The following is a 54,587-nucleotide window of genomic DNA, read 5'->3' on the forward strand; positions in this document are numbered from 1 at the left end:
CGATGCCGCCGCCTCAAATTTTTCGAAAGCAAGTTTATTGCTATCGGAATTTTCGTGCGACTCACTTGTTTGATATACTAGCTTGTAGTGATTTCGATTTGCCAGTATATCCCCATGATCTCCGGCCTTTTTTGCAGCAATCATCCCTAGAACTTTCCAATCATCCCAATTCATATATTTTCTAAGATTGGAAGAAGTCGTTGGCTTGGGGAAAGTCCCCCCGATCATTTTTCTTAACGCATGCTGATAATGATAGTCGTATACAACTCGCGTTTTATGCAAGTATACATTATGGAACATCATATATCTAGCAATCAATAGGCCTTCAGCTGCATGCAAACCATCTTCCGTAACACCTATGGACAAAGTTCCATCATCGTCGTCCTCCAGTACGCATATAGTATTAATTAATCGGTCAATTTCATAGTGTCCGTAACGAACTCCGCAATAATAAGAGTCTCGCAAAAGATAGTCCATTCGGTCCGCGTCGATACGACCACTTATTATATCTTTGCATAATGCGCCCAAAGCATTTACTGGAGTTCCTTCTATAAGTCCGGTAACCTCCGCTGTAGTTATTTGATTTGAAGATATTTCTCCATTGTCTTTTATTAGCGGATAAATTTCTTTTTTAAATATCTCTACAGAATAATTCTCGTGGGAATACAACTTGCTCTTGCCCGGCAATCCGGATGCTTTCTCTGGCATCAAAGTCTCAGCGGCGTGAGAGAAAGGCGCGTGGCCCAAGTCGTGCACTAGGGCGGCTAAACGAATTATGATCCGCTGCCTCTCTATGACACTTTCGGTAACATGAAGTTGGGTCTTTAATAGCTCTCTGCTGCGTTTGTCTGATACGAGCGCGTCGAACATTCGCGATGCTGTATGCATCACTCCCAAGGTGTGCTGAAATCGGGTATGCATCGCGCCTGGGTATACGTAGTCTGTCCAAGATAGCTGCCTGATACGTCTCAGCCGTTGAAACGGTGGGGTGTTTATGAACGTACGCTCCAACGATGAGAACGGGATCATCCCATGGATGGGATCTCGTATTTCGAACTCATGTTCTTTCATGCTGCCTGATATCGCGTTGTAGGGTTAGAAAGTAACTCTTCTAACTTGTGCTCGATTTGGTGCCAAACATTTATCAACAGATATTTTGCAAGCTAGCATTGGGCATCACTTGGAGAAGGGCGGGGCCGCCGTGGAACGGTAGCTTTACCGTGCCTAGGCTCCCTTGAGAGGGCAAGGCGAACCGGCGAATGGGCGACATTTAGGGTAGTCGCTCGAACCTTTCTCCCCTGTTTCAGGGGAGAAAGGTGGGCGGCGGCGAGTGCTGGATGGGTGAGATACATTTTGTGGGAACGAGCTAATTTAAGGCTGCGCCGCGGTTTGCCGAGAAGGTTTTGCGGTATCGGAGCTTGCGGCTTCACCCCCACCTAGCCTCCCCCTGACAGGGGGAGGGACGGATCGGGGTGGGCGGTGTTTGAGGACGAGCACCGGGCTGCTCCTCCCCCTTCTTCAGGGGGAGGATGGGTGGGGGTGCTTACTCGGTTCGGTGGTGGGCCGAGGACAGGTTCGGTGCGATAGCTCGGTGCTCGGGAATTTACCCCCACCTGGCCTCCCCCTGATAGGGGGAGGGACGCGGGGGGGTGGGGGCGGAGGTCGGTCCCGAGGGTTCTGCTTGGGGCTGTGCAGCGCTTCGAGAGCTCTTGTGCTGAGCGCCTTGCCATAGGGCGAGGGCTGGTTACCCCACTTCGCCTTCCAGCGTATCGAGCTCCATCTCGCGCAGCCGCTTGATCTCGTCCCTCAGCTTCGCGGCCTTTTCGAACTCCAGATTGGTGGCGGCTTCGCGCATGCGGGCTTCCATGTCCTTGATGACGGCGGCGAGGTTGGCGCCCGCTTCGACGATCTCCTTGCCGTCCTTGCCCTTGCCGATCGAGACGGTGACGTGGTCGCGCTCGTAGACGCTGTCGACGATGTCGTGGATGTTGGAGCGCACCGACTGGGGGGTGATGCCGTTGGCCTCGTTGTAGGCGATCTGCTTTTCGCGCCGGCGACTGGTTTCGGCGAGCGCGCGCTCCATGGAGCCGGTGGTGCGATCGGCATAGAGGATGACGCGGCCATCGACATTGCGCGCGGCGCGGCCGATGGTCTGGATGAGGCTGGTCTCGGAGCGGAGGAACCCCTCCTTGTCGGCATCGAGAATGGCGACGAGCCCGCATTCGGGAATGTCGAGGCCCTCGCGCAGCAGGTTGATGCCGACAAGGACGTCGAAGGCGCCGAGCCGCAGATCACGGATGATCTCGATGCGCTCGATGGTGTCGATATCCGAATGCATGTAGCGCACGCGCAGGCCCTGCTCGTGCATGTATTCGGTGAGGTCCTCGGCCATCTTCTTGGTGAGCACGGTGCAGAGCGTGCGATAGCCGGCCTCGGCGGTCTTGCGGATCTCGTCGACCACGTCGTCCACCTGCGTGCCGGCGGGACGGATCTCGACGGGGGGATCGATGAGCCCGGTGGGGCGGATGACCTGCTCGGCGAAGACGCCGCCCGACTGCTCCATCTCCCAGGAGCCGGGGGTGGCCGATACATAGACCGATTGCGGGCGCATCGCGTTCCACTCCTCGAAGCGGAGGGGGCGATTGTCCATGCAGGAGGGGAGGCGGAAGCCGTATTCGGCGAGCGTCGCCTTGCGCCGCAGATCGCCGCGATACATGGCGCCGAGCTGGCCGATGGTGACGTGGGATTCATCGACGAAGACGAGCGCGTCATCGGGCAGGTATTCGAACAGGGTCGGGGGCGGCTCGCCGGGCTTGCGGCCCGAGAAATAGCGCGAGTAATTCTCGATGCCGGCGCAGGAGCCCGTCGCCTCCATCATCTCGAGGTCGAACATGGTGCGCTGCTCGAGGCGCTGGGCTTCGAGGAAGCGGCCGGCGCCGTTGAGCTCCTGCAGGCGCGCGGCGAGCTCGGCACGGATCTGCTTGGTCGCCTGATTGAGGGTGGCGCGGGGCGTGACGTGGTGGGAATTGGCGAAGATGCGCACCGAGAGGAGCTCGGCGGTCTTCTTGCCGGTCAGCGGATCGATCTCGGCGATGGCCTCGATCTCGTTGCCGAAGAGGGTGACGCGCCAGGCGGCATCCTCATAGTGGGCGGGGAAGATCTCGACGGTGTCCCCGCGCACGCGGAAGGTGCCGCGGGTGAAGCCGGCGTCGCCGCGCTTGTATTGCAGCTGCGAGAGGGCGCGCAGCAGCTCGCGCTGGTCGACCTGCTGGCCTTTCCTCAAGTCGATGGTCATGGCGGTGTAGTCTTCCACCGACCCGATGCCGTAGATGCACGAGACCGAGGCGACGATGATGACGTCATCGCGCTCGAGGATCGCCCGGGTGGCGGCATGGCGCATCCGGTCGATCTGCTCGTTGATGGTCGATTCCTTCTCGATATAGGTGTCGGTGCGCGGGACATAGGCCTCGGGCTGGTAGTAGTCGTAATAGGAGACGAAATATTCGACCGCGTTGTCGGGGAAGAAGGCCTTGAACTCGCCATAGAGCTGGGCGGCGAGGGTCTTGTTGTGGGCGAGGATCAGCGCGGGCCGGCCGGTGCGAGCGATGACCTGCGCCATGGTGTAGGTCTTGCCCGAGCCGGTGACGCCGAGCAGCACCTGGTCGGTCTCGCCATTCTCGACGCCTTCGACGAGCTCGGCAATGGCGGTGGGCTGGTCACCGGCGGGCGCGTATTCGGTGGCGAGGCGGAAGGGGATGCCGCCCTCGGTCTTGGCGGGACGGAGCGGGCGGTGGGGTTTCCACTCGGCATTGCCCTCGACCTCCTTGCGGCCGTGCAGGATGATCTGCTCGAGCGCCTTGACGGTGGCGGAGATGCCGACATTGCCGACTTCGGTGCCGATCCTGGCGGGCTGCTGCGTGGTGCGGAGCGCCGAGGAGGGGACGTGGCCGAAGCCGGCCTGCGGGGCTTCGCCCATGCCGTCGAAATCAGGGCGGTCGACCGAATTGGCGCGCGATTTCGGCGCCTTGAGCTGCATGCCGGTGGCGGCGCTGCGGCGCGACTTGGCGGGTTTCTTGGGCTCGAGCGCCGCATCGGCGGCCTCGGCGGCGGCCCGGTCCGCGCGGTCGAGCGCGCGCTTGTTGCGCAGGCGCTCCTGGGGGAGGGGTTTTGAGATCTCGGCGGCCTCGGCCTTCTCGATCTCGCCGATGAAATCGTCGATGGAGAATTCGGCCTTGCCCGGGCGAGCGGACGGCGTGGATTTCTTCTCGGGCATGCGGACACCGCGGGCGTTGGGGAGCCATGGAGATGGGCCGTCGCCGACCCGCTTTCAAGCCTTCGGAGCCTAGCACGGCCGGAACAATATGGGAACGGCGGACAAGCGAAAGGCGCCGCCCGGGGGCAGCGCCTTTGCAGTTATCAGCGCTCGGATCAGCGGGTGCGGATCGAGGAGATGATGTCGTTGCCCTGGCGGCCGAGATTGCGGACGTCACGGTCGACGATCACGCAGCGGCCGTTGAAGCCGTCATGCTCGCAGACCTGGGCCTCGATATTGCCGCGCACGGTGATCGAGGAGATGCGATCGTTCCAGTTGCCGAGCGAGGCACGGCGCTCGTCGGGCCGCATGCAGAAGCTGGCGCCGCCAAAATTGATGTCCTCGTAGAAGCAGACCTCGGCGCGTTCCGGACGGCCGGGGCGACCCGGACGATCCGGGCGGCCGGGACGATCGGGGCGCACGTTCCAGCGGCCATCGCCGATGGAGAAGGAGAAGCCGGGGATCTGGAAGCTCAGATTGACGTCGGGACGGCTCGGCTGGCTGGGTGCGGGGCCGGGACGGCTCGGGCCGCTGGCGCGGGAGAGATAGGTGGCCGAAACCCAGCCATTGCTGGCCGCGCGGCGGTCGACGAAACACCAATTGCTCTGGCACTCGCGGATATCCACGGTCTCGCCGGCACGCAGGCTGCCCACGACGCCAAAGTTGGTACCCGGACCCGAACGCACGTTGACGTTGGCAGTTGCCTGGGCGGTCTGGGCCATGGCGGTGCCGGCCATGGCAAGGGTCATTGCTGCGGCAAAGGCGGCGAGTTTGATGCGTGACATGAATTTTTCCTCGATCGTTTCTTCTGGCTTGCCCCGTGGCGGTGAAACCGCACGAGGCCGCCCATGGTTCCCGACGGCCAAGCCCAGCGCTTCCGTCTTGAGCCGATATGAGCCGATGGCGCGTGAACCGGGGCTGAACGGGCTCTTCAACTCAATCGCGGAACGCAAGATGCGGTTGCCGCGTCTCTGATCGGAGCAGGCAAAAGGAGAACGCCATGGCCGATTTCATCCATCTGACGGGGGCGGCAAGCCCCGGCGCGATCGTCGTCACCGTCACCGCGAGCCATGACGGGCCGCGGGCCTTCATCCGCAAGGTGGAGGATCCGACCGATACTGCCGAGGAGAGCATCATGCCCAGCGAGCAGGTGCCGGTCGAGGAAGCGCTGGCCTTGGCGCGCAACAAGGCGGCCGGCATGGAGGGCGGAGCCGTGGTCTTTGTCGAACTGGCCGGGGACGCCGAATGGGACCCGCGCTGGGGGGTGTTGCGGCGCTGAGGGGGTGCGCGGCGGCCCGGGTGAGGGCCGCGGCGCTCAGTAGACGCGGTAGGAGGAGACGTTGTTTTCGAGATAGCCGGTGAGGCGGGGGGTGCTGTCGTTGATGCGCTGGCAATAGTTCACGAAATTGCGGTCGCGGCAGACCATCACCGAGACATTGCCCGCGATCGAGATCGAGGCGACGCGGTTGTCGCGATTGTAGAGGAGCAGGTCCGGGACGACGGTGCCCGAGCGTGCGCAATGGGTCTCGCCCGTGAAATTGCGGCCGGAATGGAAGCAGACTTCGCCGGGGCCGCCAGCCTTGAGGTTGAGTTTCGGGCCCGAGAAGGGGCCGCCGGGGGCCTGGCCGAAGCTCAGCGCATCGAGCGCCACCCAGCCCCGCGCGTGGTCGGCGCGGATGCGGCACCAGGCATTGCTGCACCGCTCGACCCGTACGCGGACCTCGCCGGGGACTTCCCCCATGATGCGATAGCGAAGCCCCGGGCCCTCGTAGACGATCTGCGCGCTATTGGTCCATGCGGCGGTGCCGGTCGTGTGCTGGGCTGCAGCCGGCAGGGCGAGAAGGCTTGCAAGGGCAGCGAGGACAAGGGCGCGAAGCAGGGGCATGGATCGGGGCTTTCCGGGGGATGACCCGTGAAGGGTACTTCTATCGGGGGATGCTGGGAAGGGTTTTGCGGGGGTTGGGTAAAGGAGGTGAGGCCGAGGGAATCGTGCGTGGGGCTTTTACCCCCACCTGGCCTCCCCCTGATAGGGGGAGGGACGCGGGGGGAGGGGCTGGGGGATGCCACGGGCGCAGGGGTGTTCTTCCCCTTCTTCTGGGGGAAGTGGGATGGGGGTCAGGCAGGCGTGAAAAAACCCGCCGTGGGTACGGCGGGTTTCGGGATTTGGTGCGGGCTTAAAAGCGGACGCGGATCGAGGAGATGTCGTCTTCGAAGGCGCCGAGATTGCTGGCGCTGCTGGTATAGGTGCGGCAATCGCGGAAGCCGGCGCGGGTGCAGACCTGGACCTGGAGGCCATCGGGATTGTCGATCGAGCGGATCACGTCGTCCCAGTCGCGGGGCAGGCGGGCGAGGCTTTCGCCCTCCTCGACGCAGAACTCAGAACCACGGAAGCGGCGCTCATCATAAAAGCAGACTTCGCCGACATAACGCGGGGGTTCGACGACGACCGGCGGACGACCGGGGCCGGGGCGACCCGTGCCGATACCGATAGAGACGCCGCCCGGGCCGACCGAAATGCCGACACCCGCATCGGGGCCGGCGACGGGGCCGAGCAACTGGCCGGGGCTGCCCGAACGGCTCAGATAGTCGGCGGAGACCCAGCCGGACGGACCATCCTGATAGATATAGCACCAGGAGCCCTGGCAACGGTCGATGTCGACGCGTTCGCCGCGGCGAAGGCTGTCGACGATGCCGAACCCGGTGCCGGGGCCGGAGCGGACGTTGACGGGGGCCGTTGCCGTGGCGCCACCGCTCTGGGCGCTGGCGCTTGCCGGGGTGAAGACGACGGCGGCAGTCGCCGCGATGGCGACGCCCGTCGCGATATTGAGGACGAGCTTGCGGGTACGACGATTCATTTCGACGCTCCAGGGAAACTGTTCTTGCTTGGTGTAGAAACGGGCAGATCGAATAAAGAGTTCCGCGCCGCGAGAAGCTTCAAAGCCCCGTATCGCGGGCGACACGGGGACTTGATCATCTTGCGCGTGAATGGGTGATGAACGCGCTGTCGTGCATCGTTCAGCATGGTTTAGGGGCGGTGAAACCGGTGGCGCTCAGGCCTCGATGCGGCGCTTCTTGCCGTCATCGCCTAGCGCCACATAGACGAAGCGCCCATCGGTGACCTTGACGCGCTGATCGATGCGGTTGCGGCGTGCCCAGGCTTCGACAAGGACCGTGACCGACGTGTTACCGACCCGCTCGATCTCGGTATAGACGCAGAGCACGTCCCCGACCTTGACCGGCGCGATGAAGGTCATCGCCTCGACCGCTACGGTGACCACCCGGCCCTGCACGCGCTCGACCGCAGCGATGGCGCCGGCGATATCCATCTGGCTCATGACCCAGCCCCCGAAGATGTCTCCGGAGGGGTTGGTGTCGGCAGGCATGGCGAGGGTGCGGATGGTGAGGGTGCCGAGAGGCTCGGGGGAGGGCGTCGTCATGATCGGATCTCCGTGAGGGGCCAGCGGCCGACCGTCTCCTCCCAGTGGCGGCGGCACAGCGAAACATAGCGCTCATTGCCGCCAATGGCGACCTGATCGCCCTCGGTAAGCGGGATGCCGTCCGGCGCGAGGCGGACCACCATGGTGGCCTTGGCGCCGCAATGGCAGATGGTGCGGATCTCGCGCAGGCTGTCGGCGATGGCAAGGAGTTCGGCCGAGCCGGGAAAGAGCTTGCCCTGGAAATCAGTACGCAGCCCGTAGCACATGACCGGAATGCCGAGCCGGTCCGCAACATGGGCGAGCTGCCAGACCTGGCCCTGGGTGAGGAACTGGGCTTCGTCCACGAAGACGCAATGGACGTGGGCCTCGGCATGGGCGGCGGCAATGGCGCCGAAGAGATCGTCCTCGGGCGCGAAGAAATCTGCATCCGCCTCGAGCCCGATGCGCGAGGCGATGGTGCCGATGCCGGCCCGGTCATCGAGGGCGGCGATGAACATCAGCGTGCGCATGCCGCGCTCGCGATAATTGTACGAGGCCTGCAGCAGCAGTGTCGACTTGCCCGCATTCATCGCGGCGTAGGAGAAGTAGAGCTTTGCCATGGGGCGGTTGTGCCGCCGCCCGGTGGCGCTGACAAGCGGGTGCGCACCGGTGCGCACAGGATTGGCGCGGCTCCATCTTGCCGCCATGATCGTGCGTCCATTTCGCCCCTGGGGCGCTGGACCGGAGTGTGCGGCATGAAGAGAGTGGCAGTGGCGATGCTGGCGGTGCTCGCCATGGCAGGCGGGGCGATGGCGGAGACGCTCGACCCGCGCGGAACATGGGAATCGGCGAGCGGGGAATCCCGCTATGAGGTCAGCCTATGCGGGGACGGCACCGCGCTCTGCGCGCGGCTCGTCTGGCTGCGCGAGAACGAGATGACGCCCAAGAACATCCCTTATCTCGGCAGTTATCTCGTGGAGGCGGCGCGGCGCGTCGGGCCGTCGGAGTGGCGCGGGGAGGTGCAGGTGTTCGGCGAAACGCTGGGCGGCACGCTGCGGCAGATCTCGACCGACCGCATGGAGCTGCGCGGCTGCAAGTTCATCTTCTGCAAGAGCTTCATGCTGAACCGGATGTGAGGGCGGGACGCGCCCGCCCTCGACACGCGTCAGTTGGGCAGTTCGGCGTCGAGCGCGGCGATCAGCTGGGTGATCTCGGCGGGGCTCGTATAGTGCACGAAGGAGAGCCGGAGGACGCCCTTGTCAGCGGCGACCCCGACCGCCTCGAGCAGGCGCAGGCTGTAGAAATGGCCGCCGCCGGCCATCACGCCATGGCGCGCAAGACGTTCGGCAATGGCGAAGCCCGGTTCCTCGAGCGCGATGGCGACGGTGGGCGCGCGGCGCGCCGGATCGTCGGGGCCGATGAGGCGGATCGAATTGCGACCGCGCAGGAAATCGAGTAGCGGGGTGAGGAGCGCAATCTCCTGGGCGCGCATGGCGGCATGGGCGCGGCGGTAGGGATTGGCGCCCTCTACGGCATCACCGGCGATGGCGGCTACGGTCTCGAGATAATCGACGACACCGGCCGAGGCCGCGATCTGCGCATGATCGGGGCCGGCGGGATTGAGCCGGTAGCGCGGCTTGCCCTCGTTGAAGAAATGCCCCTGGTTGGGAAGTTCGGCGGCAATCGAGGGCCGGACGGCCATGACGCCCTGATGGGGGCCATAGGTCTTGTAGGTGGAAAAGAGATAGATGTCGGCGCCGATCGCCAGCACGTCCGGCAGGCCGTGCGGGGCGTAGGAGACGCCGTCCACCACGGTGATCGCGCCATAGGAGCGGGCCATGGTGGCGATTTCGGCGACCGGGTTGATCTCGGCGGCGATGTTGGAGCAATGCGGCACGGTGACGAGCCGGACCTTGGAGTCAAGGAGAGGCTCGAGGGTTGAGAGATCGAGCCGCCCGGTCTGCGGATCGACTTTCCACTCGCGGATCTCGACGCCCGATTTTTCGAGCCGCCGCCACGCGCCGGTATTGGCCTCGTGATCCTGATTGGTGACGATGATGGCGTCGCCCGGCTTCAGCCAGCCCGAGAAGGCGTGGGCGAGCACATAGGTGTTGGCCGAGGTCGAGGGGCCGAAATGGATCCAGTCCGGGCTGACGTTGAGGGCCTGCGCCATACGGCGATAGGCGAGGTCCATGCCTTCGCCGGCCTCGCGGGAGGCGGGATAGGCGCCATAGGGCTGCAGCTTGGTCTGCCGGTAGTAGCGCTCGAGCCTCTCGAGGACGGCGCGGGCCGTGAACGAGCCGCCGGCATTTTCGAAGAAGGCCTGTCCGGCAAGGCTTTCTTCGGCAAAGGCGGGGAATTCGGCGCGGATCAGCGCCGGGTCGAGCGGAAGAGGCTGGGACATCGGGGAGGGCTTCGCTTGCAGGGACGGAAAGGTGGAGCGATTGGTATCGCCTCGATCCGGATCCGGCAAGGGCGGGGGAGAGGCTTGGCCGCTCCCCCGGAGGATCAGACCGCGGGCTCGTCCCCGGGCGCGGCAGGCGCCTCGGGCGCCGGCGGGGTGCGGTCGCGGCTGGCGCGACGGGGCTCGAGACGGGCCTGCTGCTCGGGCTCGAGGCCCTGGTAGAAGGTGTCGAGGGCGGGCAGCACCGCTTCGAGCGCTGCGACGCGGGCGCTGTCGATGGCGAGGCGTCCCTCGAGGCGCGATACGGGGTCCGTTGCCTCGGCGGCGCGGGCGGTAGTGCAGGCGGCAGCGAAATCGGCCTGGGCGGAAAGCGCCGCATCGCGCAGGGCATCGAAATCGCCGCGCTGAGCATCGGTGAGGTCGAGCCGGTAGGAGAGGCGCACGAGGCCGATCTCGAGCCTTTCGGCGGCGCGATCCGAACAGACGAAATCGAGGAGGGCGCCGCCCTGGCGCATGGCGCCGCGTCCGGGCATGCCCGAGGGATGGCGCTCCTGCATGCGGGCGGCGAAGCGCTCGCGCATCTTGCGGTGCATTTCGTGGCCGCCCGAGCGATCGGGACGGGCACGCTCGGCGTGGTGGCGACGTTCGCCGGGCATGGCGCGCTGGGCATCGCCCCGCTCCATGCGCATGCGGAAACGTTCGCCGGGCTGGCGCTCGGCAGGCGCCATCCGGGCGGACGGCTCGGCGCCGGGGAGAGGGGCCGCAGGCGCGTCCTGCGCGAGTGCGGGGAAGGCGCCGACGCAGAGGCTGGCCAGCATGATGGAGAGAACGGCCTTGCTCGATTTCATGGGATCGCTCCGTGGGAGGTGGGTGCACAAGAAGGTGCGAACAGACCCACGGTAGACCGGGCGATCCTGCCCCGTCCTTGCCGGGGCATGAATTTTCGGCAAGGCTCGTAAGGGGTTAAGAGAAGGTTAAGCGGCTCGGCGGCTCAGGAGGTGATGTATTCCTTGAGCGCCTCGGCCTCCTTGGTGACCATCTCGATCTTGATCTTCACGAGGTCGCCGATCGAGACGATGCCGATAAGCCGCCGATCCTCGCAGACGGGCATATGGCGGATGCGCCGCTCGGTCATGAGTTCGAGCACGTGATCGACGGTATCGTCGCGGGTGCAGTGGACGACGTCGCGCGTCATGGTCTCGCTGACCGGGGTCTGGAGAAAGGCGGTGGGGTCGGCGCCCATGCGCCTGACGATGTCGCGCTCGGACAGGATGCCGGCGACGCTGCCATCTTCGCCCGTGACGACGACCGCACCGATGCGGTTGGCATTGAGCGCATTGACCGCATCGGCGATGCGGACGGAAACCGGGATGGTGTGTACGCCCGGCCCCTTGGTGTTCAGGATCGTTTCGATTCTCATCTGCGTGGTCCTCCCTCTCAGCCAAACATAGTGGCCGATGGCCGGACGCGCCTCAAGACTTTGGGATCATGAGGAGAGGGTCGCGGACATAAAAAAAGGCCGGCGCGAGGCCGGCCAGTCGTCATGGAGTTCTGATGGAGGTCATTGGTCCGGGCGTTGCCCGCGCCAGTGGCGGATCGATTGCACCTGCAGGGGCATGGCGCCGATCGGGCCGCGCAGGGCGATGCGGGCGACCTCGAACATGATTGCGAACACCAGGGCACAAAGCGGCACCACCAGCAGGAGCACTTCGGCATCCACGCCCTCGACCGCAGGCGCTGCATGGGCGGGCACGACACCGACAAGGGTGGCGATGCTCGCGGCGACCAGGGTCAGCGAGAAGGAAATGATGGTGGCGGTAACCGTCGGCTTGCGCCGGGACTTGAGGCTAAGGTGCATGGGGGTCTTTCGTCCGTGACCGGGAGTTCACAACGCGGTGAGTGAACCAACCCAATGCGGAGTTTGTTCGTAGCTGATGAGGTCAAGCGCGTACCATTTGACGGCATAAGTGTGGCGACCAGCCGGCGCCACCACGGCTTGGCAGGCAATGGAGGCAGACCATGAATGCTTCAGTGCACAGGGCCGGGGTAACGGTCGCCAGTCTTCTCGTGGCGTTGATGGCAACGCCGGCGCTGGCCGAGGAGGCGCGGGCGACCGCCTGGCAGGCGGCGATCACCGGCCAGATCCAGGCGTTCCGCGAAGGCGATGCCCCCGCCGCATTCAGCTATGCAGCAGCGGGTTTCCAGCAGGGCTTTTCGAGCCCGACGCTTTTTTACAGCTCCATCATCGGCTCGGGCTATGCGCCGATCCGCGAGTCGCGCTCGCACAGCTTCGGCCCCTATCAGGAGGTGAGCGAGGATCGCGTGCTGCAGGCGGTGCGGCTCGTAGGAACCAACCAGCAGCTTTACGAGGCCGTGTACCAGCTCGGCCAGGAAGAGGATGGCTGGAAGGTGATGGGGGTGCAGTTGCGCCCGCAGCCGGGCATCGGCATTTAGTCCAAACGGCCCGCACCCGGCTTGCCGGGCGGCGCGGCAGCCCCTAACACTGCCTCCGCCAAGCTGCAGCGGAGGATTTTTCATGGCTTTCTTGTCTCAAGCGCTGGGGCGGGTTGCGCCCTCGGCGACGGTTGCGATCACCCAGAAGGCGCGCGAGATGGCGCGGGCCGGCAAGGACGTCATCGCGCTTTCGGCCGGAGAGCCCGATTTCGACACCCCGCAGAACGTCAAGGACGCGGCGGTGCGGGCGATCGCCGAAGGCAAGACCAAGTACACCAATGTCGACGGCATCCCCGAGCTCAAGGCGGCGGTGGCCGAAAAATTCAAGCGCGACAACGGGCTGGTCGTGACCGCGGATGAGTGTTTCGTCGCCTCGGGCGGCAAGCAGATCATCTTCAACGCCCTGATGGCGACGCTCGATCCGGGCGACGAAGTGGTGGTGCCCGTACCCTATTGGGTGAGCTATCCCGAGATCGTGCGGCTCTGCGGAGCCGAGCCGGTCTATGCGGTGGCGGATGCCTCGACCGGCTTCAAGCTCGATCCGGAAACGCTCGAGCAGGCGATCAGCCCACGGACGAAATGGCTGATCCTCAACACCCCCTCCAATCCGAGCGGCGCGGCCTATGGGCGCGAGGAATTGCTGGGGCTCGCCGAAGTGCTGCGGCGACATGAGCATGTGCACGTCCTCACCGACGATATCTACGAGCCGCTGACCTATGACGGACGGCGGTTCAGCACCATCGCCGAAGTCGCGCCCGATCTGATGGCCCGCACGCTGACGATGAACGGGGTCTCCAAGAGCCATGCGATGACCGGCTGGCGGATCGGCTATTGCACCGGCCCCAGAATGCTGCTCGGCGCGATGACCAAGCTGCAGAGCCAGTCGACGACGAACGCATGCTCGATCGCCCAGTGGGCGGCGGTGGAGGCGCTGAACGGGCCGCAGGACTTCCTCAAGGACTGGCGGCAGGTGTTCGAGGCGCGGCGCAACAAGGTGGTGGCCGGGCTCAACGGGGCAACAGGCCTCTCATGCCTGACGCCCGAGGGCGCGTTCTATGTCTTTCCCTCCTGCGCGGAGGTTCTGGGGCGCAAGAGCGGGGGCGGGCGCCTGCTCGAAACGGATGCGGATTTCGTGATGGCGCTGCTCGAGGAGACAGGCGTTGCGCTGGTGCAGGGGAGCGCTTTCGGGCTCGCCGGGCATTTCCGCCTGAGCTATGCGGCATCAGATCGTGAGCTCGATGCGGCACTCTCGCGCATTGGCGAGTTCTGCGCAGCCATCCGGTAGCGCAAAAGAAGAAGGCCCCGCTCGAGGGGAAGAGCGGGGCCTGCCGACCGAACGCCGAAACGTTCGGCCAGAGGGATGCGGCGGGAAGGGAGACGCCGCAATGCCTGTGCGCGCCTTATGAGCGCCGACGCCGACGGGCGCAATCGACAAGAGTTCAACCCTGCCATGCATTGCCTGCATTTGCGGCAGCGCGCCCAAAAACACGGCGCCGGTCCGGCTGCATTCTGATGTCGACGGACAAGAAAAAAGGCTCCACTCGTGAGAGTGGAGCCTGAATGATCAGGGCCGAAGCCCAAATCCAAGTAATGGCAGATGACGAGGGAGGAGGAAACGTCATCTACCGGTTGGGCCACTGCCGAGGGAGGAGGAAACGGCAGCTACCCGGGTGTCGCGAGAGCTGGGCCGAGGGAGGAGGAAACGGCCGTGTCGTCAGCGACAGGTTGAATATGGATGCACCCCCCGGATTCAGCAAGGCGAGGGGTAGCATATGAGCTATGCGATGAAAGCAGGGTTCGGCCCGTATCGCCCGGCTGATGGGGCTTTGCGGGCCCGTTGCGACGTTTTGGCACGTTGGTGGTTTCATGCGCCTGCCTGCGGCTATGGCGCGAAAAAAAGGCCCCACCGAAGTGGGGCCTGTGACTGGGCCGAAGCCAAATCGAAAGTGTTGGCAGAGGCGAGGGAGGAGGATACGCCATCTGCCGGGTGGACCTGCGCCGAGGGAGGAGGAAACGGCGCTGATCCGGGTGTCGAAAAATCCGGGCCGAGGGAGGAGGAAACGGGCCAGATCGTCATCGACCAGACGAATATGCTGTTTCCCCGGCCGTTCAGCAATGTGGGGCAGGGCATGTCAGCTATGCGCTGGGCGCAGGCAAGGTCAGGAATGCTGCCAGATTTATGACATGTCGGTGACGCTTGCGTGCCCCCGGTAAGCCAGGGGGCAGCGGTGCGGCGGACGAGGGGAACGGAACAGTCCTAGAAGGACCACTCCCGGGCCTTGGTGACGATGAAGTCGCGGAAGACGCCGACGCGTTTGGAGCTCTTGAGGGCCGGGGGATAGACGAAATAGGCCTCGTAGGCGGGGATCTCGACCTCGGCGAGAACCTTGACGAGGTTCTCTTCCTCTTCGGTCACATAGTCGGGCAGCATGGCGATGCCGATGCCCGCGCGCGCGGCCTGCATCATGCCGTAGATGGCGTTGACCTTGAGCGATGGCCGGCGCGGGCTGGAATCGGGGCGACCGAGCCGCTCGAGATAGTTGATGTCGCCCAGATAGGACGGCACCGGCTCGCCAAACGTGATGATGCGGTGCTGGTCGAGATCGTCGACGCTCTGGGGCGTACCGTGCTCCTCGAGATAGTCGCGCGAAGCGTAGAAATGGTTGTGCACCATGAAGAGCTTGCGCTGGATCATCTCGGACTGGTTGGGCCGGTGCAGGCGGATCGCCACGTCGGCCTCGCGCATGGCGAGGTCGAGCTCGGAATCGTTGAGCTTTATCTCGATCTGGATATCCGGATAGAGCAGCAGGAATTCGTTGATGCGCGAGGCGAGCCAGGTCGAGCCGATGCCGACCGTGGTCGTCACGATGAGGGGCCCGGTGGGCACCTCCTGGCTCTCGGACATCTGGGTCTCGACCTGCTGGAGCTCCCAGTGCATGCGGTGGGCGGTGCGGAAGAGCTGCTCGCCGACCTCCGTGAGGACGAGCCCGCGCGCATGGCGGATGAAGAGCTTCAGCCCCAGATCATCCTCGAGCGCGGAAATCTGGCGCGACACCGCGGACTGGCTCATGCCGAGCTTTTCGGCGGCATGGGTGAAGCTGCCCGCTTCGGCGGCGGTGTGGAAGATGCGGAGCTTGTCCCAATCGAGCATGCGCCTACTCCGCCGCTTCGGCGAGCTGGTGCTCGGCCAGGAAGCGCTCGGCTTCGAGCGCGGCCATGCAGCCCATGCCGGCGGCGGTGACGGCCTGTCGGAAAACGTCGTCGGTGACATCGCCGGCGGCAAAGACGCCCGGGACGTTGGTGGCGGTGCTGCCCGGGACGGTCTTGAGATAGCCGCCGGGCTTCATGTCGAGCTTGCCCGAGAAGATTGCCGTGGAGGGAGAGTGGCCGATGGCGACGAAGACGCCGTCGACGGCGAGTTCGGAAAGCTCGCCGGTGCGGGTGTTGCGCAGCACGACGCCCTGCACCGAGGGCGGCATGGCAGCGCCCGTGATGTCGGCGAGCTCGGTGTTCCAGCGCACCTCGATCTTGGGGTTGCGGAAGAGCCGGTCCTGCAGGATGCGCTCGGCGCGGAACTCGTCGCGCCTGTGGATGACGATGACCTTGGATGCAAAATTGGTGAGAAAGAGCGCTTCCTCGACCGCGGTGTTGCCGCCTCCGACGACGAGCACCTGGCGGTCCCGGTAAAAGAAGCCATCGCAGGTGGCGCAGGCGGAGACGCCGAAGCCCTGGAACTTCTCCTCGGCGGGCAGGCCGAGCCAGCGGGCCTGGGCGCCGGTCGCGATGATGAGGCTGTCGCAGGTGTAGATCGCGCCGGTATCACCGGTGAGGGTGAAGGGGCGCTTGTCGAGATCCACCGAGACGATGAGGTCGCTCACCATGCGGGTGCCGACATGCTCGGCCTGCGCCTTCATCTGCTCCATGAGCCATGGGCCCTGGATGACGTCGGCAAAGCCGGGATAGTTCTCCACATCGGTGGTGATGGTGAGTTGTCCGCCGGGCTGCATGCCCGAAATCATGACGGGTTCCAGCATGGCGCGGGCCGCATAGATGGCCGCAGTGTAGCCGGCCGGACCCGACCCGATGATCATTACCTTGGCGTGCATGCGACGCTCCCGCACTTGTCGGCGCAAAGTTGGAGCGTTGGCGCCGATCTTTCAAGGCCGATGGTCCGGGAACGGACGCTGGCGTCCCCGCAACTCACCGAAAAGACACACTCCGAGAGGAAACGCCTAGATTTTGGGCGTGACGAACCGCACTTCGAGCACCTCATAGGCACGCGAGCCGCCCGGCGCCGCGACCTCGAACGAATCGCCGACCTCCTTGCCGATCATCGCCCGTGCGATGGGGGAGGAGACGGAGATGCGGCCATTGCCGGCATCGGCCTCGGGATCGCCCACGATGGTGTAGGTCTTTTCTTCCTCGGTATCCTCATCGAGAAGGGTGACCGTGGCGCCGAACTTGATGGTCGAGCCGGACAGCTTGCCGACATCGATGATGTCGGCGAGCGCGAGAATGGATTCGAGCTCCTGGATGCGGCCTTCGTTCAGGCTCTGCTGTTCCTTTGCGGCATGGTACTCGGCGTTCTCGGAGAGATCGCCATGGGCGCGTGCTTCGGAAATGGCCGCGATGATGGCCGGGCGATCCTCGGACGTGCGGCGCCGGTACTCCTCGGTGAGTGCGACGTGACCTGCAGTCGTCATCGGAATCTTGTCCATACCTGGCCTCCACCAGAACCGTCGAAATCAAGGCTAGCCCGCCAAGAACCGCTTGGCACTCCAAATCAGCGTCTTTCGGGGATCACACAAAGTGCCTTCCGGAAGCCCTCGGGTCAAGCCGGCCGGGCAAAATAGCGCTTGGGACCCAGCCAGCAGATGGGCATCGGACGGGCCTGTTCAAGAGGCCGGCGAGCCTGACGGCGGAGTGCTGGGGCCGGGACGGCTGAGCGGGCGTTGCCCGTACAGGTGAGGCGCGGCCGGGCGGGCCGCGCCTTGAATGCCGGAGATGACGCGTGGCGGATGCCGCAGCGCGGATCAGGAGGCGACGAGATTGTCCGCTGCGGACTTGCCCGTGCGCTTGTCCTTCACGATTTCGTAGCTGACCTTCTGGCCCTCATCGAGGCCGTTGAGGCCGGACCGCTGCACCGCGGAGATGTGCACGAAAACGTCTGCCCCGCCTTCATCGGGCTGGATGAAGCCATAGCCCTTCTGACCATTGAACCATTTGACAGTGCCGGTAGCCATAATCCCTAGTCCCTCTGCAGTCTGCTGTGGCGGCCATGTCCGAGCCTGGCATGACCTTAGCCAATCGAATTGTCCGGTAGTCACGTCAGCAGGCGCATAGATGGATCGCCAGGCACGAACGATGGGCCGCAATATTCGACGGCACTTTTCTAGCGTGAAAACGGGCGCTCTACAATATGTCTTGCTCAACGACAGACGGCCCGCAAACCGGAGGCTTGCAGGCGGGGCGGTCGAGACGGCATCTGGCAGCACATGGGCCGGAAATCCGGCCATGCGCCGGCCCGGATGAAGCGGATGATCCGCCATCGGGGCACGAGACTCGCCGTATTGGATACGGCAACGACGCCTAACTAGACCAAGCAGAGGGCAGGCGCGAGCCGACATTCGGCCGCAGCGCGGTTTTCCACCGCAACGGGGCTCTTGCGTTTTCCGGGGCGCTGGTGCACATCCGCGCGCCGGCGCCTCGCCGGTTTCTCCCGGACCCCATCCCAAGTGACCAATACGCTTCTTTCCTCAGGCGATCTGATCGCCGACCGGCGCGTGGCCTATGCGCGCATGCTCGCCGAGACCGGCGACTTCACGGCGGCGGCCGAACTCGTCGAACAGGCGCTCGAAATCGTGCCGGACTGGGCGCCGGGCTGGGACCTCCTCGGGCGGTATCTCGAGCGTGCCGGCGAGATCCAGAAGGCCATCCTCGCCTGGCGCAGGCTCGACGCGCTCGATGCGGACGGCGTGTTCGGGGCGCCGCTGAAGCTGGCGGCGCATGGGGCGGGGCTCGCAATGGCCGAAACCGCGACGGCCTATGTCGAGGCGCTGTTCGACCAGTACGCCCCGGGCTTCGAGGCGGCGCTCCTGCAGAAGCTCGACTACAAGGTGCCCGAAATGCTGGCGCGGCTCGTGCTCGAGGAGGCGCGCCGCCGGAGCGCCGGGCAGTTCGCCGAGGCGCTGGATCTTGGTTGCGGCACGGGGCTGATGGGGGAATGGCTCCGCCGGCACGTCTCGCACCTCTCGGGCGTCGATCTGTCCGCGGGCATGGTCGCAGAGGCTGGGCGGAAGGGGATCTACGACCGGCTGACGGCGGGCGAAATGGGTGCGTTTCTGGCGGGGATCGCGCCGGCGAGCGCCGATCTCGTCACCGCAGCCGACGTCTTCGTCTATTCAGGCGCGCTCGAGCCGGTCTTTGCCGGGGTGGCGCGGGTGTTGGCGCCGGGCGGCCTCTTTGCCTTTTCGATCGAGGCCCATGACGGGCCGGAGGCGCTCGTCCTGCGACCGTCGCTGCGCTATGCGCATAATGGCGAGACGGCACGCGCAGCGCTCGCAGCGGCCGGGTTCGAGGTGATCGGCTTCGAGCGCCAGGTGCTTAGGCGCGATGGCGGCGTTTCGATCGAGGGCTTCGTGGTTCTGGCGCGGCGCGTGCAAGCCGTCGCTGGTCTGCCGGTGGCGGAGCGCGAGGGCGAAGCGGTCGAATTGGTGGTGAATTAGGCCGGTGGGTGTGGCCTGACCCCCACCCGGCCTCCCCCTGAAGGAGGGGGAGGGGAAGGGGAGCCAGCCGGAAGGTTGGAGAAGGACGCTTTTTCACTAGCCCCTGTCTCACCCCAGTCCGTTCCTCCCCCTATCAGGGAGAGGTTAGGCGGGGGTAGGGGCGCCACTCACTCATGGCTCGGTCGTTTCTGACCAAGGTGTCAGATGCGACAAAGGAAGGACCCCCACCCGGCCTCCCCCTCAAGGAGGGGGAGGAGAAGGGTGGCTGCCCCTAGAGAGGGGCAGGGTTCAGGCTGCGAAATAGGCTTGCAGGGGGCGGACGGTGAGGTTGCCCTCGCGATAGGCGATGATGCCGGCGATGGCGGCGATGGCTCCGGGGATCGTCGTGTAGTACGGGATCTTGGAGAGCAGCGCCGTCCGCCGGATGTCGCGGCTGTCGGAGATCGACTTGGCCCCGTCGGTCGTGTTGATGACGAGCTGGATGCCGCCATTCTTCATCGCATCGACGATGTGCGGCCGGCCTTCGAGGACCTTGTTGATCTTGGTTGCGGCAAGGCCGTTCTCGCTCAGATAGCGCTGGGTGCCGCTGGTGGCGACGATCTTGAACCCGGCCTGCTCCAGATGCCGCATGGCATCGAGGATGAGCGGCTTGTCCTCGTCGCGTACCGAGATGAACACGGTGCCTTCACGCGGGACCTTGTTGCCGGCGCCGAGCTGGCTCTTGGCGAAGGCGAGCGCGTAATCGGTGTCGAGGCCGATGACTTCGCCGGTCGATTTCATCTCCGGCCCGAGCACTGTGTCGACACCGGGGAAGCGGTTGAAGGGGAAGACCGCTTCCTTGATCGCGACGTGGTCGAGCTTCTTTTCGACGAGGTTGAAGCTGGCGAGGGTCTCACCGGCCATGATGCGGCTGGCGATCTTGGCGATGGGCTCGCCGATCACCTTGGCCACGAACGGCACGGTGCGGCTGGCGCGCGGATTGACCTCGAGCAGGTAGATGACGCCGTCCTTAAGCGCATACTGCACGTTCATCAGCCCGCCGACCTTGAGCGCGAAGGCGAGTTCGCGGGTCTGGCGCTTGAGCTCGGCGATGATCTCCTCGGAGAGATGCTGGGGCGGCAGCGAGCAGGCGCTGTCGCCCGAATGGATGCCGGCCTCCTCGATGTGCTCCATGATGCCGCAGACGAAGACGTCCTTGCCGTCGCAGAGCGCGTCGACGTCGATCTCGATAGCGCGGCTCAGATAGCCGTCGAACAACAGCGGGTTGTCCGAGAGGACCGAGTTGATCTGGCCGGTCTTGTCGTTGGGGTATTTCTGCAGGATGTCGGGCGGCACGAGGCTGGTCAGCGTGCCCTGCACATAGGCCTCGAACTCCGATGGCGAATGCACGATCTGCATGGCGCGCCCGCCCAGGACGTAAGAGGGGCGGATGACTAGCGGATAGCCCAGGCGCTCGGCGACAATGCGTGCCTGCTCAAGGGAATAGGCGATTCCGTTCTTGGGCTGAGTCAGGTCGAGCCGGTTGAGGAGCTTGGAGAAGAGGTCGCGGTCTTCGGCGAGATCAATGGCCTCGGGCTGGGTGCCGAGGATCGGAACGCCCGCCTTCTCGACGGCTTCGGCGAGGTTGAGCGGGGTCTGCCCGCCGAACTGCACGATGACGCCGTGAAGCGTGCCATTGGTCTTCTCGCGCTCGAGGATCTCGATGACGTCTTCTTCCGTCAGAGGTTCGAAATAGAGCCGGTCGGAGGTGTCGTAGTCGGTCGAGACGGTCTCGGGATTGCAGTTGACCATGATGGTCTCGTAGCCCGCCTCGGACAGTGCGAAGGCCGCATGGCAGCAGCAATAGTCGAACTCGATGCCCTGGCCGATCCGGTTCGGGCCGCCGCCGAGAATGACGACCTTCTTCCGGTCGCTCGGATGGGCCTCGTCGGAGGGTTCGCCCGAATAGGGCGCCTCATAGGTCGAGTACATGTAGGCGGTGGGGGAGGCGAACTCGGCCGCGCTCGTATCGATGCGCTTGTAGACCGGATGCACGCCGAGGCTCTTGCGGAGCGCGCGGACGTCCTTGGCCTGCTTGCCGGAGAGCTCGGCGAGCCGGATGTCCGAAAAGCCCATCGACTTGACGCGCCGAAGCATGGGCGCGCTGTCGGGCAGGCCGAACTCGCGCACCTTGTCCTCGATGGCGACGATCCCCTGCATCTGCTCGAGGAACCATTTGTCGATACGGCACGCATCGTAGATGGCGTCGATCGACATGCCGAGGCGCATCGCCTCGGCGACGTAGAGCAGGCGCCGCGGGGTGGGCACGGAAATGGCGGCCCGGATGGCATTGGTGTTGTCGTTGGCGTCGCCGCCGATGACGTAGTCGGGAATGCCGATCTCGTTGAGGCCGGTGAGGCCGGTCTCGAGGCTGCGCAGCGCCTTCTGCAGCGATTCCTGGAAGGTGCGGCCGATGGCCATGGCCTCGCCGACCGACTTCATCGAGGTGGTCAGCCGCTCGTCGGCGCCGGGGAATTTCTCGAAGGCGAAGCGCGGGATTTTCGTCACGACGTAGTCGATCGAGGGCTCGAACGAGGCGGGCGTGGCGCCGCCGGTGATGTCGTTCTCGAGCTCGTCGAGCGTGTAGCCGACGGCGAGCCGGGCTGCAACCTTGGCGATCGGGAAGCCGGTGGCCTTCGACGCCAGCGCCGAGGAGCGCGAGACGCGCGGGTTCATCTCGATGACGATCATGCGCCCGTCGGCCGGGTTGATCGCGAACTGCACGTTCGAGCCGCCGGTCTCGACGCCGATCTCGCGGAGGACCGCGATCGAGGCGTCGCGCATGACCTGGTATTCCTTGTCGGTCAGCGTCAGGGCGGGCGCGACGGTGATGGAATCGCCGGTGTGCACGCCCATCGGGTCGATGTTCTCGATCGAGCAGATGATGATGCAGTTGTCGTTCCTGTCGCGGACGACCTCCATCTCGTATTCTTTCCAGCCGAGCACGCTTTCCTCGACGAGGACCTCGTTGGTGGGCGATGCGTCGATGCCGCTTTCGCAGATGGCGAGGTATTCCTCGCGATTATAGGCAATGCCGCCGCCGGTGCCGCCGAGGGTGAAGGAGGGGCGGATAATGGCAGGCAGGCCGATCACCTCGAGCGCCTGCAGCGCCTCGATGGTGTTGTGCGCGAGCATGGAGCGCGGGGTTTCGAGCCCGATCTTCTTCATGGCGTCGCGGAAGAGCTCGCGATCCTCGGCCTTGTCGATGGCCTCGGCGGTTGCGCCGATCATCTCGACACCGAATTTCTCGAGCACGCCCATCTTCCGGAGCGAGAGTGCGCAGTTGAGCGCGGTCTGGCCGCCCATGGTGGGCAGAAGCGCATCGGGGCGCTCCTTTTCGATGATCTTGGCGACCACTTCGGGGGTGATCGGCTCCATATAGGTGGCATGCGCCAGATCCGGATCGGTCATGATGGTCGCGGGATTGGAGTTCACCAGGATGATCCGGTAGCCCTCCTCCTTCAGCGCCTTGCAGGCCTGGGTGCCCGAATAGTCGAATTCGCAGGCCTGGCCGATGATGATCGGCCCCGCACCGATGATGAGGATGGATTTGATATCGGTACGCTTTGGCATGGGCTCGCTCTGATCTCTAATGTGACGCGCACGGGGACGCAGCGGGGCGGCATAGTGCCGCCCGTGGCCGGACGCGCAGCATCGAGGGCGGTGCAGCGCGCGGCAGGCATGGACGTGGCGGTTAAGCCGGTGCTGTAACCGATGGAGACGGCGAAGGGAAGCCTTGGAGGCAGATTCTTCCCCGTCCGGATGCCGCAGGGGGGTTACTCTTCGGGCTCGGTGGTGAACAGAAGCGGGAATCCTTCGGCGCGAGCGGTCTCGGTTGCGCGGGTCGCCTTGGATTCGGCGATCTCGCGGGTAAAGACGGCAACCACGCAGGAGCCCTTCATGTGCGCGGTGATCATGATGCGCTGGGCCTCGTCCCCGGTCGTGCGGAACTCTGCCTTGAGCAGGCGGACGACGAATTCGCGCGGGGTGAAATCGTCGTTGACGAGGATGACCTTGTGCAGCGGCGGGCGCGCGGTGCGGGTCAGGGTTTTGGTGCGGGGGGTGGTCGTGGCGTCCGGCATGGTTCGAGGCCCTTGCGAAGAGCCCGACATTAGCACGGGAGGACGGTAGCCCCAAGCGCAGGGCTTGCCGGGACAGCCTTGGCCTGCTTGCATGGGTGAACCTTTGCCGCCGGGGCGGATTGCCCTCTGGCATCACGCGTCGGTGCCGCAGCGCCCGTCCATCACGAGATTTGATCAAAGGAGCCGGAAATGGCCCAGCACAAGAACGTCACCCTCAATGACGGGGTGGTCATCCCGCAGATCGGGTTCGGGGTCTGGCAGGTGCCGGACAGCGAGGTCGAGGACGCGGTGAGCCTTGCGCTCGAGAGCGGGTATCGCTCGATCGATACCGCGCAGGGCTATCAGAACGAGGCCGGGGTGGGGCGCGCGATCGGCAAGGCCGAGCTCGGGCGCGAGGAGATCTTCGTCACCTCCAAGCTGCGCAATCGCGAGCAGGGATTCGATTCGGCGCTCCGGGCTTTCGAGGGGACGATGGAGAAGCTGGGGCTCGAGACGCTCGACCTCTTCCTCATCCACTGGCCGGTGCCGTCGCTCGGCAAATATGTCGAGAGCTGGAAGGCGCTGGTGCGGCTCAAGGAAGAGGGGCGCGTGCGCTCGATCGGTGTGTCGAACTTCCTGCCCGAGCATCTCGAGCGGATCATCGGGGAGACGGGCGTGACGCCTTCGGTCAACCAGATCGAGGTGCACCCCTATTACCAGCAGCGCGCGGTGCGCGACCTGCACAAGGATCTCGCCATCGCGATCGAGAGCTACAGCCCCCTCGGAAGCGGCGCGGTGATCGGGGACGAAACCGTCGACGCAATCGCCCGAAAGCACGACAAGACGCCGGCCCAGGTGATCATCCGCTGGCACCTGCAGGAGGGGCTGATCGTCATCCCCAAATCGGTGACGCCCTCGCGCATCAGGGAAAATATCGGCGTCTTCGACTTCTCGCTCGAGGATGACGACATGTCGGCGATCCGCACGCTGGACGATCCGGCGGAGGGCAAGACGGGATCGGACCCCGCCAAGATGGCGGTGATGTTCTAGAGACGGATCCGGGGAGGATTTCAGAATGGACTATGTGAAGCTCGGCCGCACCGGCCTTGAAGTGTCGCGGCTCTGCCTTGGGTGCATGAGCTATGGCGAGCCGGGGCGCGGGCAGCACCCCTGGACGCTGGACGAGGAGACGAGCCGCCCGTTCTTCCGGCAGGCGCTGGATGCGGGGATCAATTTCTTCGACACGGCCAACGCCTATTCGGACGGGACGAGCGAAGAATTCCTCGGCCGTGCGCTCAAGGACATTCCGCGCGACGAGGTGGTGGTGGCCACCAAGGTGCACAACCGCATGCGGCCGGGGCCGAACGGGGCCGGACTGTCGCGCAAGGTGATCCTGCACGAGATCGACCAGAGCCTCAGACGCCTCGGCATGGACCATGTGGACCTCTACCAGATCCACCGGCTCGACCGCACGACGCCCATGGAGGAGATCCTCGAGACGCTGAACGACGTCGTGAAGGCGGGCAAGGCGCGTTATGTCGGGGCATCCTCGATGTATGCCTGGCAGTTCGCCAAGGCGCTCGGCATGCAGAAGGCCAATGGCTGGGCGCGGTTCGTCTCGATGCAGGACCACCTCAACCTCATCTATCGCGAGGAGGAGCGCGAAATGCTGCCGCTCTGCGCAGAGGAGGGGATCGGGGTCATCCCCTGGAGCCCGATGGCGCGGGGCAAGCTGACGCGCGACTGGGACGAAGGCACCAATCGCACCGGCAGCGACGAGGTGATCACGCGCCTCTATACCGAAACGGCCGAATCGGACCGCATGGTCGTCGAAGCGGTGAAGCGCGTCGCCGAGCGGCGCGGGCTGAAGCGGGCCCAAGTGGCGCTCGCCTGGGTGCTGGCCAAGCCCGAGGTGACGGCCCCCATCATCGGCGCGACGAAGCCCCATCATCTCGAGGATGCGCTCGCCGCGCTGACCGTGCGGCTCAGCCCCGACGACATCGCCGAACTCGAGGCGCCCTACGTACCGCACCGGGTGGTGGGCCATAGCTGAGGGCGGTCAGGACGAACCGGACGTCGCGGCCTGCCGCGACGCCATTCTCGCCCTCCGGCCGGAGCTGGCGTCGGGGCGCTTCAGCGCGCTGACCATGGGCTGGGACAGCCTTGCAATCGACGTCGACGATCGCTTCATCTTCAAGTTTCCGCGGCATGAACAGGCAAAGAGGGCGCTGCGCATGGAGGCGGCACTGCTCGCGCTGATCGGCGATCGGGTGAGCATGAGTGTGCCGCGCCCGGGGCTCGAGCCGGGGCCGCCCCTCTTTTCGTTTCATGAGAAAATCCCCGGAGAGCACCTTTTGGCCCGCGACTATGCGCGGCTTGAAGAGGGCGCAAAGGAAAGCCTCGCGCGGGCGATGGGGCGCTTTTATGCCGAGCTTCACGACTTGCCTGTCGAATTGATGGAGGGTGCAGGAGCCGGCCCTATCGAGGCGTGGATGGAGGCCGATGCGATCCTCGACGGGGCCATGCCGCTGCTGCCCGCTTCTCAGCGTGAGAAGGTGCAGCAGGCGATGGCCCGGTGGGCGGGTCTCGGAGAGGATCCCCATGGCGACATCTATGGATTTTTCGACGGCCACGGCTGGAACATGGCGTTCGATCATCGGCGCGGTCGGTTGAACGGGCTCTATGATTTCGCCGATTCCGGCATTGGCCCGCTACAGCAGGACTTCATCTATTCCAACTGGATCTCGCGCGATCTGACCGAGCGGATCATCCTCCATTATGAAGCTCTGACAGGACGGCGTATTGATCGGGAGCGGGTTGCGCTCCAGACCGCGGCGCTTAGGCTGACCGAGCTCGCCTGCAATGGCCGGGATCCAGTGCTCGGACCGCAGATGTTGAGCCATGTCGTTCAGTGGTTCGACGATCAGAGGTAGAGCTTGAACCCTTCGTGGCTGCGGACAAAGCCGAGGCGTTCGTAGAAGCGGTGGGCGTCGGTGCGGGCCTTGTTGGAGGTGAGCTGCACCATGGTGCAGCCCCTTTCGCGGCACCGCTGGACGGCAAATCCGATCATCTGCGTGCCGATGCCACTGCCGCGAGCCTCCGGGATGACATGGACCGCTTCGATGATGCCCCGCCATGCGCCGAGGCGGGCGAGCCCGGGCAGGTAAGAGAGCTGGAACGTGCCGACCCGTTTGGCCTCCGCCTCCGCGATGAAGAGGTCCTGATGCGGGTCCGCGGTAATGGCGGCGAGCGCGTCGCGATAGGGCGCGGCGAGCGGGTCGGCGCCACGGTCGGGCGTGTCGGCAACCGCATCATCGGCGAGAAGAGTGACGATGAAGGGCAGATCGGCTTCGGTCGCGGCGCGGTAGGCGAGGGTGGTCATGGCTGGGCCGGTGGGTGTGAGGGACCCCCACCCAGCCTCCCCCTGAAGAAGGGGGAGGGGCAGAGGGCTCGGTGGCGGTTGGAGGACCCCCACCCGACCTCCCCCTGAAGGAGGGGGAGGAGCAGGGGGCTCGGTGGCGGTGGGAGGGACCCCCACCTGGCCTCCCCCTGAAGAAGGGGGAGGAGCAGAAGGGCCCGCTGGCGGGGGCGGCGCGCTTAGAGCGTGATGCGGTAGGTGCCGAAGCCGCTTTCGGCTTCGCCCACATATTCGATCGGAACGGCCGTGACGTCCGCGAGGTGCTCCTGGGCACGCGGGCCGGTTTCGAAGAGCACGGTCGTGTCACCGATCGTTGCGAGCGACCAGTTGTTGTCGGCGGCCGGGTCGATCGTGCCGTTCTCGATGATGTAGCGCACGATGATGTCGCGGTTGGTATCGGGGCCGATGAAGACGATCTTTTCGGAATTGATGCCCGGGAAGGACCCGCCACCGCCCGCGCGGTAATTGTTGGTGGCGACGACGAAGCGCTGCTCGGGATCGATCGGCGCACCGTCATAGTGCAGATCGACGATACGGTTGGCCTCGGGATTGATCTCTTCGCCATCGGGGCCGTACTTCGCCGGCTGGGTGATGTCGATGCGGTAGGTGACCCCGTCGATGACGTCGAAATTGTACGAGGGGAAATCGGGGTTGATCAGGGGCTGATCGGTGCCGCCGGCTTCGACCTGGTTGAAGATGCCGGCCGAGCGCTCGAGCCAGTTTTTGACGTCGGCGCCGGTGATCACGACGGCCTGGATGGTGTTGGGGTAGAGGTAGAGATCGGCGACATTCTTGATGGCGACCGGGCCGACGGGGACATCGGTGTAATAGTCCGGTCCGCCACGGCCGCCGGCCTTGAAGGGCGCTGCTGCCGACAGGATCGGGAGCCCGTCCCATTCGGTGCCGGCCATCATCTGGGTGAGGTACCAGGACTGCGCGATGTTGACGATTTGCACGGACGGATCGTCGGCCACGAGCGCAAAGTAGGAGTGGAGCGGCGCCGCCGTTTCGCCCACGGCGCGGCGGATATAGGCAAGGGTTTCTTCGTGCTCCTCCTCGACCGAAGCAAGCACTTCGGGCACGCTTTCGACGGTGGGGACGACCGCGCCATCGACGCGGGTGTAGATCGGGCGTGCCTCGACGGTGTGGTCCACGACGGTCCAGGCGCCGGCGCTGTCACGCTCGAGCATGAGGTCGATCAGGCCCATATGCGAGCCCCAGAACCCGGCCATGACGGCGGGCGTGCCGTTGAGCGTTCCTGCCTCGATGTCGGCGCCTTCGATTTCGGCGTAGTCCGGGCCGGGGAAGACCCGGTGGTGATGGCCCGCGAGGACCGCGTCGATCCCTTCGACCGCGGCAAGCTGGAGCGAGGCGTTTTCCATGCCGGGCGTCGCTTCACCTGCCTCGATGCCCGAATGGGAGAGGGCAACGATGATGTCTGCGCCCTCGGCCTTCATCTGCGGGACATAGGCGCGGGCGGTCTCGACGATGTCGCGGACGACGACGTTGCCGGCGAGGTGGGTGGCATCCCAGGTGAGGATCTGCGGCGGGGTGAAGCCGATGACGCCGATGCGGATGGTGTGGCTTTCCCCCGCGCCATCGACGATTTCGCGCTCGAGCACGACATAGGGGGTGATGAGCGTATCGTCGGCCAGCGGATCCTCGCCCAGCGTATCGCCCTTCACGACGTTGGCGAGTACGAACGGGAAGTCGGCGCCCTGGAGGGCCGCATCGAGGTAGTCGAGGCCATAATTGAATTCGTGGTTGCCGAGCGTCCCGCCATCATAGCCGAGCGTATTCATGGCCTTGATCATGGGATGGCGATCGCCCTCGTCGAGCCCCTTCTCATAGGCGAGATAGTCGCCCATCGGGTTGCCCTGGATGAGGTCGCCATTGTCGAGCAGGATGGCGTTGCCGGCCTCGGCGCGGATCTCTTCGACCAGCGCGGCGGTGCGGGCGAGCCCGAAGGTGTCGTTCGGCACGTCGGCGTAATAATCATAGGGGAAGACCGCGACGTGCAGGTCTGTGGTTTCGATGATGCGCAGATGGGCCTGATTGGCCTGGGCCATGGCGGCGAAGGGGTGCAGCGCAACCGCCGCGCCGAGGCCGGCACTGCCCGCGAGGAAGGCGCGCCGGGAAATTTCAGTTCTGAACGACATTGATCGATACTCCTGTCTGAATGAACGGCGGGAACGCGCGGAACGAACGCGTTCGCGAACCGGTTATGTGGCGCAGGGCCGTATGCCTGGTCTTGCCGCGCGCGCGTGACGCCAAGATGACGCGGCGGCTTCCGGGACGAGAGCTTGCAACGATTTTGACCATTCGGTCAAACTTTGAACTGTGACGGTGTGAGGCCCCTCCTGCGAGAGGCCGGTGCGGTGGAGGGACCATCCGATGAAATGGCGTGGACGGCAGCGCAGCTCCAATATCGAAGATCGGCGCGGGCGTGGTGGCGGCGGGCTCGGTGGGCTCGGGCGCATGGGCGGGCTCGGTCGCGGCGGGGGCACGCGCATTCCCATCCCCATGGGGCGGGGCAGCGGCATTGGGGGGATCGGCGCGCTGTTGCTGATCGGGGTCGTGCTCTTTGCCCTCGGCATCAACCCGCTCAGCCTCATCGACGGCGCCTCGCCCTCGCTCGATAGCGTGCAAAGCACCCAATCGCGTCCGCTGCCCGCACCCGGCGAGGATGAACTGGCCGATTTCGTCGGCGTCGTCATCAAGGAGACCGAGGACCTCTGGGAAGGGGTATTTGCCGAAGCGGGCGCGAACTATACGCCGCCGCGGGTGGTGCTCTTTACCGATGCGGTGCAGTCGGGCTGCGGCGCCGCCGATGCGCGGACCGGGCCGTTCTACTGCCCGCTCGACGAACGGGTCTATATCGATCTCAGCTTCTATGACGAATTGCGCGACCGATTCGGCGCCCCGGGCGATTTCGCACAGGCCTATGTGCTCGCCCACGAGGTCGGCCACCACATCCAGCAGGTAACCGGCGTGCTGCCCGAATTCAACGCCGCACGCAGCGGGCTGAGCCAGGAGGAGGCCAATCGCTGGTCGGTCCGGATCGAGCTGCAGGCCGATTGCTATGCCGGCATCTGGGCGGCCTATGCCGGCCAGCAGGATCTGCTCGAGGATGGTGACATCGCCGAGGCGATCAACGCGGCCGACCAGATCGGCGACGACACGATGCAGGAGCGCATGCAGGGCTACGCCGTGCCCAAGACCTTCAGCCACGGCACGTCCGCCCAGCGCCGCGAATGGTTCGAACGCGGCTACCGCACCGGCGACGTGAACCAGTGCGATACGTTTTCGGGGGCGGTGTAGGGATGGGGGAGGGTGACCTCCGGGGCACCCTGAGTTAAAGCTCGGTTCTACCCTGCACCAGCCGAGCGCTATTGATGACGATTCCGAAGACGATACATTTCACTGCCAAGTCAAAGAAGCTGTCGCGCTTTGCTCAGCGGACGTGGAATGCCTGGGCAAAGTCGCATCCCGATTGGGAAATGAAGCTCTGGGATGACGCTGATATTCGCGGATTGGTGGCCGAACACTATCCCCAGCATCTGGCCGTTTTTGACGGCTATCCGAAGGGCATTTTTCGCGCAGATGCGTTCAGGTTCTTTGTTTTACATAAATTTGGTGGCGTATACGCCGACCTCGACGTGATGCCGCTCCAAAGAATCGATGCTCTATGCGCGCAGTCGGACTGCTTTGTCGGCGCCGAACCCGAACTCCATGTTCTGGAGAACGATGCCCGATATCGGGGTATGCCGTTTCTCCTCTGCAATGCGTTCATGGGATCTCGCCCTGGCCACGCCTTCTGGGAACTGTGCATGCGCGGCATGAAGCGCTGTTCGGTTACCGAAGACGTGGTGGATGCGACCGGTCCCCGCTTTGTGAATGGAATTGCGCTGTGTGCCGGCAAAGATCAGCGTCCAGACGTACTGCTTCCAAATGTCTGGAGCCCCATTACTGGGTGGGGAAGACCGTCGACGAGTTCGGAAGGATATGCGGAGCGGATCGCAGCACATTTCAGGATTTTGGGCCGTGGAGAGGACGCCTTGGTCTCACACCTCTGGCGAAATTCCTGGTTTATGCCTGTGTACTACAAAGGTCCTCAATTTTGGAGGATTCCCAATAAAATTCATTGGTGGTGGAGGGCGAAATCGAATCCTCGGCTGGCCAATACGCATTTCCAATCGCCCGCGGCAACCTACGATGACCAGTTGCTTGGTCCAATAGGCGAAGACCCGATATATATTGGGGTCAAGATAAATTCTGCCGATGAACGGATTGTTAGTCTTATATCGGAGTTGGCCAGACAATCGCGGCGTTTCTCTGTCGGCCTATTCGGAAAAGATGCGGACGCCATCGCAAAAATTTCAAATAATTCCGTAATTCAGAACTGTGATATTGAATTAGTGCACACTAATGAAACCGGTGGACGATTGCACAATGAGATTCTTGACCGAAGCCGCGGCCGCGGTCACTGTCTTATTGCAGATGATAGGATCACCATGTGGCCTGAGGATATTGTCGGCACCATGCTCAGCGCGCGCCGACCCATTGTTGTGACCGAAGTGATGTATGCGGATGATGAAAGTCTCAACAATGAGACGATGTTGTACGGTAAGGGGATTTTCAAAGCCCTTTACCGTGCCCGTGCCCACGAGAAAGCGGATGTAATTCGATTGAACTCGACCCGGGCAGCTATGCCCCTTCACGACCTCCGCTATCTCAACATCGCCCCAGTGACGACAATCGGGGCGGATCTGGTGCTGATCAGGGAAGAAGTGGTGGCGGCAGGCGTGCGCTTTCCAGAGACGCCCTACAAACTGCATCGAGATGCTCAGGGTTTTGCGATCCTGGCGAGAGACATGGGGTTCGAGGTGGCCGCGCTACCCAATCACACCGTGGTCACGAGGCGGGCTCCTCTTCCGTGATAGCGACAAGGAGGCCGGCGCGATGACGGGCAAGACTACGGACGTCATGGCAGAGGTGTTTGCGGATGACGGGACTTTTCCCAATAGCCGGCTGCCGGTGCTGATCTACCGCGAGGCGCTGGCGGGCGAGGCGGCGGATGCCGAGGCGATGGAGGCTTTGTTTGCGGCCGGCGGATGGAGCCCGCAATGGCGAGCAGGGGTCTATGACTACCACCACTATCATTCGACCGCCCATGAGGTGCTGGGGGTCGCGTCCGGCGAGGCCGAGATCATGCTCGGGGGACCTGATGGACGGGTTTTTGCGGTGGCTGCGGGCGACGTGATCGTCATTCCGGCCGGGGTGGCTCATCGGCGGATCTCGGCGAGCTCGGACTTTCTGGTCGTCGGGGGCTATCCGCCCGGACAGGACTGGAACCTCCTCCGGGGCGCCCCGGGCGATCGCCCCAAGGCAGACGCGGAGATCGCAGCGGTGCCCCTGCCCGCTACCGATCCTGTGAGCGGCGCTAAGGGCCCGTTGCTGCAGAAATGGCACGCTGGGGGCTGATTGGTCAGGCGGCAGGCAGCTTGCCGCCGTGTGGTCATACTCGCGCCGGTTCGGGGAGGCTTGCCCGGATCGGGTCGGGAAATGGTCGTTCAAACTCCCCGAGGTGGCCCGGATGGGGTCGGGTGTGGAACACATTCGGCTCACAGGGTGGTGATCACGGACGGCGCTGATGCGGTCCGTCGCCGGCGGGTCCGCCCCGCTGGCGCCTGAAACCCCACATGGAGGGACCATCCCATGAAAAAGCTTCTCGTCACCATCGCCGCCATCGGTTTTTCGACTGCGGCCATGGCGCAGGCCGGCACCGATTTTGCAGCGGTGGATACGGACATGAGCGGAGATGTGAGCTTTGAGGAAGCGCTCGTGGCCTGGCCTGAACTGACGCCGGAGGCGTTCACGGCTGCCGATCTCGATCAGAACGGCGTGTTGAGCCCCGAGGAATATGCGACGCTCGCCGGCGCCGCGGGCCTCTAGACCAAAAGCGGAGCCGCCCCAAGGGCCCGGGGCGGCTCCCGCGTCAGTTCGGTCGGCTATTCGGCCGAAGCATCGGCCGATACGATCGGCGGGGTCTCGGGCTTCAGCGGCATGCCCTTCTGGGTGCGCACCTGGTTGAGGAAGCGCGTGAAGAGGTAGTGGCTGTCGCGCGGACCGGGCGAGGCTTCGGGATGGTACTGCACCGAGAAGATCGGCTTGCCGTCGACCGAGAGGCCGGCATTGGAGCCGTCAAAAAGCGAGACGTGGGTCTGGGTTACGCCCGAGGGAAGGCTCTGCGCATCGACCGCGAAGCCATGGTTCATCGAGGTGATCTCGACCTTTCCGGTCGTGAGATCCTTGACCGGATGGTTGGCGCCGTGATGGCCCTGATGCATCTTCGAGGTCGTGCCCCCGAGAGCAAGCCCGAGCAGCTGGTGCCCGAGGCAGATGCCGAACATGGGCTTGCCGGCATCCATCAGCGCCTTGATCGTGGGCACGGCGTATTTGCCGGTCGCTGCCGGATCGCCGGGGCCATTGGAGAGGAAGATGCCGTCCGGATTGTGCGCCAGCACGTCCTTGGCGGATGCCGTCGCAGGCACGACGGTGACCTTCGCGCCCTGATCGGCAAGGCAGCGCAGGATGTTGCGCTTGGCGCCATAGTCGATGGCGACGATATGGAACTCGGGATTGGCGACGGTGGCGTAGCCTTCGCCCCATTTCCAGCCGGCCTGATCCCAGTGATAGGTCTGGGCAGTGGTGACTTCCTGAGCGAGATCCAGACCCTCGAGACCCGGGAAGGCGTTGAGCTCGGCCTTGATCGAGGGCTCGTCGAAATAGCCGTCGGGGGAGTGGGCGATGACGCCATTGGGCATGCCGCTCTCGCGGATGCGGGCCGTCAGCGCGCGGGTGTCGATGCCGGTGATGCCGATGATGTTGCGCGCCTTGAGCCACGCATCGAGCTTCTGGGCGGCACGATAATTGGACGGGTTGGTGATGTCGGCGCGCAGCACGCAGCCCCGCACGCCCGACAGCGCGGCCATGTTGACGGTCTCGATGTCCTCGTCATTGGCCCCGACATTACCGATATGGGGGAAGGTGAAGGTGACGATCTGGCCGGCATAGGACGGATCGGTCAGGATTTCCTGATAGCCCGTCATGGCAGTATTGAAGCACACTTCACCCGCGGCATGTCCGACCGCCCCGATGCCCTGGCCTTCAAGGCGCGTGCCATCGGCAAGAAGCAGGAGTGCGGTCGCGGGGGATTGCTGCCAGCCGGTCACGGTGGGTCTCCAAAATTGTGCGCGGTATGATTGAGGCCCTCTTCTAGGGGCGGGGGCCGTGCCGCGCAAGCCGTAAGAACGCGTCAGGACGCCATATGGTCGCATGGCGGGCATGCGACAAGGGGGCAGCGGGGGTCATCCCTTCTTGAGCAGCCCCCGGCGGTCCGGGCGGTCGTGAAACTCGAGCTGGGTGTTGAGCGCCGCGCCGAGCACGAAGATGAGTGCCGAATTGTACATCCAGAGGAGGAGAACGACGGCAGCGGTCATGGCGCCGAAGCTGGCTTCGAAATTGCCGAAATTCTCGACATAGAGCGAGAAGACGACGCCGGCGAGCATCCAGAGGATGGAGGCGATGAAGGCGCCCGGCCAGATGTAGCGGAATTTTCGCGGATGCCGATCCGGGCCCCAGCGGTAGAGCGCGGCGACGACGGCGATCGAGAGGCCGAGGAGAATCGGCCAGCGGATGGCAAGGACGATGAGTTCGGTGGCGGTGGGAAAGGGCAGGAGGCGCGTGATGGCTGGGAGGCCTGCAACCGTGACGAGCGCGACGATGAGAAAGATGGCCCCAGAAATGGTGAGGCCGACCGAGACGAGGAGCGCGACGAGGAAGTTGCGCCGGTCCGGTTCGCCCCGGACACGGCTCATGGCGTAGATCAGTGCATTGACCCCACGCGAGCCGCTCCAGAGCGCGATGGTTACGGAGATGAGGAGGCCGAGCCCGAGCGCGGAGGGCGGCTGGCTGATCAGCCGGTCAAGCTGGGTCGTGACGATGTCGAGCGCCAGATCGGGCAGGACGAACTGGAAGGTGCCGGCATGGTCTGCAAGGTTCTCCCGGTCTGCCGCGAGGCCATAGATCAGCACGACCGTGGCAATGCCGGGAAAGAGCGAAAGGAAGCCGAAGAACGCGACGCCGGCGCAGCGCAGCGAGGTGTCCATATCGACGATCGACCGGCCCGTTTCGAGAAGAATCGATTTCCAGCGCTTTCGAAAGCCTCCGCGCGCGGATGCCTGCGTCGCTCCGGTTGTCTCCTCGATCGTCATGCCTGCCCGCCCCCTTGCATAAGCGGGCAACGGGCGAGGCCGGGCAAGGTTGCGCGCCAAGGGGTGTGGCGCCCCACAACGGTCGGGCTATAAGGAAGGCATGCGCTTTTCGGACAGCTTTCTCGACGACATCAGGCAGCGCCTCTCCATCTCGCAGGTGGTGGGGGAGCACGTGCTTTGGGACAAGCGCAAGAGCCAGCCGGGCAAGGGCGACTATTGGGCGTGCTGCCCGTTCCATGGCGAGAAGACGCCGAGCTTCCATGCCGACGACCGGCGCGGCATCTATCATTGCTTCGGCTGCGGGGTGAGCGGGGACCATTTCCGCTTCCTGACCGAAAAGACCGGCATGAGCTTTCCCGAGGCGGTCGAGAAGCTCGCCGGCATGGCGGGCGTGCCGATGCCCGCCCGGGATGCGCAGGCCGAGCGGAGGGCCGAAGCGCGGCGCTCGCTCTACGACGTGATGGAGCTTGCGACGCGCTATTTCGAGGCGGCGCTGGCGCACAATATCGGGGCGCGGGCGCGGGGGTATCTGCATGAACGCGGGGTGACCCCGACCGCGCAGACGCGCTTCCGGATCGGGTTCGCGCCCGACAGCCGCAACGGGCTCAAGGAACATCTGGCGGCCAATGGCGTCTCGGCCGAGGAGATGATCGCCACCGGGCTCGTGGTGACGCGGGACGACATCGCCTTGCCGTACGACCGGTTCCGCAACCGGGTGATGTTCCCGATCCTCGACCTCCGGGGGCGCGTGATCGCTTTCGGGGGACGGGCGCTGTCGCCCGACGTGCCGGCCAAATACCTCAATTCGCCAGAGACCGAACTCTTCCACAAGCGTCAGACGCTCTATAACGGGCAGACCGCGCGGCAGGCGGCCCATGACGGCAAGCCGCTGATCGTGATGGAAGGCTATCTGGACGTGATCGCGGCGGTGATGGCGGGTTTCGAGGGGAGCGTCGCGCCGCTCGGCACGGCGCTGACCGAAGACCACATCAACCTGCTCTGGCGCATGAGCCCGGTGCCGGTGCTCTGTTTTGATGGCGACAGCGCGGGGCTGCGCGCCGCGGAGCGCACGGTCGATATCGTGCTGCCGTTGCTGCAGCCGGGGCAGACGGTGAAGATCGCGACGCTGCCCGCGGGGCAGGATCCGGACGATCTGATCCGCGCGCAGGGGCGGGATGCCTTCGGTGCGGTGATCGAGCGGGCGCAGACGCTTTCGGAAATGGTCTGGGCGATGGAGACGCGCGGCGTGATGCCGGAGACGCCCGAGGCGCGGGCGGCGCTCGAGGCGCGGTTGCGCGCGCGCGCCCAATCGATCGGCGAGCAATCGGTGAGACGCCATTACATGCAGGCCTTCGACGAGAAGCTGGCGAGCTTTTTTGCGCCTGTGCGCAGCGGGCGCTTCGAGGGGCGGGGGCGCGGCGATGGGCGCGGGAGCGCAGGGAGCGGTGGGCGGCGCTCGCCGAGGCTCGTCGTTTCGGACACGCTGCGCAATTCGCCGCTGCTGAAGCCGAGCCTTGCTCCGGAGGTGACGCCCCGGGAGGCGGTGATCCTGATGAGCCTCGTCAATCATCCCGACCTGGCCGAGGACCGCCTCGAGGATATCGCCGCGCTCGATTTCGCCTCGCCCATGGCGCGCCGCCTGCTCTCGGCGGTGCTCGAACTCGTCATGCGCGACCATGACATCGGCGCGGCCGATCTTGCCGCGGGCCTCGTCGCGCGGGGGTTCGGGGATGTGCTCGAGCGCATGCGGACGCTGCTGACGCGTCAGGGCGTGTGGCAGAGCGGGGCCGAGAGCGCGCGAGACGACGCCGAGACCGGGCTGCGGCACGCGCTGGCGCTCCACTACAAATCGGTGCAGCTCAACAAGGAGCTACGCGCCGCCGAGGTGACGCTGGGCGAGCATCCGACCGAAGCGGCCTTCGAGCATCTGCGCGACATCCAAGCACAGCTGGCCGGGGTGGACGGCACCGAGGCGCTGATCGAAGGGTTCGGGGCGATGTCGGGCCGCCCGACGCGCAGCTTTTGAGGGTGCGTGCCGTACACATTTGGCGCAATTGATTCGCCGGGCCTTGCAATGGGCCCATGATTCGCTAGATAAGGGCGCATGACAGCCGCAATAGCGTCCGGCAAGGCCGGTACGGAGCAAACTCACAGGGCTGCACACATCACGAACCGGACCACCGTTCATGGCATCAGGGCTTTGATGGGAAGGCGGCTCGTTATCGGCACGCGCGACACGCAGCTTCCCTCAGAGAGCGGCGCGTTCGCGCGATTTCGCGCATGGATTGCGCGCGATGACGGACAGTTGAGCGCCCGACGCGCTCGCCTTCTTTAACGATGTCTTGAGCCGACCCACTTATGAGCAACGGCGCCCGAGCGCAGACGGGCCCCGCGGAGCACCTAGATGGCCACTAAGGCAGCAAACCCGACCAAGAAGGAAAACGAGAAGCCCGAAGCCGGCGCGGAAACGCCCGACAGCCCGCTACTCGACCTTTCCGATGCCGCCGTCAAGAAACTCATAAAGACCGCCAAGAAGCGCGGCTACGTGACCTATGAAGAGCTGAACGCGGTGCTGCCTTCGGAGGAAGTGACCTCCGAGCAGATCGAGGACATCATGGCGATGTTCTCGGACATGGGCATCAACGTCGTCGACGAGGACGAGGTGGAGGAGGCCGAGGCCGATTCGGCCGAAGACGAGAGCACCGAGATCGCCGAAAAGACCGGCACGGCGGTCGCCAGCAAATCGAACACCCGCGAAGGCAGCGACCGCACCGACGATCCGGTGCGCATGTATCTGCGCGAAATGGGATCGGTGGAGCTTCTGAGCCGCGAGGGCGAAATCGCCATCGCCAAGCGCATCGAGGCGGGCCGCGAAACGATGATCGAGGGGCTCTGCGAGAGCCCGCTCACCTTCCAGGCCATCATCATCTGGCGCGACCAGCTGGCCGCGGCCGAAATCCTGCTGCGCGACATCATCGACCTCGAAGCGACCTATGCCGGCCCCGACGCCAAGCAGGCCTCGCCTTCGGACGATGACGATGAGGAGGGCGAGGACGCCCCCGCCGGCAAGGCCAAGGACGAGGACGAAGCGCCCGCCGCATCCGACGGGCAGGACGACGACGACGAGGATTTCGAAAACTCGCTGTCGCTCTCGGCCATGGAAGCGGAGCTGAAGCCGCAGGTCGTCGAGACCTTCGACCGCATCGCCGAAGCCTATGGCAAGATGCGCAAGATGCAGGACCGGCAGACCGAAGACCGGCTGGCCGAGAAGTCCGCCAATGCCGCCGACATCAAGAAGCTCGAGGCGTTCCGGGGCGAGGTGATCACCGACGTCAAGTCGCTGTCGCTCAACCAGAGCCGCATCGAGAGCCTCGTCGAGCAGCTCTATGACATCAACAAGCGGCTGGTGCGGCTCGAAGGGCGGCTCCTGCGGCTTGCCGAGAGCTATGGGGTGAAGCGCGACGCGTTTCTCGAGGCCTATTACGGCTCCGAGCTCGACCCCAACTGGCACGAAAGCGTCGCGACGCGCGACGGCAAGGGCTGGGCGGAATTCGCCAAGCGCGAGGCCGACACGATCCGCGAGATCCGCGGCGAGATCCAGACGCTGGCGCTCGAGACCGGCCTCGACATCACCGAATATCGCCGGATCGTGCACAAGGTGCAGAAGGGCGAACGCGAAGCGGCCATTGCCAAGAAGGAGATGGTGGAAGCCAATCTGCGGCTCGTGATCTCGATCGCCAAGAAGTACACCAATCGCGGCCTGCAGTTCCTGGATCTGATCCAGGAGGGCAATATCGGGCTGATGAAGGCGGTCGACAAGTTCGAGTACCGCCGCGGCTACAAGTTCTCGACCTATGCGACGTGGTGGATCCGGCAGGCGATTACCCGCTCGATTGCCGACCAGGCGCGCACCATCCGCATCCCGGTGCACATGATCGAGACGATCAACAAGATCGTGCGCACGAGCCGGCAGATGCTGCACGAGATCGGCCGCGAGCCGACGCCAGAGGAGCTTTCCGAGAAGCTCCAGATGCCGCTCGACAAGGTCCGCAAGGTGCTCAAGATCGCCAAGGAACCGATCAGCCTCGAGACCCCGATCGGGGACGAGGAGGATTCCAACCTCGGCGATTTCATCCCGGACGTGAACGCGATCCAGCCGATCGACGCGGCCATCCAGTCCAATCTGCGCGAAACGACCACGCGCGTGCTGGCCTCGCTCACCCCGCGCGAGGAGCGCGTGCTGCGGATGCGCTTCGGCATCGGGATGAACACCGACCATACGCTCGAGGAAGTTGGCCAGCAGTTCTCGGTGACGCGCGAGCGCATCCGGCAGATCGAAGCCAAGGCGCTGCGCAAGCTCAAGCACCCGAGCCGCAGCCGGAAGCTCAGGAGCTTCCTCGACAACTGATCGGACGGGCCGGAACCGGCTTCAGGCGCAATAGGGGAGAACGACGATGTCCTTCTGGAAGAAGCTGCTCGGCGGCGGGGACGATCCGCAGGTGGCGACGGGCCAGGGCCCCGAAGAGAGCTACAAGGGGTTCACCATCCGGGCGTCGCTACTGCCGGCCGGAAGCGAATTCCAGCTTGCAGGGACGATCGAGAAGGAAATCGACGGGGTGCTGAAGCGTCATGATTTCGTTCGCGCCGACCGGTTTTCCTCCAAGGAAGACGCCCAGCAGCTGACGCTGGTCAAGGGCCGGCAGATCATCGACGAGCAGGGCGAGCGCATCTTCTCGTAGACCATCCTCTCATCCTTTTTGCGCGGCGCGCTTGGGGTGACCCGGCGCGCCGCGCCTTTTCATTTGGAGACGATTATGGCCAGGAAGCCAACCCCGCGCACCGAAAGCGTGCTCTTTGACGTGATCTATGAGGATGGCAGCCAGCGCTCCAACCGGCGCGTCTCGGCCGACCTGCTCGGCGGGCTCGACGGGGACGAACCGGCGCGCGCGGAAATCGAGGCGCAGGACCGCGCGATCTCGGAGAAATCCGGCCTGCCGCCGCTCGCGATCAAATCGATCAGGCGTTCCGGAGGCAAGTGAGGGCGGTTCACTCGGTTGCGATCAGACCATCGATGATCCGCAGGAGCGCCGCCAGCATCAACTGAGGGTCGGCGCCAGCCGCGATGGCGATCGCTGCGCGATCAAACCCTGCAGAAGCGAGTTCCGCCAGCGCCGCCACTTCGCCTGACGGAGAGGCGGGCAAGGCAGCCGCCAACCCTTCGATGAGGGTGGCCCGGCTGGTGCCCGCATCGATGGTCTCGACGGCGGCGGATCCCAGCACCGCCGGTGCCTCGACAAGGAGCAGGTGGGTGCGCCCGCCCTCTGCCATCGCCTCGAGATAGGCGGCGGCACCAGCGGCGAGGGCATCCCGTGGGGAACCGTTTCCGCTCGACCCGGTGATGGCTGCGGAAACCCGTGCTGCCTCGGCTTCCACGACCCCCCTATAGAGCGCCAGCTTATCGACAAAATGGTGATAGAGCGCGCCGCGGGTGAGACCGGCGGCGGCGACGATTTCCGGCGTCGAAGTTGCCTCGTATCCCTTCTCGATGAAGAGCCTCCGCGCGGTTTCGAGCAGGGCTTCCCGTGTCTGGCTCGAGCGATCGGCATTCGAACGGCGTCGCGGCAGTTGCATACATGCAGCCTGTATGTTATTTACCTTCATACAGACTGTATGTTTGTTTGATGGGAATGGAAAGTGCGATGCAGCTGACAGGATATTATCCGGTGATCCAGACGAGCGACGTGGCGGGGGTGGCCGATTTCTACAGCCGCCATTTCGGCTTTGCGCCGAGCTTCGAGACGGACTGGTATGTTCACCTGAAGGCCATTTCGGATCCGCGGGTGGAACTGGCGATCCTGCGAACCGGCCATGTGACCGTGCCGGAGGCAGGACGGGGCGCGACAACCCATCTGATCCTCAATTTCGAGGTATCGGACGCGGCCGCGGAATATCGCAGGCTGACGGAGGCTGGGCTCGAAATGCTCCTGGCCCTGCGGGACGAAGCCTTCGGGCAGCGCCATTTCATCACGCGCGACCCTGCAGGGACGATGATCGACGTGATCGAGCCCATTCCGACGAGCGGAGAATTCGCCGGCCTCTAGGCCGACCTTCGGGGCGCGAGGGCTCGTGCCAGCTCCGCGGCCCTCTCTTGAAAGCTGCGGCCACGGGCGCTGGGGTGGGCGGTGGCTTCGGAGGCTGCTCGACCACCTGCACCCCTTCTGACCCCAGCGAGCTTATCAAGGAACGAAGCGGACCGTGTGCTTTTTAACGCCCCAGAAATAGTCTTGCATGAACTTGGACGGGCCAGAGATGAATTCTTCAGCTAATGCGCTTCGCAGCATGAGTACGCGATCCGCAAATCTTAGGTTTTTCAACAGCGACTTCTCGCGCGCCACAAGGTCCTGCTCCAAATTGCTCGCGGCTACGCTGCCCCGCGTCCAGTTGCTGAGCAGCGAGGGATCGACGCCGACTTGTGGTCTACCCGCCAGTTCAAGGCAAACCGCAATAGCGGGGGTGAGCTGATTGACCTGTATTCGCCCTTTCAAGGGTCCATAGGGATTGAAGACGACTAGGTCTACGGGAATGTGAAGAAATTCATATCGTACTAGCATTTCTTCAGCTGTGGGTCGATCCAGCGCATAGGCAGTCGCCCGCGATGTACAGGTGTACAGTCGCCGGACTGCGAAGTGCTGGCCGAGGGATCGATGAGCCTCTGCTAGGCGAAGCGGGTGGTCCATGGCATCGAGCTTGATGACTCCTCCTGTCAGTCCGTTCGCTAACTCGTCCAGTAGCGCTGGCATCTGGCTCGACAGCAAGGCATCGTCTTCCAGTATGACGCAGACCTCGCGACCAGAGGCGGCAAAGCGTCGCCAAGCCTCGATGTGGCTAAGCGAACACGCGACTTCGGCCGGCGCACGTCCGAGGCGGCGGTACGGCAAGCAGTTATCTCGGATCTGGGCCTCGGTAAGATCGGCTGGCGTTACGGCCTCGATCCGCTCCACGGTTAGGCCAAGTCTTTCGAACTGGGCTTCCATAAAGGTTCGGCGATCAGTTCGGTGTTTCAAATTAATATAATATAATCCAACATCTACACTCATCACGCATCCGCTACGAAATATCCCAAATAATATATGTAGAAAAATGTTTCATTATGAAATTTGAGGCGGTCGTGCTCTAAGAGCAGAATGGGACTTTGTATTTTTTAATCTTCCAGAAATAGTCTTGCATAAACTTAGATGGGCCTGCGATTAATTCTCCTTTTATGTTGAGAAATGCGACTTTGAGGTGGTTAGTCAGGCTCCGTGCCGACCACTCGGTGCCCTCCCGCCAATCCCGCTCTGCCAACAAGTCACTTTGGGCTTCCCCAGCTTCAGCCCAGGTCTCTACTAGGTACCTGTCGACTGAAATTTCAGGATGTCGGAGGAAAGCTAGGCTGACAACAACTGCCGGTGTTATCTGACTGAATTCAACGCGCCTGCGGGCATGTCCGTATGGATTAAAAGTCACGATGTCGATTGGAATGTGCAAGTAGTCTATCGGTTGCAACATTGCATGTGCAGCCTCCACACCGAGGGCATAGCCGGTGGTATGGGTGCACCCGGAGTATAAGCGGCGAACCTCAAAATTCTGGCCGAATTCTGAAATGGGTTTAGACAGACGTAGCGGGGCGCCGACTGTTTCCAGCCGCATCATTTCGATCCCCCATCTACGTTCACTCATCGCGTTCAGCACTTCCGGTAACTGGCTAGACAACAATGCGTCGTCTTCCAGCACGACGCAGGCGCTGTGGCCCGACGTGAGGAAGCGTTTCCAGGCTTTGATGTGGCTGAGCGAGCAGGCAACCTCGCCAGGCGCCCGGCCGAGGGGACGGTGAGGCAGGCAATTCTCTTTGAACTGGGCTTCGGTCAGGTCGTCAGGCGTAACCGCCTCGACTCTTTCGGCGACCAGGCCCAGTTTTTCGAACTGGGCTTCCATGAAGGCGCGGCGATCGGGCCGGCTGGCCAAGTTGATATAGTATATGCCCACCGTATCCTGCATGCTGACCCCGCGGCGTTACTGCTTTTTCTGCAGGCGTAGTGTGTTCGCAAGGAAATGTCGAGCCGGCGAGACCCGAAAGTGCGTACAAATCGTCAGCGCAGGCTGACGGGATGAGGGCAGGTGGTGATCCCGTCTCTGCAGATGCAGCCCCCTAGCCCTGCGCCGATCCGCCAATCGCCTTGTCGACTGCCGGCTTCACGACGGTGCCGTAGAGTTCGATGGCTTTCATGACCTTGGCGTGGGGGAGGGTGCCGACGCTCAGCTGGAGGCCGAAGCGCTGGTGGCCGAACCATTCGTGCTGGGCGAGGATCTTGTCGATCACCTGTTGCGGGCTTCCCATGAAATAGGCGCCTTCGGGCGTGGCGCCGGCTTCGAACTGCGCGCGCGTGGTCGGGGGCCAGCCGCGCTCGCGACCGATGCGGCTCATTGCGGCGTGGTGGGCGGGGAAGGCGATGTCGAGCGCGTCCTGGGAGTTTTCGGCGATGAAGCCGTGGGAGGCGACGCCGACCGGCAGACCGGGCTTGCCCAGCTGGGCGAGGGAATCCCGATAGAACTGGATGAGGGGCGCGAACTGGCGCGGCATGCCCCCGATGATGGCGAGCATCAGCGGCAGCCCGTGATAGGCGGCGCGGGCCACCGAGTTCGGTGTGCCCCCGACCGCCACCCAGAGCGGGATCGGGCGCTGCACAGGCTCGGGGTAGACGGCGATGCCGGGAATGGGACGCGTGAACTTGCCGCCGGGCCAGGTTGCGGCCCCGGGCTCGCGCAGCTTGAGGAGCAGTTCGAGCTTCTCGTCGAAGAGCGCGTCATAGTCCTCGAGGTCGTAGCCGAAGAGCGGGAAGCTTTCGATGAACGAGCCGCGGCCGGCCATGATCTCGGCGCGACCGCCCGAGATCAGATCGAGCGTCGCGAACTGCTGATAGACGCGGATCGGATCTTCCGAAGAGAGCACCGTGACGGCGGTGGACAGCCGGATGCGCTTCGTGCGGGCTGCGGCGGCGGCGAGGATGGTGACGGGCGCGGAGGCAACGAAATCCGGCCGATGGTGCTCGCCCAAGCCATAGAAGTCGAGCCCGAGCTCGTCCGCGAGCTGAATCTCTTCGAGAAGGTCGGCGAGCCGCTGCTGCGGGCTCTGAAAAACGCCCGTTGCAGGGTCGGGCGTGTTCTCGGCGAAGGAATACAGTCCCAGTTCCATTTCGAACCCTCTCATGCTCCTGAGCGCAGAGATGGGCCGGCGGCGCACGGGACGCAAGACGGCACAGGCATGTAACCTGTGCCGTCCGGAGGATCAGGCTGCGCCAGGGGCGAGCGGGGTCATGCCGGCAGCCTTGTGGATTTCGGACACGAGGCCGGGCTCCAGCTTCAACCGGTGGGCGAGGGTCTCGAGATAGGCACGCTCTGCGGCCGTATCGGCGGTGATCGCAACGAGCGAGGCCGCATAGATCTCCGCGGCATGCTCCGGGGTATCGGCGCGTGCAACGACGGCGTTCATGTCGAGCGGGCTCGAGAGTTCGTCGAAGACGAAGGCTTTTTCCTCGGCGCTGAGCTGCATGGATTCGAGGCGGCCGAAAATGCGTTCCTTTTCCTCTGCGTCGATCCGTCCATCGGCCTTGGCCGCGGAGATCATCGCGCGGACGAGGGTTTTGCCGAGTTCTTCCTGATGCGCTTCGGCCTTGGGCATGAAGGCATCCTCGAGCGGGGTGGCGGTGCCGCCCTGGCTCTGCTGGTGCTTCTGCCAGGCATTATAGGCGAGCCCGCCAATGGCTGCGATGGCGCCCAATTTGGCGGTGTTGCCGACCATCTTGCCGAGGCCCCCTCCGCTCATCAGCATGCCGGCTGCAAGACCCGCCGCGCCGGTCATAGCAGTGCGCTTGGCATTGGGATCGGACTGGAGGGTCTTGAGGATCTGGTCGAAATTGAACATTGGCGTCTCCCGATTTGTCGTGGGGAAATGGGTATCGCGCGCTCCAGCAGCAAGATGAAAGAAGTCGCAGGTCGGCAAAAAAAGAGCCCCGATGCGAGGAGCATCGGGGCTTTTGGCTGCTTCAGAGGGAGGGGCTGAAGCGAAGCCGCGTTAGAGCGCCGGAGCGGTCTCCTCAGCCGGGGCCGCCGGAGCAGCATCGACCGGAGCGGCCGGGGCAGCAGGCGCATCAAGCGCCGGGGCCGGGGTCTCGAGCGGAGCCGCGGGAGCCTCGGTCATCGGAGCCGGAGCGATCGCGGGATCAGCCGGTGCCTCTACTGCCGGGGTGGTCGTGGTGTTGACCGCTGCGGTGTCGCCGCCGGTGTTCGCAGAGAACACGAGATAGGCGATGGCGAGGAGCGCGAGCGCCACGATGATGCCGACGAACCAGCCGGTCGAGGACGATTCGCGGGTATAGACGGACCGGTCGGTGCGGGTGGTGCCGTCATTGGTGTAGACAGTGTCACGTTCTGGGATAGCCATGGTACATCTCCTTTATTTTGTTTCCGTACCTGATGGCTAGAAAACGTGGCCCCCGAGACTTGGTTCCCGTTTTGTGAGCAAAGCGTGATGCATGGCTGCCAGGATAATCTGGCAAGGCAATTCTTGGGTCATCCACCAGAGCTTGTGGTTGCACCGGACGGGGCGGCGCGATCATCTGGTAGACGCGTTTGGTGGCGTTGGCGTGATTCCGCTGCGCCGAGTACAAGTTCGTGGTGAGTATCGTGAGTGCGCTTCAGCGGGAAAAGGTCTTCCATGCACTGGCCGATGGGTGCCGGCGGCAATTGCTGGACCGGTTGCGCCAGTCCAACGGCATGTCGCTCGTCGCGCTTTGCGAGGGGCTCTCGATCAGCCGGCAGGCGGTGACCAAGCATCTCTGCGTGCTCGAAGAGGCGGGGTTGGTCGTCTCTCGCAAGAGCGGCCGCACGCGGGTGCATTATCTGAACCCTGTCCCCATCCACGCGGTCGCTTTGCGCTGGCTGCGCGAATTCGATGCGCTGCCGCTCGGCATTCTGACCGCGGCGCAGTTCGAGAGCGCGGCCGAAGAGGAGCGGGGAGGGGCCGTCGAGGCCCGCTGACGGGAACGAAAAAAGGGCCGGGATGATCCCGGCCCTTCGGCTTTGGTGTCGTGAGGCTCAGCGACCGGCGACGGTGATGAGCGGGGTGATCCGCTTGATCGTCACGCGACGGTTGGCGCGCTCTGCAGCCTGGGTGTTCACCTTGAGGTACCGCTCGCCATAGCCCTGGGTCGTCAGGTTCTCCGGCGGAATGCCGTAGAAGTCCGAGAGGATGCTGGCGACGGTCGACGCGCGGGCGTCAGAGAGAGCCAGGTTGGAGAGGTCGGACCCGACCGCATCGGTGTGGCCTTCGATGAGGAAGGTCTCAGCCGGATTGTCCTCCAGAAGCGCCAGCATGGCGTCGGCGACTGCGCTCAGCGAGCCCACCTGGTCGCGCGATATGGTGGCGGCACCGGTATCGAAGGTCAGCCCGCCGATCTCGAGACGACGCACGCTGTCGCGAATACGCGCGGAGCGCTTCACCTCGTCGATGGTGTAGATGCGGCGCACCTGCTCCACCGGAGGCTGGCGGAAGAAGAGCTCGACCTGCTGCTCGTCTGCGGTCGACGCATCGAGGATGTACTCGCGCACCGGGATCTGCAGGCGAAGCGGGGGAAGGTTCGCACCGGGATCCTCCCAGACGAGATCGTCGCCATCGGCGCGCTCTTCATAATAGGCAGCGAGGATAATCTCGCGACCATCGGGCGTGAAGCGCGAGCGCTGCAGGATGTCGCCATAGCGCGAGCGCACGGTGACGAGGCGCGAACCATCCGGACGAATGATGGTCTCGCGGACGCGGCCATTGCGGAGGTTCTCGTAATAGATCTCGTCGCTGGCCTCGTCGTAGAGGCGACGACGCTCCTGCTCGGGATTGCGGATCACGAGCTGGTTGCCGACCTGCAGGATCACCTGGTTGTTGGTGACGTTGACGTTGTTCTGCTGGACGTTGGTCGTGACGTTGTTGTTGGTTACGTTGTTCGTCACGTTGTTGTTGACCGTCGTGTTGGTGACGTTGTTGACGACGTTGTTCTGGATGATGGTGACGTTCTGCGGCACCTCGGTGGGCTGGACCGCGGAAGCCTCGACACGTTCGCCCTGTTCGGCTTCGACCGATTCAATCCGCAATTGCTGCAGGGCTGACTGCGCCTCGGCATCGCTGGCCGGGGGCGGAGCGGCTGGTTCCTCGGCAACCGGCTGCGCCGGCTGAGCGGGCTGAGTTGGTGCGGCCTGGCCTTCGACGGGTGCCAGTTCCTGCTCCTTGGCGCTGTCGAGCAGCGGGGCCACGTCCTCTTCGAGAACACCCTCGGGGAGAGGCTCGGCGAGCGGGGTTTCGGTCTCGGCGTCGATGGTCACTTCACCCGGGGCAGGAGCCGGCGTGCCGGGCTGCTGCGGGGCGGGTGCCGTCGGGGCCGAGAGGCCGGGCACCTGCGGGAGCGCAAGGCCGAAATCGGCAAGGCAGGTTTCGATGTCGCCATAGCCGGCCTGACCGCAGAGCTGGGAGATCAGCTGGCCGGCCTGGTCGATCTGCTGGCGGCCATTCTGGACGTCGCCCGAAAGGATGGCGTCGACCCCGGCTTCGTACTGCGCGACGGCGGCAGCGAGATCGGCACCGATATCGATGGACGACGCGGGCTGCTGGGCCTGTGCGGGCTGCTCGGCGGGTGCAGGGGCCTGCTGGGCCTGCGGCTGCTCGGCGGGCACGGGGGCCTGCTGCTGCTCGACCGGCTGGGGCGCCTCGACGGGGGCCTGCTCGACCGGTGCCTGCTCGACGGGTGCCTGCTGGGCTTCGGGCTGGGGCGCGGGCGCCTCGGGCTCTTCCACCGCGGCCGGCTCTTCGGCCGGCATCTCCATGGTCTGGGCTGGCGCTTCGAGAGGCGCAGGCTCCTCGATGGGCTCCTCGACCGCCGGGGCGGGCTCGGGCTCGGGCTGCGGTTCATCGATCACCGGCTCGGGCTCGGGGGCCGGTTCGGGTTCCGGTGCGGGCGCCTCGATCACGGGCTCGGGTTCGGGTTCGGGCTCAGGCTCGGGTTGGGGTTCCGGCTCAGGCTCGGCTGCAGGGGCAGCGCCGCCGCCCGAAAGCGCCGCGATGCAGGCCTCGAGATTGGGGAAGCCGGCGACGATGCACTGCTCCGCCAGCGCCGACTGTGCGGCTGCGATAGCATCGGCGTCGCCCGAATTGTTCGCGGCGACATAGGACTGGTAGGCGGCAACGAGCTCCGCATCCTGCGCGTGTGCCGCGCTTATCGGCGCCAGGGCAAGCAACCCTAGGCTCGTGCCGGTCAGAAGCCAGTTTCTGAGGCGCATGATGTCGTGATCCTTGTTCTTGGTGACATTCGATATGAGCATCGTCGTTTCACGCTGAACGTGAACTGAACGGACCGCCACGGCCGATGCTGCGGAACCCCCCGCAGTGCGGGCAACGTGTCGGAATGCGAAGGGTTCCACACTGGCCAGCGGCCGCCCCGCGTGCTAGCCGGGCCGCCGCAGACCAATCACTCCACCGGATGCTGGCCCATGAAGCAGGCTTTGAAGACGCTGAGCGTGCCCACGCGCGGCAAGGGCCTTTACGAGCTTACCAAAGACGTGCTGGCGTTCCTCGTCGGGGCCGATCCACGGCAGGGCCTCCTCACGCTCTACTGCCGGCACACCTCCTGCTCGCTGCTCGTCCAGGAGAACGCCGACCCAGACGTGCGCCGGGATCTCGACGCCTATTTCGACCGGCTCGTGCCGGAGGGCATGGACTTCATCATCCACACCCTCGAAGGGCCCGACGACATGCCGGCCCATATCAGGGCCGCGCTGACCCAGACGAGCCTCTCCATTCCGGTCACCGACGGACGCGCCGTGCTCGGCACCTGGCAGGGCATCTACCTCTTCGAGCACAGGACCCGGCCGCATCGCCGCGAGATCGTGCTCCACTATATCGGGGACTGACATGGAAGCTGGCGCTCTTGCCGCCTATTGGCCGTTCATGGCGGGATTGGCCATCACGGGGATCGTCTCGGGCGTCTTCGCCGGCCTTCTCGGCATTGGCGGCGGCGCGATCATCGTGCCGGCCCTGGCCTGGGTGCTGCTGGTGCTCGGGTTCGATCCGGAAATCGTGCAGCATGTCGCCGTCGGCACGTCGCTCGCCATCATCATACCCACCGGACTTTCCAGCGCCCGGGCGCATTTTTCGCGGGGGGCGGTGGACATGCGCGTGCTCAAGCTCTGGGCAGCGCCGGTTTTCGCGGGGACGCTCGCGGGCGGGCTGATGGCCGGGCTCTTCTCCGGTGATGCGCTCAGGATCGTGTTCGGCGTGCTGGCGCTCTTTATCGCAGCCAACATTCTCCTGCCTTTCCAGCAGCGGCTGATCGGGCATCTGTCCGGATCATCGGCGACCCACAGAATTTTTGCGGGCGTGGTGGGATATCTGTCGGCGCTGATGGGGGTGGGCGGTGGATCGCTGAGCGTCCCGACCATCGGTGCGCTCGGGGCCAGCATGCACAATGCGGTCGGCACCGGCGCGGCGATCGGGGTCTTCATCGCAATCTCGGGGACGATCGGCTTTATCGTCTCGGGCTGGGGCGTCGCCGACCTGCCGCCGTTCAGCCTGGGGTTCGTGAACCTGCCGGCGCTCGTGCTGGTGGGCAGCCTTGCGGTGCTCTGTGCGCCGCTCGGCGCAGCGCTGGCGCACAGGCTCGACCAGACGGCGCTAAAGCGCATCTTCGCGCTCTTTCTTACCCTGGTCGGGCTCAACATGCTCTGGACCGCATTCGGCGGCTGATGCGGGACGCAGGAAGAAGAGTTCGCCCCCGACCCTCAGAGAGGACCGGGGGCGGATGGTGATCAGTCCTGGTCCATCGACCAGGTGACGGTCACGTCGATCGAGAAGGTCAGTTCGCCCGCTTCGACTGGTACCGGCGCGCCGGCGGCCATCTCGGCCATCGCCGACTGGCGCATCATCGGATAGGGCTGGGCAACGTCGCGGCGCTCGCTGATCGAGACGAGATCATCGAGGGTGACGCCCGCCACATCGGCATAGAGCTCGGCGCGCGAGCGCGCATCGGCGAAGGCGGCGCGGCGGGCTTCATCATAGAGCGCGGACGGATCGTCCACGGTGAAGCTGATGCCGTTGATGGTGTTGGCGCCAACCGAGACGCTCCGGTCGAGCAGCTGGCCGAGGCTCTCCAGATCGCGCACGCGGATGGTGACAGTGTTGGACACCTGGTAGCCATTGATGCGCGGGGGAAGCGAATAGCCGTTCTCGTCGCGCGCGTCGGTATAGACGTAGTTGGGATTGACCGAGAAATTCGAGGTCTGGATGTCGCGGCGCTCGATCCCGGCTTCGCGCAGGCTTTCGACAAGCTCGCTCATCGCGGCGGTGTTGGCGTCGAGCGCCTCACGGGCCGTCGCGCCCTGGGTGGTAACACCCGAGGTGATGAAGGCCGTGTCGGGGGCAGCAGACACTTCGCCATGGCCCTCGATGGTGATCGCGCCGGCCCGATCGAGGGACTGCGCGGCGGCGGGGAGGGCGATTCCGGCCATGAGCACGAAGGGGAGGGCGAAATAGGCAGCACGCATTTGGGGGTAACTCCTTTTGAGACTGCACCCGAGCGTTGAGGGGCAATGTGCCTTTAGTGCGACCGGGGTGAATGGGGGGTGAACCGGTCGCCGTCGGGGGCTTTCGAGGATTATGACGCCGGGCGGGGCGGGATCCTTGGGTGCGGCGCAAAGATTTTTCAACCGGCCGTACGGGGCGGGTTGGGGGGCTCCGCGCTGGACACGGGGCGACCCTAGAGGTTAGTGAGGGACCCGAGTTTTCCCAATCGACAAGAGGCACACGTGACAGAAACGATCGTCCCCAATGAGGGCGTGCTGCTGGGCCGGATCCGCATGCCGGGCATCTCCCATCCGCTGGTGGTGACGGTGAGGGACGGGCAGGTGCTCGACATCACCGCCAAGGCCGCGCCGACCGTGCGCGACATCTGCGAAATGGACGATCCTGCCGGTTACGTGCGGAACGCCGAGGGACGGTCCGTCGGGGCGCTCGACGAGATCATCGCCAACAGCTGGGCGGACGGACAGGACGAGGGCAAGCCTTCGCTGCTCGCCCCGATCGACCTGCAGGCCGTGAAGGCTTCGGGCGTGACCTTCGTGGTCTCGCTGCTCGAGCGCGTGATCGAGGAGCAGGCGCGTGGCGACAAGGCCAAGGCCGATGCGCTGCGCGGCGAAATTCTCGAACTGATCGGCACCGACCTGTCCGAGCTGGTGCCGGGCTCGGACACCGCGATGGACGTGAAGAAGGCGCTGATCGCGCGCGGTGTCTGGAGCCAGTATCTCGAGGTCGGCATCGGGCCTGACGCCGAGATCTTCACCAAGTGCCAGCCGATGGGATCGGTCGGGCACGGGGCCGATGTCGGGCTGCACCCGATTTCGGAATGGAACAATCCGGAGCCCGAAGTGGCGCTGGTCGTTTCGAGCACGGGCAAGATCGTTGGCGCGACGCTTGGCAATGACGTCAATCTTCGCGACGTCGAGGGTCGGTCGGCCCTGCTGCTCGGCAAGGCCAAGGACAACAATGCCTCAGCTTCGCTCGGGCCGCTGGTGCGGCTCTTCGATGCCGATTTCACCATCGAGACCATCAAGGCGGCCGAGATTGCACTGACCGTGAAGGGCGAGGACGGGTTCGAACTCGTCGGCGCGTCGTCGATGAGCCAGATCTCGCGGACGCCCGAATCGCTCGTCGCGGCCACCGTCGGCCGGCATCACCAATATCCGGACGGGTTCGTGCTTTATCTCGGCACCATGTTCGCGCCGGTGAAGGATCGCGGGGGCGCCGGCAAGGGCTTCACCCACAAGACCGGCGACATCGTCTCGATCTCGACGCCGAGCCTCGGCATGCTGTCCAACCGGGTCAATCTCTCCACCGAGTGCCCGCCCTGGACCTATGGCACGAGCCATCTGATGCGCGACCTTGCGCGCGCGGGGCTCATCTAGCCTCAGCGATTTCACCGCGCGCGGTCCCTCGCGCGCATCCTATACAAAGACACATTGGACCGACATATGAGCGAACTGCACAAGAACCTGATCGACGGCGAGTGGGTCGGCGGCGAGGCTGCCGAGAACATCAACCCCTCCAACACAAATGACGTGATCGGCACCTTCGCGCGGGCGACCGCCGAGGACACCAAGAACGCCATCGCGGCGGCGAAGGCCGCATTCCCCGCGTGGTCGCGCTCGGGCATCCTCGAGCGGCACGCAGTGCTGCGCAAGGCGGCCGACGAGATCCTCGCGCGCAAGGAAGAGCTCGGCAAGCTGCTCAGCCGCGAAGAGGGCAAGACCCTGCCCGAGGGCATCGGCGAGGTCACCCGCGCCGGTCAGATCTTCGACTTCTTCGCAGGCGAGGCGCTGCGCCTTGCCGGCGAGATCCTGCCGTCCGTCCGTCCGGGCGTCGGCGTCGAGATCACCCGCGAGGCTGTGGGCGTCGTCGGCATCATCACGCCGTGGAACTTCCCGATCGCAATCCCGGCCTGGAAGATCGCGCCGGCGCTCTGCTACGGCAACACGATCGTTTTCAAGCCGGCCGACCTCGTGCCGGCCTCGTCCTGGGCGATCGTCGATATCCTGCACCGTGCGGGCCTGCCCAAGGGCGTGCTGAACCTCGTGATGGGCCGTGGCTCGGTCGTCGGGCAGACCATGCTCGAGAGCAAGGACGTGAACGCGCTGACCTTCACCGGCTCGGTGGGCACGGGCAAGAAGGTTGCCCAGGCCTCGATCGACGTCGGGCGCAAGTTCCAGCTCGAGATGGGCGGCAAGAACCCCACCATCGTGCTCGATGACGCGGACCTCAAGGTCGCCGTCGAGAGCGTGGCGCAGAGCGCGTTCTTCTCGACCGGCCAGCGCTGCACCGCGTCCTCGCGCGTGATCGTGACCGAGGGGATTCACGACAAGTTCGTCGAAGCGCTGAGCGAGCGCGTGCGCAACCTCAAGGTCGGCGATGCGCTGGCCAAGGGCACCGAGATCGGCCCGGTGGTCGACCCGAGCCAGCTCAAGCAGGACACCGACTACATCGAGATCGGCAAGTCCGAGGGCGCCAAGCTCGTCGCTGGTGGCGACCTGCTCAAGCTCGACACGCCTGGCCACTATCTGCAGCCCGCGCTCTTCGTCGAAGCGACCAACCAGATGCGCATCTCGCGCGAAGAGATCTTCGGGCCCGTGGCGTCGGTCATCCGTGTCAAGGATTACGAGGAAGCGCTGGCGACGGCCAACGACACCGAGTTCGGCCTGTCGGCAGGCATCGTCACGACCTCGCTGAAATACGCGACCCACTTCAAGCGCAATTCCGAAGCGGGCATGGTGATGGTCAACGTGCCGACGGCGGGCGTCGACTTCCACGTGCCGTTCGGCGGGCGCAAGGGCTCGAGCTATGGTCCGCGCGAGCAGGGCAAGTACGCGTCCGAGTTCTTCACCGTGGTGAAGACCGCCTACACCGCGGCGGGCTGACATGGCTGAGGGGACCGTAAGCACCGGAGGCGAGCCGATCGAACGGCTCGTCCAGGACCTGCTCGATACCGGGGAGATGAACCCCGAAACGGTGGCCGACCTCGAGCGGATGCGCAATGATTTCCGCGAAGGCACGCTCGATGCGGACGACCGGGATTATCTGGTCGCGCTGCACGGGCGGCTGCTCGGGGAAGGTGCGGTCCCCGCAACGCCGTTCGACGATGCGCCCGGCGAGGCCGTTCATGTTGCGGAAGCAGCGGCGGTGGCCGAAGGCTGGCGCGAGCGGGCCGAGGCCGCCGAGACGAGGCTCGAGGGCGCGCGCGAGCGCATCGCGGCGCTGCTGGCGGAAGCCCGCCACCAGGACGGGATTGAAGCCGTCGCCCGGGTCGGCGCGCTCACCGAGGCACTCGCCGCGATCGAGGGCGTTGCAGCCCCCGTCGAAGCCGAGACGCCGAGGGAGTAACCCCGGATGCAGGCGGAGATGGACGGCCGGATCGTGTTACTCCATCTTCGCCAGGCCCTCGGACGGCCCGATGGCCTCTTCATGCTGGCAGCGAACATGCTGCCCGTCGTGGGCGTCTTCACCGCAGGGTGGGACGCCTTTTCCGTTGTCGTCTTCTACTGGTGCGAGACGCTGATCGTCGCATTCTGGTCGCTGGTGCGGCTCGGGGCGGCGACCAAGGGCAATATCCTCGACAAGCTTACCCAGCCCCTCCTCGTCACGCTCCATGCGGGTGCCTTCATGTATGTGCACCTGATCCTCATCCATTCGGCGTTCGGCGGGCATCCGGGTGCGTCCTTCGGCGCGGTGCCGGGGCTCGTCTTTGCTCGGGTGATGGAGCAGGGGCTCTGGGTGCCGCTGGCCGGCCTTTTTGCCGTGCGGGGCATCCTCACGCTGTTCGAGCTCAGGACCCCGCCCGAGAGCCACCCGGTGATGGGGCT

Annotated in this window: 54 protein-coding genes (2 of these 54 only partly in view); 25 read left to right on the plus strand and 29 right to left on the minus strand. The window is 64.7% G+C overall.

Going from position 1 to position 54,587, the window contains the following annotated elements; translation table 11 throughout:
* The 3 genes from EMQ25_RS03255 to EMQ25_RS03265 all read right to left on the minus strand — a co-directional run.
* On the minus strand, positions 1 to 1,071 hold the 5' portion of the coding sequence (locus EMQ25_RS03255; RefSeq protein ID WP_127187106.1) for an HD domain-containing protein. Its footprint begins 213 nt before the window's first position; 1,071 of the gene's 1,284 nt are visible here — the first part of the coding sequence; the start codon lies at positions 1,069 to 1,071; its stop codon lies beyond the left edge, outside the window.
* Positions 1,072 to 1,744: 673 nt separating this feature from the next.
* Positions 1,745 to 4,273: an excinuclease ABC subunit UvrB gene (uvrB, locus tag EMQ25_RS03260; protein WP_244606452.1), complete on the minus strand. Its 2,529-nt coding sequence runs from the start codon at positions 4,271 to 4,273 to the stop codon at positions 1,745 to 1,747.
* Between the two features lie 155 nt (positions 4,274 to 4,428).
* Complete coding sequence (locus tag EMQ25_RS03265) at positions 4,429 to 5,097, minus strand: SH3 domain-containing protein (RefSeq protein WP_127187107.1); 669 nt, start codon at positions 5,095 to 5,097, stop codon at positions 4,429 to 4,431.
* Positions 5,098 to 5,312: 215 nt separating this feature from the next.
* Here EMQ25_RS03265 and EMQ25_RS03270 point away from each other — a divergent pair, with 215 nt between their 5' ends.
* A complete protein-coding gene (locus EMQ25_RS03270) occupies positions 5,313 to 5,591 on the plus strand; it encodes a hypothetical protein (RefSeq protein WP_127187108.1) in 279 nt (92 codons plus the stop codon).
* Positions 5,592 to 5,627: 36 nt separating this feature from the next.
* On the opposite strand, the gene EMQ25_RS03275 is transcribed toward EMQ25_RS03270, so the two are convergent.
* The 4 genes from EMQ25_RS03275 to EMQ25_RS03290 all read right to left on the minus strand — a co-directional run bounded on the left by EMQ25_RS03275 (position 5,628) and on the right by EMQ25_RS03290 (position 8,348).
* Positions 5,628 to 6,197, minus strand: coding sequence for an SH3 domain-containing protein (locus tag EMQ25_RS03275; protein WP_127187109.1), 570 nt, complete (start codon positions 6,195 to 6,197; stop codon positions 5,628 to 5,630).
* A 289-nt stretch (positions 6,198 to 6,486) separates the two neighbouring features.
* A complete protein-coding gene (locus EMQ25_RS03280) occupies positions 6,487 to 7,167 on the minus strand; it encodes an SH3 domain-containing protein (RefSeq protein WP_127187110.1) in 681 nt (226 codons plus the stop codon).
* A gap of 195 nt (positions 7,168 to 7,362) precedes the next feature.
* Positions 7,363 to 7,749 carry an acyl-CoA thioesterase gene (locus tag EMQ25_RS03285; protein ID WP_127187111.1) on the minus strand — a complete coding sequence of 129 codons (387 nt, stop codon included), beginning with the start codon at positions 7,747 to 7,749 and terminating at the stop codon, positions 7,363 to 7,365.
* The gene (locus tag EMQ25_RS03290; RefSeq protein ID WP_127187332.1) at positions 7,746 to 8,348 is read right to left on the minus strand and encodes a thymidine kinase; all 603 of its coding nucleotides are present in this window, start codon (positions 8,346 to 8,348) and stop codon (positions 7,746 to 7,748) included. The genes EMQ25_RS03285 and EMQ25_RS03290 overlap by 4 nt, the downstream gene beginning before the upstream one ends.
* Positions 8,349 to 8,483: 135 nt before the next feature.
* On the opposite strand from EMQ25_RS03290, the gene EMQ25_RS03295 reads away from it, so the two are divergent.
* Positions 8,484 to 8,864 (plus strand): DUF2147 domain-containing protein, encoded by a 381-nt coding sequence (locus tag EMQ25_RS03295; protein ID WP_127187112.1) that lies wholly within the window; start codon positions 8,484 to 8,486, stop codon positions 8,862 to 8,864.
* 29 nt (positions 8,865 to 8,893) lie between these two features.
* On the opposite strand, the gene EMQ25_RS03300 is transcribed toward EMQ25_RS03295, so the two are convergent.
* From EMQ25_RS03300 to EMQ25_RS03315, 4 genes are all read right to left on the minus strand, one after another.
* Complete coding sequence (locus tag EMQ25_RS03300) at positions 8,894 to 10,132, minus strand: aminotransferase class V-fold PLP-dependent enzyme (protein ID WP_127187113.1); 1,239 nt, start codon at positions 10,130 to 10,132, stop codon at positions 8,894 to 8,896.
* A gap of 104 nt (positions 10,133 to 10,236) precedes the next feature.
* Positions 10,237 to 10,980 (minus strand): Spy/CpxP family protein refolding chaperone, encoded by a 744-nt coding sequence (locus tag EMQ25_RS03305; RefSeq protein WP_127187114.1) that lies wholly within the window; start codon positions 10,978 to 10,980, stop codon positions 10,237 to 10,239.
* 143 nt (positions 10,981 to 11,123) lie between these two features.
* Positions 11,124 to 11,552: a CBS domain-containing protein gene (locus EMQ25_RS03310; RefSeq protein ID WP_127187115.1), complete on the minus strand. Its 429-nt coding sequence runs from the start codon at positions 11,550 to 11,552 to the stop codon at positions 11,124 to 11,126.
* A gap of 141 nt (positions 11,553 to 11,693) precedes the next feature.
* On the minus strand, positions 11,694 to 11,990 hold the full coding sequence (locus EMQ25_RS03315) for a hypothetical protein (protein ID WP_127187116.1): 297 nt from the start codon (positions 11,988 to 11,990) through the stop codon (positions 11,694 to 11,696).
* Between the two features lie 161 nt (positions 11,991 to 12,151).
* On the opposite strand from EMQ25_RS03315, the gene EMQ25_RS03320 reads away from it, so the two are divergent.
* The 3 genes from EMQ25_RS03320 to EMQ25_RS03330 all read left to right on the plus strand — a co-directional run bounded on the left by EMQ25_RS03320 (position 12,152) and on the right by EMQ25_RS03330 (position 14,769).
* On the plus strand, positions 12,152 to 12,586 hold the full coding sequence (locus EMQ25_RS03320) for a DUF4864 domain-containing protein (RefSeq protein ID WP_127187117.1): 435 nt from the start codon (positions 12,152 to 12,154) through the stop codon (positions 12,584 to 12,586).
* 82 nt (positions 12,587 to 12,668) lie between these two features.
* A complete protein-coding gene (locus EMQ25_RS03325; protein ID WP_127187118.1) occupies positions 12,669 to 13,871 on the plus strand; it encodes a pyridoxal phosphate-dependent aminotransferase in 1,203 nt (400 codons plus the stop codon).
* Positions 13,872 to 14,358: 487 nt separating this feature from the next.
* On the plus strand, positions 14,359 to 14,769 hold the full coding sequence (locus tag EMQ25_RS03330; protein ID WP_127187119.1) for a hypothetical protein: 411 nt from the start codon (positions 14,359 to 14,361) through the stop codon (positions 14,767 to 14,769).
* Positions 14,770 to 14,843: 74 nt separating this feature from the next.
* Here the strand turns inward: EMQ25_RS03330 and EMQ25_RS03335 are convergent, their stop codons facing one another.
* The 4 genes from EMQ25_RS03335 to EMQ25_RS03350 form a co-directional block, all read right to left on the minus strand.
* Positions 14,844 to 15,737 (minus strand): LysR family transcriptional regulator, encoded by an 894-nt coding sequence (locus EMQ25_RS03335; RefSeq protein WP_127187120.1) that lies wholly within the window; start codon positions 15,735 to 15,737, stop codon positions 14,844 to 14,846.
* A 4-nt stretch (positions 15,738 to 15,741) separates the two neighbouring features.
* Positions 15,742 to 16,692 (minus strand): thioredoxin-disulfide reductase, encoded by a 951-nt coding sequence (gene trxB, locus EMQ25_RS03340; protein ID WP_127187121.1) that lies wholly within the window; start codon positions 16,690 to 16,692, stop codon positions 15,742 to 15,744.
* A 126-nt stretch (positions 16,693 to 16,818) separates the two neighbouring features.
* On the minus strand, positions 16,819 to 17,304 hold the full coding sequence (greA, locus tag EMQ25_RS03345) for a transcription elongation factor GreA (RefSeq protein ID WP_127187122.1): 486 nt from the start codon (positions 17,302 to 17,304) through the stop codon (positions 16,819 to 16,821).
* 315 nt (positions 17,305 to 17,619) lie between these two features.
* Positions 17,620 to 17,829 (minus strand): cold-shock protein, encoded by a 210-nt coding sequence (locus EMQ25_RS03350; RefSeq protein ID WP_127187123.1) that lies wholly within the window; start codon positions 17,827 to 17,829, stop codon positions 17,620 to 17,622.
* 492 nt (positions 17,830 to 18,321) lie between these two features.
* On the opposite strand from EMQ25_RS03350, the gene EMQ25_RS03355 reads away from it, so the two are divergent.
* Complete coding sequence (locus EMQ25_RS03355) at positions 18,322 to 19,311, plus strand: class I SAM-dependent methyltransferase (protein WP_244606453.1); 990 nt, start codon at positions 18,322 to 18,324, stop codon at positions 19,309 to 19,311.
* A 288-nt stretch (positions 19,312 to 19,599) separates the two neighbouring features.
* On the opposite strand, the gene carB is transcribed toward EMQ25_RS03355, so the two are convergent.
* Together carB and clpS are read right to left on the minus strand one after the other, a co-directional pair.
* A complete protein-coding gene (gene carB, locus EMQ25_RS03360; RefSeq protein WP_127187124.1) occupies positions 19,600 to 22,923 on the minus strand; it encodes a carbamoyl-phosphate synthase large subunit in 3,324 nt (1,107 codons plus the stop codon).
* 203 nt (positions 22,924 to 23,126) lie between these two features.
* The gene (clpS, locus tag EMQ25_RS03365; protein WP_127187125.1) at positions 23,127 to 23,432 is read right to left on the minus strand and encodes an ATP-dependent Clp protease adapter ClpS; all 306 of its coding nucleotides are present in this window, start codon (positions 23,430 to 23,432) and stop codon (positions 23,127 to 23,129) included.
* Positions 23,433 to 23,621: 189 nt separating this feature from the next.
* On the opposite strand from clpS, the gene EMQ25_RS03370 reads away from it, so the two are divergent.
* The 3 genes from EMQ25_RS03370 (at position 23,622) to EMQ25_RS03380 (ending at position 26,344) form a co-directional block, all read left to right on the plus strand.
* Positions 23,622 to 24,461: an aldo/keto reductase gene (locus EMQ25_RS03370; RefSeq protein ID WP_127187126.1), complete on the plus strand. Its 840-nt coding sequence runs from the start codon at positions 23,622 to 23,624 to the stop codon at positions 24,459 to 24,461.
* Positions 24,462 to 24,486: 25 nt separating this feature from the next.
* Positions 24,487 to 25,464, plus strand: a complete 978-nt coding sequence (locus EMQ25_RS03375) for an aldo/keto reductase (RefSeq protein ID WP_127187127.1) — start codon at positions 24,487 to 24,489, stop codon at positions 25,462 to 25,464.
* Positions 25,465 to 25,558: 94 nt separating this feature from the next.
* Complete coding sequence (locus EMQ25_RS03380; protein ID WP_127187128.1) at positions 25,559 to 26,344, plus strand: phosphotransferase family protein; 786 nt, start codon at positions 25,559 to 25,561, stop codon at positions 26,342 to 26,344.
* On the opposite strand, the gene EMQ25_RS03385 is transcribed toward EMQ25_RS03380, so the two are convergent.
* Together EMQ25_RS03385 and EMQ25_RS03390 are read right to left on the minus strand one after the other, a co-directional pair.
* Positions 26,335 to 26,793, minus strand: coding sequence for a GNAT family N-acetyltransferase (locus EMQ25_RS03385; protein WP_127187129.1), 459 nt, complete (start codon positions 26,791 to 26,793; stop codon positions 26,335 to 26,337). The two genes, EMQ25_RS03380 and EMQ25_RS03385, sit on opposite strands and share 10 nt — an antisense overlap.
* A 215-nt stretch (positions 26,794 to 27,008) precedes the next feature.
* Positions 27,009 to 28,988, minus strand: coding sequence for a bifunctional 2',3'-cyclic-nucleotide 2'-phosphodiesterase/3'-nucleotidase (locus EMQ25_RS03390; RefSeq protein WP_127187130.1), 1,980 nt, complete (start codon positions 28,986 to 28,988; stop codon positions 27,009 to 27,011).
* 235 nt (positions 28,989 to 29,223) lie between these two features.
* Between EMQ25_RS03390 and ypfJ the strand changes: the two genes are divergently transcribed.
* From ypfJ to EMQ25_RS03410, 4 genes are all read left to right on the plus strand, one after another.
* Positions 29,224 to 30,150, plus strand: coding sequence for a KPN_02809 family neutral zinc metallopeptidase (gene ypfJ, locus EMQ25_RS03395; protein WP_127187131.1), 927 nt, complete (start codon positions 29,224 to 29,226; stop codon positions 30,148 to 30,150).
* Positions 30,151 to 30,224: 74 nt separating this feature from the next.
* Positions 30,225 to 31,769 carry a glycosyltransferase family 32 protein gene (locus tag EMQ25_RS03400; RefSeq protein WP_127187132.1) on the plus strand — a complete coding sequence of 515 codons (1,545 nt, stop codon included), beginning with the start codon at positions 30,225 to 30,227 and terminating at the stop codon, positions 31,767 to 31,769.
* Positions 31,770 to 31,791: 22 nt separating this feature from the next.
* Positions 31,792 to 32,313, plus strand: coding sequence for a cupin domain-containing protein (locus tag EMQ25_RS03405; RefSeq protein WP_127187133.1), 522 nt, complete (start codon positions 31,792 to 31,794; stop codon positions 32,311 to 32,313).
* A gap of 234 nt (positions 32,314 to 32,547) precedes the next feature.
* Complete coding sequence (locus tag EMQ25_RS03410; protein ID WP_127187134.1) at positions 32,548 to 32,784, plus strand: EF-hand domain-containing protein; 237 nt, start codon at positions 32,548 to 32,550, stop codon at positions 32,782 to 32,784.
* Positions 32,785 to 32,840: 56 nt separating this feature from the next.
* Here the strand turns inward: EMQ25_RS03410 and carA are convergent, their stop codons facing one another.
* Positions 32,841 to 34,064: a glutamine-hydrolyzing carbamoyl-phosphate synthase small subunit gene (carA, locus tag EMQ25_RS03415; RefSeq protein ID WP_244606454.1), complete on the minus strand. Its 1,224-nt coding sequence runs from the start codon at positions 34,062 to 34,064 to the stop codon at positions 32,841 to 32,843.
* 135 nt (positions 34,065 to 34,199) lie between these two features.
* Positions 34,200 to 35,105 carry a YihY/virulence factor BrkB family protein gene (locus EMQ25_RS03420; RefSeq protein ID WP_127187136.1) on the minus strand — a complete coding sequence of 302 codons (906 nt, stop codon included), beginning with the start codon at positions 35,103 to 35,105 and terminating at the stop codon, positions 34,200 to 34,202.
* A 100-nt stretch (positions 35,106 to 35,205) separates the two neighbouring features.
* On the opposite strand from EMQ25_RS03420, the gene dnaG reads away from it, so the two are divergent.
* From dnaG to EMQ25_RS03440, 4 genes are all read left to right on the plus strand, one after another.
* Positions 35,206 to 37,131, plus strand: a complete 1,926-nt coding sequence (gene dnaG / locus EMQ25_RS03425) for a DNA primase (protein ID WP_127187137.1) — start codon at positions 35,206 to 35,208, stop codon at positions 37,129 to 37,131.
* 378 nt (positions 37,132 to 37,509) lie between these two features.
* A complete protein-coding gene (gene rpoD / locus EMQ25_RS03430; protein WP_127187138.1) occupies positions 37,510 to 39,513 on the plus strand; it encodes an RNA polymerase sigma factor RpoD in 2,004 nt (667 codons plus the stop codon).
* A 46-nt stretch (positions 39,514 to 39,559) separates the two neighbouring features.
* Positions 39,560 to 39,844 (plus strand): HlyU family transcriptional regulator, encoded by a 285-nt coding sequence (locus EMQ25_RS03435; RefSeq protein WP_127187139.1) that lies wholly within the window; start codon positions 39,560 to 39,562, stop codon positions 39,842 to 39,844.
* A 75-nt stretch (positions 39,845 to 39,919) separates the two neighbouring features.
* Positions 39,920 to 40,144: a hypothetical protein gene (locus tag EMQ25_RS03440; RefSeq protein WP_127187140.1), complete on the plus strand. Its 225-nt coding sequence runs from the start codon at positions 39,920 to 39,922 to the stop codon at positions 40,142 to 40,144.
* Between the two features lie 7 nt (positions 40,145 to 40,151).
* On the opposite strand, the gene EMQ25_RS03445 is transcribed toward EMQ25_RS03440, so the two are convergent.
* Positions 40,152 to 40,736 (minus strand): TetR/AcrR family transcriptional regulator, encoded by a 585-nt coding sequence (locus tag EMQ25_RS03445; protein ID WP_192895617.1) that lies wholly within the window; start codon positions 40,734 to 40,736, stop codon positions 40,152 to 40,154.
* Positions 40,737 to 40,804: 68 nt separating this feature from the next.
* On the opposite strand from EMQ25_RS03445, the gene EMQ25_RS03450 reads away from it, so the two are divergent.
* Positions 40,805 to 41,206, plus strand: a complete 402-nt coding sequence (locus EMQ25_RS03450) for a VOC family protein (protein ID WP_127187142.1) — start codon at positions 40,805 to 40,807, stop codon at positions 41,204 to 41,206.
* Positions 41,207 to 41,341: 135 nt separating this feature from the next.
* Here EMQ25_RS03450 and EMQ25_RS03455 read toward each other — a convergent pair whose 3' ends face one another.
* The 5 genes from EMQ25_RS03455 to EMQ25_RS03475 all read right to left on the minus strand — a co-directional run bounded on the left by EMQ25_RS03455 (position 41,342) and on the right by EMQ25_RS03475 (position 45,585).
* Entirely contained in the window at positions 41,342 to 42,202 is an 861-nt protein-coding gene (locus EMQ25_RS03455; protein WP_127187143.1) for a glycosyltransferase family 25 protein, read from the minus strand.
* Positions 42,203 to 42,278: 76 nt separating this feature from the next.
* Positions 42,279 to 43,142, minus strand: a complete 864-nt coding sequence (locus EMQ25_RS03460) for a glycosyltransferase family 25 protein (RefSeq protein ID WP_127187144.1) — start codon at positions 43,140 to 43,142, stop codon at positions 42,279 to 42,281.
* A 151-nt stretch (positions 43,143 to 43,293) separates the two neighbouring features.
* Positions 43,294 to 44,337 (minus strand): LLM class flavin-dependent oxidoreductase, encoded by a 1,044-nt coding sequence (locus EMQ25_RS03465; RefSeq protein ID WP_127187145.1) that lies wholly within the window; start codon positions 44,335 to 44,337, stop codon positions 43,294 to 43,296.
* 93 nt (positions 44,338 to 44,430) lie between these two features.
* Entirely contained in the window at positions 44,431 to 45,066 is a 636-nt protein-coding gene (locus tag EMQ25_RS03470) for a tellurite resistance TerB family protein (RefSeq protein WP_127187146.1), read from the minus strand.
* Between the two features lie 150 nt (positions 45,067 to 45,216).
* Positions 45,217 to 45,585, minus strand: coding sequence for a hypothetical protein (locus tag EMQ25_RS03475; protein WP_192895618.1), 369 nt, complete (start codon positions 45,583 to 45,585; stop codon positions 45,217 to 45,219).
* Positions 45,586 to 45,827: 242 nt separating this feature from the next.
* Here EMQ25_RS03475 and EMQ25_RS03480 point away from each other — a divergent pair, with 242 nt between their 5' ends.
* Positions 45,828 to 46,181 (plus strand): ArsR/SmtB family transcription factor, encoded by a 354-nt coding sequence (locus tag EMQ25_RS03480; RefSeq protein WP_127187147.1) that lies wholly within the window; start codon positions 45,828 to 45,830, stop codon positions 46,179 to 46,181.
* 57 nt (positions 46,182 to 46,238) lie between these two features.
* Here the strand turns inward: EMQ25_RS03480 and EMQ25_RS03485 are convergent, their stop codons facing one another.
* The gene (locus EMQ25_RS03485; protein ID WP_127187148.1) at positions 46,239 to 48,506 is read right to left on the minus strand and encodes an OmpA family protein; all 2,268 of its coding nucleotides are present in this window, start codon (positions 48,504 to 48,506) and stop codon (positions 46,239 to 46,241) included.
* Positions 48,507 to 48,674: 168 nt separating this feature from the next.
* On the opposite strand from EMQ25_RS03485, the gene EMQ25_RS03490 reads away from it, so the two are divergent.
* Together EMQ25_RS03490 and EMQ25_RS03495 are read left to right on the plus strand one after the other, a co-directional pair.
* Positions 48,675 to 49,094, plus strand: a complete 420-nt coding sequence (locus EMQ25_RS03490; RefSeq protein ID WP_127187149.1) for a secondary thiamine-phosphate synthase enzyme YjbQ — start codon at positions 48,675 to 48,677, stop codon at positions 49,092 to 49,094.
* Between the two features lies 1 nt (position 49,095).
* Positions 49,096 to 49,926, plus strand: a complete 831-nt coding sequence (locus EMQ25_RS03495) for a sulfite exporter TauE/SafE family protein (RefSeq protein ID WP_127187150.1) — start codon at positions 49,096 to 49,098, stop codon at positions 49,924 to 49,926.
* Between the two features lie 62 nt (positions 49,927 to 49,988).
* Here EMQ25_RS03495 and EMQ25_RS03500 read toward each other — a convergent pair whose 3' ends face one another.
* Positions 49,989 to 50,723 carry an SIMPL domain-containing protein gene (locus EMQ25_RS03500; RefSeq protein WP_127187151.1) on the minus strand — a complete coding sequence of 245 codons (735 nt, stop codon included), beginning with the start codon at positions 50,721 to 50,723 and terminating at the stop codon, positions 49,989 to 49,991.
* A gap of 312 nt (positions 50,724 to 51,035) precedes the next feature.
* On the opposite strand from EMQ25_RS03500, the gene EMQ25_RS03505 reads away from it, so the two are divergent.
* From EMQ25_RS03505 to EMQ25_RS03520, 4 genes are all read left to right on the plus strand, one after another.
* Positions 51,036 to 52,139 carry a fumarylacetoacetate hydrolase family protein gene (locus EMQ25_RS03505; protein ID WP_127187335.1) on the plus strand — a complete coding sequence of 368 codons (1,104 nt, stop codon included), beginning with the start codon at positions 51,036 to 51,038 and terminating at the stop codon, positions 52,137 to 52,139.
* Positions 52,140 to 52,205: 66 nt separating this feature from the next.
* On the plus strand, positions 52,206 to 53,645 hold the full coding sequence (locus EMQ25_RS03510; protein WP_127187152.1) for an aldehyde dehydrogenase family protein: 1,440 nt from the start codon (positions 52,206 to 52,208) through the stop codon (positions 53,643 to 53,645).
* A gap of 1 nt (position 53,646) precedes the next feature.
* Entirely contained in the window at positions 53,647 to 54,108 is a 462-nt protein-coding gene (locus EMQ25_RS03515; RefSeq protein ID WP_127187153.1) for a hypothetical protein, read from the plus strand.
* A gap of 6 nt (positions 54,109 to 54,114) precedes the next feature.
* A protein-coding gene (locus tag EMQ25_RS03520; RefSeq protein ID WP_127187154.1) for a DUF6498-containing protein crosses the window boundary here: on the plus strand, positions 54,115 to 54,587 show its 5' portion. The gene runs 190 nt beyond the window's last position; the window shows 473 of its 663 coding nt (coding positions 1-473); it begins with the start codon at positions 54,115 to 54,117; the stop codon falls past the right edge of the window.

The organism is Arsenicitalea aurantiaca (genome assembly GCF_003994485.1).
GTDB classification, from domain to species: domain Bacteria; phylum Pseudomonadota; class Alphaproteobacteria; order Rhizobiales; family Devosiaceae; genus Arsenicitalea; species Arsenicitalea aurantiaca.

What these genes read in the sequence shown, in the direction of transcription:
- uvrB (WP_244606452.1), bottom strand. Translation starts at nt 4,273, where the DNA reads ATGCCCGAGAAGAAATCCACGCCGTCCGCTCGCCCGGGCAAGGCCGAA.
- EMQ25_RS03265 (WP_127187107.1), bottom strand. Translation starts at nt 5,097, where the DNA reads ATGTCACGCATCAAACTCGCCGCCTTTGCCGCAGCAATGACCCTTGCC.
- EMQ25_RS03270 (WP_127187108.1), top strand. Translation starts at nt 5,313, where the DNA reads ATGGCCGATTTCATCCATCTGACGGGGGCGGCAAGCCCCGGCGCGATC.
- EMQ25_RS03275 (WP_127187109.1), bottom strand. Translation starts at nt 6,197, where the DNA reads ATGCCCCTGCTTCGCGCCCTTGTCCTCGCTGCCCTTGCAAGCCTTCTC.
- EMQ25_RS03280 (WP_127187110.1), bottom strand. Translation starts at nt 7,167, where the DNA reads ATGAATCGTCGTACCCGCAAGCTCGTCCTCAATATCGCGACGGGCGTC.
- EMQ25_RS03285 (WP_127187111.1), bottom strand. Translation starts at nt 7,749, where the DNA reads ATGACGACGCCCTCCCCCGAGCCTCTCGGCACCCTCACCATCCGCACC.
- EMQ25_RS03290 (WP_127187332.1), bottom strand. Translation starts at nt 8,348, where the DNA reads ATGGCAAAGCTCTACTTCTCCTACGCCGCGATGAATGCGGGCAAGTCG.
- EMQ25_RS03295 (WP_127187112.1), top strand. Translation starts at nt 8,484, where the DNA reads ATGAAGAGAGTGGCAGTGGCGATGCTGGCGGTGCTCGCCATGGCAGGC.
- EMQ25_RS03300 (WP_127187113.1), bottom strand. Translation starts at nt 10,132, where the DNA reads ATGTCCCAGCCTCTTCCGCTCGACCCGGCGCTGATCCGCGCCGAATTC.
- EMQ25_RS03305 (WP_127187114.1), bottom strand. Translation starts at nt 10,980, where the DNA reads ATGAAATCGAGCAAGGCCGTTCTCTCCATCATGCTGGCCAGCCTCTGC.
- EMQ25_RS03310 (WP_127187115.1), bottom strand. Translation starts at nt 11,552, where the DNA reads ATGAGAATCGAAACGATCCTGAACACCAAGGGGCCGGGCGTACACACC.
- EMQ25_RS03315 (WP_127187116.1), bottom strand. Translation starts at nt 11,990, where the DNA reads ATGCACCTTAGCCTCAAGTCCCGGCGCAAGCCGACGGTTACCGCCACC.
- EMQ25_RS03320 (WP_127187117.1), top strand. Translation starts at nt 12,152, where the DNA reads ATGAATGCTTCAGTGCACAGGGCCGGGGTAACGGTCGCCAGTCTTCTC.
- EMQ25_RS03325 (WP_127187118.1), top strand. Translation starts at nt 12,669, where the DNA reads ATGGCTTTCTTGTCTCAAGCGCTGGGGCGGGTTGCGCCCTCGGCGACG.
- EMQ25_RS03330 (WP_127187119.1), top strand. Translation starts at nt 14,359, where the DNA reads ATGAGCTATGCGATGAAAGCAGGGTTCGGCCCGTATCGCCCGGCTGAT.
- EMQ25_RS03335 (WP_127187120.1), bottom strand. Translation starts at nt 15,737, where the DNA reads ATGCTCGATTGGGACAAGCTCCGCATCTTCCACACCGCCGCCGAAGCG.
- trxB (WP_127187121.1), bottom strand. Translation starts at nt 16,692, where the DNA reads ATGCACGCCAAGGTAATGATCATCGGGTCGGGTCCGGCCGGCTACACT.
- greA (WP_127187122.1), bottom strand. Translation starts at nt 17,304, where the DNA reads ATGGACAAGATTCCGATGACGACTGCAGGTCACGTCGCACTCACCGAG.
- EMQ25_RS03350 (WP_127187123.1), bottom strand. Translation starts at nt 17,829, where the DNA reads ATGGCTACCGGCACTGTCAAATGGTTCAATGGTCAGAAGGGCTATGGC.
- carB (WP_127187124.1), bottom strand. Translation starts at nt 22,923, where the DNA reads ATGCCAAAGCGTACCGATATCAAATCCATCCTCATCATCGGTGCGGGG.
- clpS (WP_127187125.1), bottom strand. Translation starts at nt 23,432, where the DNA reads ATGCCGGACGCCACGACCACCCCCCGCACCAAAACCCTGACCCGCACC.
- EMQ25_RS03370 (WP_127187126.1), top strand. Translation starts at nt 23,622, where the DNA reads ATGGCCCAGCACAAGAACGTCACCCTCAATGACGGGGTGGTCATCCCG.
- EMQ25_RS03375 (WP_127187127.1), top strand. Translation starts at nt 24,487, where the DNA reads ATGGACTATGTGAAGCTCGGCCGCACCGGCCTTGAAGTGTCGCGGCTC.
- EMQ25_RS03380 (WP_127187128.1), top strand. Translation starts at nt 25,559, where the DNA reads ATGGGCTGGGACAGCCTTGCAATCGACGTCGACGATCGCTTCATCTTC.
- EMQ25_RS03385 (WP_127187129.1), bottom strand. Translation starts at nt 26,793, where the DNA reads ATGACCACCCTCGCCTACCGCGCCGCGACCGAAGCCGATCTGCCCTTC.
- EMQ25_RS03390 (WP_127187130.1), bottom strand. Translation starts at nt 28,988, where the DNA reads ATGTCGTTCAGAACTGAAATTTCCCGGCGCGCCTTCCTCGCGGGCAGT.
- ypfJ (WP_127187131.1), top strand. Translation starts at nt 29,224, where the DNA reads ATGAAATGGCGTGGACGGCAGCGCAGCTCCAATATCGAAGATCGGCGC.
- EMQ25_RS03400 (WP_127187132.1), top strand. Translation starts at nt 30,225, where the DNA reads ATGACGATTCCGAAGACGATACATTTCACTGCCAAGTCAAAGAAGCTG.
- EMQ25_RS03405 (WP_127187133.1), top strand. Translation starts at nt 31,792, where the DNA reads ATGACGGGCAAGACTACGGACGTCATGGCAGAGGTGTTTGCGGATGAC.
- EMQ25_RS03410 (WP_127187134.1), top strand. Translation starts at nt 32,548, where the DNA reads ATGAAAAAGCTTCTCGTCACCATCGCCGCCATCGGTTTTTCGACTGCG.
- EMQ25_RS03420 (WP_127187136.1), bottom strand. Translation starts at nt 35,105, where the DNA reads ATGACGATCGAGGAGACAACCGGAGCGACGCAGGCATCCGCGCGCGGA.
- dnaG (WP_127187137.1), top strand. Translation starts at nt 35,206, where the DNA reads ATGCGCTTTTCGGACAGCTTTCTCGACGACATCAGGCAGCGCCTCTCC.
- rpoD (WP_127187138.1), top strand. Translation starts at nt 37,510, where the DNA reads ATGGCCACTAAGGCAGCAAACCCGACCAAGAAGGAAAACGAGAAGCCC.
- EMQ25_RS03435 (WP_127187139.1), top strand. Translation starts at nt 39,560, where the DNA reads ATGTCCTTCTGGAAGAAGCTGCTCGGCGGCGGGGACGATCCGCAGGTG.
- EMQ25_RS03440 (WP_127187140.1), top strand. Translation starts at nt 39,920, where the DNA reads ATGGCCAGGAAGCCAACCCCGCGCACCGAAAGCGTGCTCTTTGACGTG.
- EMQ25_RS03445 (WP_192895617.1), bottom strand. Translation starts at nt 40,736, where the DNA reads ATGCAACTGCCGCGACGCCGTTCGAATGCCGATCGCTCGAGCCAGACA.
- EMQ25_RS03450 (WP_127187142.1), top strand. Translation starts at nt 40,805, where the DNA reads ATGCAGCTGACAGGATATTATCCGGTGATCCAGACGAGCGACGTGGCG.
- EMQ25_RS03455 (WP_127187143.1), bottom strand. Translation starts at nt 42,202, where the DNA reads ATGAGTGTAGATGTTGGATTATATTATATTAATTTGAAACACCGAACT.
- EMQ25_RS03460 (WP_127187144.1), bottom strand. Translation starts at nt 43,142, where the DNA reads ATGCAGGATACGGTGGGCATATACTATATCAACTTGGCCAGCCGGCCC.
- EMQ25_RS03465 (WP_127187145.1), bottom strand. Translation starts at nt 44,337, where the DNA reads ATGGAACTGGGACTGTATTCCTTCGCCGAGAACACGCCCGACCCTGCA.
- EMQ25_RS03470 (WP_127187146.1), bottom strand. Translation starts at nt 45,066, where the DNA reads ATGTTCAATTTCGACCAGATCCTCAAGACCCTCCAGTCCGATCCCAAT.
- EMQ25_RS03475 (WP_192895618.1), bottom strand. Translation starts at nt 45,585, where the DNA reads ATGGCTATCCCAGAACGTGACACTGTCTACACCAATGACGGCACCACC.
- EMQ25_RS03485 (WP_127187148.1), bottom strand. Translation starts at nt 48,506, where the DNA reads ATGCTCATATCGAATGTCACCAAGAACAAGGATCACGACATCATGCGC.
- EMQ25_RS03490 (WP_127187149.1), top strand. Translation starts at nt 48,675, where the DNA reads ATGAAGCAGGCTTTGAAGACGCTGAGCGTGCCCACGCGCGGCAAGGGC.
- EMQ25_RS03495 (WP_127187150.1), top strand. Translation starts at nt 49,096, where the DNA reads ATGGAAGCTGGCGCTCTTGCCGCCTATTGGCCGTTCATGGCGGGATTG.
- EMQ25_RS03500 (WP_127187151.1), bottom strand. Translation starts at nt 50,723, where the DNA reads ATGCGTGCTGCCTATTTCGCCCTCCCCTTCGTGCTCATGGCCGGAATC.
- EMQ25_RS03505 (WP_127187335.1), top strand. Translation starts at nt 51,036, where the DNA reads ATGCCGGGCATCTCCCATCCGCTGGTGGTGACGGTGAGGGACGGGCAG.
- EMQ25_RS03510 (WP_127187152.1), top strand. Translation starts at nt 52,206, where the DNA reads ATGAGCGAACTGCACAAGAACCTGATCGACGGCGAGTGGGTCGGCGGC.
- EMQ25_RS03515 (WP_127187153.1), top strand. Translation starts at nt 53,647, where the DNA reads ATGGCTGAGGGGACCGTAAGCACCGGAGGCGAGCCGATCGAACGGCTC.